This is a genomic window from Bradyrhizobium sp. CCBAU 51627 (assembly GCF_028128765.1).
GTDB lineage: Bacteria > Pseudomonadota > Alphaproteobacteria > Rhizobiales > Xanthobacteraceae > Bradyrhizobium.
In genome coordinates, this window is sequence record NZ_LBJG01000088.1 from 111,768 (window position 1) to 167,365 (window position 55,598).

The 55,598-nt window shown below is 64.3% G+C and carries 57 protein-coding genes and 2 tRNA genes (2 of these 59 cut by a window edge); 47 read left to right on the forward strand and 12 right to left on the reverse strand.

All coding sequences use genetic code 11. The annotated features are described in order from the left end of the window. The 5 genes from lon to XH88_RS32885 form a co-directional block, all read left to right on the forward strand. Positions 1-790, forward strand: partial view of an endopeptidase La gene (lon, locus tag XH88_RS32865; protein ID WP_271672354.1) — the end only. Its footprint begins 1,634 nt before the window's first position; the window shows 790 of its 2,424 coding nt (coding positions 1,635-2,424); its start codon lies beyond the left edge, outside the window; it ends in the stop codon at positions 788-790. Between the two features lie 61 nt (positions 791-851). Next, positions 852-1,256 carry a GFA family protein gene (locus XH88_RS32870; protein WP_271672355.1) on the forward strand — a complete coding sequence of 135 codons (405 nt, stop codon included), beginning with the start codon at positions 852-854 and terminating at the stop codon, positions 1,254-1,256. Positions 1,257-1,319: 63 nt separating this feature from the next. Next, positions 1,320-1,396: transfer RNA gene (locus tag XH88_RS32875), tRNA-Val, on the forward strand. Positions 1,397-1,692: 296 nt separating this feature from the next. Continuing rightward, positions 1,693-3,132, forward strand: coding sequence for a cytochrome P450 (locus XH88_RS32880; protein ID WP_271672356.1), 1,440 nt, complete (start codon positions 1,693-1,695; stop codon positions 3,130-3,132). A 141-nt stretch (positions 3,133-3,273) separates the two neighbouring features. Next, positions 3,274-4,134, forward strand: a complete 861-nt coding sequence (locus XH88_RS32885) for a class I SAM-dependent methyltransferase (RefSeq protein WP_271672357.1) — start codon at positions 3,274-3,276, stop codon at positions 4,132-4,134. Between the two features lie 47 nt (positions 4,135-4,181). On the opposite strand, the gene XH88_RS32890 is transcribed toward XH88_RS32885, so the two are convergent. The 5 genes from XH88_RS32890 to XH88_RS32910 are packed head-to-tail and all read right to left on the reverse strand — an operon-like array spanning position 4,182 to position 10,974. Next, complete coding sequence (locus XH88_RS32890) at positions 4,182-5,174, reverse strand: cation diffusion facilitator family transporter (protein WP_271672358.1); 993 nt, start codon at positions 5,172-5,174, stop codon at positions 4,182-4,184. Between the two features lie 2 nt (positions 5,175-5,176). Beyond that, positions 5,177-8,389 carry an efflux RND transporter permease subunit gene (locus XH88_RS32895; RefSeq protein WP_271672359.1) on the reverse strand — a complete coding sequence of 1,071 codons (3,213 nt, stop codon included), beginning with the start codon at positions 8,387-8,389 and terminating at the stop codon, positions 5,177-5,179. Beyond that, the gene (ihpB, locus tag XH88_RS32900; RefSeq protein ID WP_271672360.1) at positions 8,382-9,359 is read right to left on the reverse strand and encodes a divalent metal ion exporter adaptor subunit IhpB; all 978 of its coding nucleotides are present in this window, start codon (positions 9,357-9,359) and stop codon (positions 8,382-8,384) included. The genes XH88_RS32895 and ihpB overlap by 8 nt, the downstream gene beginning before the upstream one ends. Then, positions 9,356-10,630: a divalent metal ion exporter subunit IhpA gene (gene ihpA, locus XH88_RS32905; protein ID WP_271672361.1), complete on the reverse strand. Its 1,275-nt coding sequence runs from the start codon at positions 10,628-10,630 to the stop codon at positions 9,356-9,358. Before ihpA ends, ihpB begins: the two co-directional genes overlap by 4 nt. A gap of 56 nt (positions 10,631-10,686) precedes the next feature. Further along, positions 10,687-10,974: a hypothetical protein gene (locus XH88_RS32910; RefSeq protein WP_271672437.1), complete on the reverse strand. Its 288-nt coding sequence runs from the start codon at positions 10,972-10,974 to the stop codon at positions 10,687-10,689. A 441-nt stretch (positions 10,975-11,415) separates the two neighbouring features. On the opposite strand from XH88_RS32910, the gene XH88_RS32915 reads away from it, so the two are divergent. Then, positions 11,416-12,309 (forward strand): hypothetical protein, encoded by an 894-nt coding sequence (locus XH88_RS32915; protein ID WP_271672362.1) that lies wholly within the window; start codon positions 11,416-11,418, stop codon positions 12,307-12,309. Between the two features lie 12 nt (positions 12,310-12,321). Here the strand turns inward: XH88_RS32915 and pepT are convergent, their stop codons facing one another. From pepT to XH88_RS32935, 4 genes are all read right to left on the reverse strand, one after another. Continuing rightward, on the reverse strand, positions 12,322-13,569 hold the full coding sequence (gene pepT, locus XH88_RS32920) for a peptidase T (protein WP_271672363.1): 1,248 nt from the start codon (positions 13,567-13,569) through the stop codon (positions 12,322-12,324). Between the two features lie 128 nt (positions 13,570-13,697). Beyond that, positions 13,698-14,012: an HU family DNA-binding protein gene (locus XH88_RS32925; protein WP_271672364.1), complete on the reverse strand. Its 315-nt coding sequence runs from the start codon at positions 14,010-14,012 to the stop codon at positions 13,698-13,700. Positions 14,013-14,199: 187 nt separating this feature from the next. Beyond that, positions 14,200-14,276, reverse strand: a tRNA-Asp gene (locus XH88_RS32930). A gap of 161 nt (positions 14,277-14,437) precedes the next feature. Then, positions 14,438-14,641 carry a hypothetical protein gene (locus XH88_RS32935; protein WP_271672365.1) on the reverse strand — a complete coding sequence of 68 codons (204 nt, stop codon included), beginning with the start codon at positions 14,639-14,641 and terminating at the stop codon, positions 14,438-14,440. Positions 14,642-14,856: 215 nt separating this feature from the next. On the opposite strand from XH88_RS32935, the gene XH88_RS32940 reads away from it, so the two are divergent. The 30 genes from XH88_RS32940 to XH88_RS33085 all read left to right on the forward strand — a co-directional run bounded on the left by XH88_RS32940 (position 14,857) and on the right by XH88_RS33085 (position 46,163). Next, entirely contained in the window at positions 14,857-15,762 is a 906-nt protein-coding gene (locus tag XH88_RS32940) for an alpha/beta fold hydrolase (protein ID WP_271672366.1), read from the forward strand. A 206-nt stretch (positions 15,763-15,968) separates the two neighbouring features. Next, positions 15,969-18,215, forward strand: coding sequence for a TonB-dependent siderophore receptor (locus XH88_RS32945; RefSeq protein ID WP_271672438.1), 2,247 nt, complete (start codon positions 15,969-15,971; stop codon positions 18,213-18,215). A gap of 16 nt (positions 18,216-18,231) precedes the next feature. Beyond that, on the forward strand, positions 18,232-19,368 hold the full coding sequence (locus tag XH88_RS32950; protein ID WP_271672367.1) for a PepSY-associated TM helix domain-containing protein: 1,137 nt from the start codon (positions 18,232-18,234) through the stop codon (positions 19,366-19,368). A gap of 478 nt (positions 19,369-19,846) precedes the next feature. Next, positions 19,847-20,212 (forward strand): NADH-quinone oxidoreductase subunit A, encoded by a 366-nt coding sequence (locus XH88_RS32955; protein ID WP_271672368.1) that lies wholly within the window; start codon positions 19,847-19,849, stop codon positions 20,210-20,212. Next, on the forward strand, positions 20,209-20,790 hold the full coding sequence (locus XH88_RS32960) for a NuoB/complex I 20 kDa subunit family protein (protein WP_442868503.1): 582 nt from the start codon (positions 20,209-20,211) through the stop codon (positions 20,788-20,790). Before XH88_RS32955 ends, XH88_RS32960 begins: the two co-directional genes overlap by 4 nt. An 11-nt stretch (positions 20,791-20,801) precedes the next feature. Further along, positions 20,802-21,407: an NADH-quinone oxidoreductase subunit C gene (locus tag XH88_RS32965; protein WP_271672370.1), complete on the forward strand. Its 606-nt coding sequence runs from the start codon at positions 20,802-20,804 to the stop codon at positions 21,405-21,407. Between the two features lie 10 nt (positions 21,408-21,417). Beyond that, positions 21,418-22,614: an NADH-quinone oxidoreductase subunit D gene (locus tag XH88_RS32970; protein ID WP_271672371.1), complete on the forward strand. Its 1,197-nt coding sequence runs from the start codon at positions 21,418-21,420 to the stop codon at positions 22,612-22,614. Beyond that, entirely contained in the window at positions 22,614-23,576 is a 963-nt protein-coding gene (locus XH88_RS32975; protein ID WP_271672439.1) for an FkbM family methyltransferase, read from the forward strand. Before XH88_RS32970 ends, XH88_RS32975 begins: the two co-directional genes overlap by 1 nt. A 10-nt stretch (positions 23,577-23,586) precedes the next feature. Beyond that, complete coding sequence (gene nuoE, locus XH88_RS32980) at positions 23,587-24,198, forward strand: NADH-quinone oxidoreductase subunit NuoE (protein ID WP_128966548.1); 612 nt, start codon at positions 23,587-23,589, stop codon at positions 24,196-24,198. Next, on the forward strand, positions 24,198-24,401 hold the full coding sequence (locus XH88_RS32985) for a hypothetical protein (protein ID WP_271672372.1): 204 nt from the start codon (positions 24,198-24,200) through the stop codon (positions 24,399-24,401). The genes nuoE and XH88_RS32985 overlap by 1 nt, the downstream gene beginning before the upstream one ends. Before the next feature lie 15 nt (positions 24,402-24,416). After that, complete coding sequence (gene nuoF / locus XH88_RS32990) at positions 24,417-25,742, forward strand: NADH-quinone oxidoreductase subunit NuoF (RefSeq protein ID WP_271672373.1); 1,326 nt, start codon at positions 24,417-24,419, stop codon at positions 25,740-25,742. A 5-nt stretch (positions 25,743-25,747) separates the two neighbouring features. Further along, entirely contained in the window at positions 25,748-27,823 is a 2,076-nt protein-coding gene (gene nuoG, locus XH88_RS32995; RefSeq protein ID WP_271672374.1) for an NADH-quinone oxidoreductase subunit NuoG, read from the forward strand. Between the two features lie 10 nt (positions 27,824-27,833). Next, positions 27,834-28,901 carry an NADH-quinone oxidoreductase subunit NuoH gene (gene nuoH / locus XH88_RS33000; RefSeq protein ID WP_271672375.1) on the forward strand — a complete coding sequence of 356 codons (1,068 nt, stop codon included), beginning with the start codon at positions 27,834-27,836 and terminating at the stop codon, positions 28,899-28,901. 8 nt (positions 28,902-28,909) lie between these two features. Beyond that, positions 28,910-29,404, forward strand: coding sequence for an NADH-quinone oxidoreductase subunit NuoI (gene nuoI / locus XH88_RS33005; protein WP_191093171.1), 495 nt, complete (start codon positions 28,910-28,912; stop codon positions 29,402-29,404). Between the two features lie 9 nt (positions 29,405-29,413). Continuing rightward, a complete protein-coding gene (locus XH88_RS33010; protein ID WP_271672376.1) occupies positions 29,414-30,052 on the forward strand; it encodes an NADH-quinone oxidoreductase subunit J in 639 nt (212 codons plus the stop codon). Then, positions 30,049-30,357, forward strand: coding sequence for an NADH-quinone oxidoreductase subunit NuoK (nuoK, locus tag XH88_RS33015; RefSeq protein WP_092028826.1), 309 nt, complete (start codon positions 30,049-30,051; stop codon positions 30,355-30,357). Before XH88_RS33010 ends, nuoK begins: the two co-directional genes overlap by 4 nt. 8 nt (positions 30,358-30,365) lie before the next feature. Next, a complete protein-coding gene (nuoL, locus tag XH88_RS33020) occupies positions 30,366-32,468 on the forward strand; it encodes an NADH-quinone oxidoreductase subunit L (RefSeq protein WP_271672377.1) in 2,103 nt (700 codons plus the stop codon). Beyond that, positions 32,469-33,977 (forward strand): NADH-quinone oxidoreductase subunit M, encoded by a 1,509-nt coding sequence (locus XH88_RS33025; RefSeq protein WP_271672378.1) that lies wholly within the window; start codon positions 32,469-32,471, stop codon positions 33,975-33,977. It abuts the gene before it with no gap. 22 nt (positions 33,978-33,999) lie between these two features. Further along, a complete protein-coding gene (nuoN, locus tag XH88_RS33030) occupies positions 34,000-35,436 on the forward strand; it encodes an NADH-quinone oxidoreductase subunit NuoN (RefSeq protein ID WP_271672379.1) in 1,437 nt (478 codons plus the stop codon). 1 nt (position 35,437) lies between these two features. Continuing rightward, positions 35,438-36,244: a biotin--[acetyl-CoA-carboxylase] ligase gene (locus XH88_RS33035; RefSeq protein ID WP_271672380.1), complete on the forward strand. Its 807-nt coding sequence runs from the start codon at positions 35,438-35,440 to the stop codon at positions 36,242-36,244. Beyond that, positions 36,244-37,914 carry a ribonuclease J gene (locus XH88_RS33040; RefSeq protein WP_271672381.1) on the forward strand — a complete coding sequence of 557 codons (1,671 nt, stop codon included), beginning with the start codon at positions 36,244-36,246 and terminating at the stop codon, positions 37,912-37,914. Before XH88_RS33035 ends, XH88_RS33040 begins: the two co-directional genes overlap by 1 nt. Before the next feature lie 13 nt (positions 37,915-37,927). Further along, positions 37,928-38,332, forward strand: coding sequence for a methylmalonyl-CoA epimerase (gene mce / locus XH88_RS33045; RefSeq protein WP_271672382.1), 405 nt, complete (start codon positions 37,928-37,930; stop codon positions 38,330-38,332). Between the two features lie 9 nt (positions 38,333-38,341). After that, on the forward strand, positions 38,342-38,617 hold the full coding sequence (locus tag XH88_RS33050; protein ID WP_271672383.1) for a DUF1467 family protein: 276 nt from the start codon (positions 38,342-38,344) through the stop codon (positions 38,615-38,617). A gap of 134 nt (positions 38,618-38,751) precedes the next feature. Next, the gene (locus XH88_RS33055; RefSeq protein WP_271672384.1) at positions 38,752-39,099 is read left to right on the forward strand and encodes a hypothetical protein; all 348 of its coding nucleotides are present in this window, start codon (positions 38,752-38,754) and stop codon (positions 39,097-39,099) included. An 84-nt stretch (positions 39,100-39,183) separates the two neighbouring features. Further along, complete coding sequence (mtnK, locus tag XH88_RS33060) at positions 39,184-40,470, forward strand: S-methyl-5-thioribose kinase (RefSeq protein WP_271672385.1); 1,287 nt, start codon at positions 39,184-39,186, stop codon at positions 40,468-40,470. Positions 40,471-40,765: 295 nt separating this feature from the next. After that, entirely contained in the window at positions 40,766-42,355 is a 1,590-nt protein-coding gene (locus XH88_RS33065) for an ABC transporter substrate-binding protein (RefSeq protein WP_271672386.1), read from the forward strand. Between the two features lie 59 nt (positions 42,356-42,414). Next, entirely contained in the window at positions 42,415-43,338 is a 924-nt protein-coding gene (locus XH88_RS33070; RefSeq protein ID WP_271672440.1) for an ABC transporter permease, read from the forward strand. Beyond that, positions 43,335-44,156: an ABC transporter permease gene (locus tag XH88_RS33075; RefSeq protein WP_271672387.1), complete on the forward strand. Its 822-nt coding sequence runs from the start codon at positions 43,335-43,337 to the stop codon at positions 44,154-44,156. The genes XH88_RS33070 and XH88_RS33075 overlap by 4 nt, the downstream gene beginning before the upstream one ends. Next, the gene (locus XH88_RS33080) at positions 44,153-45,133 is read left to right on the forward strand and encodes an ABC transporter ATP-binding protein (protein WP_271672388.1); all 981 of its coding nucleotides are present in this window, start codon (positions 44,153-44,155) and stop codon (positions 45,131-45,133) included. The genes XH88_RS33075 and XH88_RS33080 overlap by 4 nt, the downstream gene beginning before the upstream one ends. Continuing rightward, positions 45,126-46,163, forward strand: coding sequence for an ABC transporter ATP-binding protein (locus XH88_RS33085; protein ID WP_271672389.1), 1,038 nt, complete (start codon positions 45,126-45,128; stop codon positions 46,161-46,163). Before XH88_RS33080 ends, XH88_RS33085 begins: the two co-directional genes overlap by 8 nt. Here XH88_RS33085 and chrA (XH88_RS33090) read toward each other — a convergent pair. Together chrA (XH88_RS33090) and XH88_RS33095 are read right to left on the reverse strand one after the other, a co-directional pair. Next, positions 46,160-47,392 (reverse strand): chromate efflux transporter, encoded by a 1,233-nt coding sequence (chrA, locus tag XH88_RS33090; RefSeq protein ID WP_271672390.1) that lies wholly within the window; start codon positions 47,390-47,392, stop codon positions 46,160-46,162. The two genes, XH88_RS33085 and chrA (XH88_RS33090), sit on opposite strands and share 4 nt — an antisense overlap. Before the next feature lie 72 nt (positions 47,393-47,464). Further along, positions 47,465-47,767 (reverse strand): PadR family transcriptional regulator, encoded by a 303-nt coding sequence (locus XH88_RS33095; protein WP_271672391.1) that lies wholly within the window; start codon positions 47,765-47,767, stop codon positions 47,465-47,467. A 117-nt stretch (positions 47,768-47,884) separates the two neighbouring features. Here XH88_RS33095 and XH88_RS33100 point away from each other — a divergent pair, with 117 nt between their 5' ends. The 11 genes from XH88_RS33100 to XH88_RS33150 all read left to right on the forward strand — a co-directional run bounded on the left by XH88_RS33100 (position 47,885) and on the right by XH88_RS33150 (position 55,078). Then, positions 47,885-48,094 (forward strand): hypothetical protein, encoded by a 210-nt coding sequence (locus tag XH88_RS33100; RefSeq protein WP_271672392.1) that lies wholly within the window; start codon positions 47,885-47,887, stop codon positions 48,092-48,094. 45 nt (positions 48,095-48,139) lie between these two features. Next, entirely contained in the window at positions 48,140-48,862 is a 723-nt protein-coding gene (locus XH88_RS33105; RefSeq protein WP_271672393.1) for a hemerythrin domain-containing protein, read from the forward strand. A 184-nt stretch (positions 48,863-49,046) separates the two neighbouring features. Continuing rightward, a complete protein-coding gene (locus XH88_RS33110; RefSeq protein WP_271672394.1) occupies positions 49,047-49,868 on the forward strand; it encodes a sulfurtransferase/chromate resistance protein in 822 nt (273 codons plus the stop codon). A gap of 99 nt (positions 49,869-49,967) precedes the next feature. Then, positions 49,968-50,201, forward strand: coding sequence for a PepSY domain-containing protein (locus tag XH88_RS33115; RefSeq protein ID WP_271672395.1), 234 nt, complete (start codon positions 49,968-49,970; stop codon positions 50,199-50,201). A gap of 11 nt (positions 50,202-50,212) precedes the next feature. Beyond that, the gene (locus tag XH88_RS33120; protein ID WP_271672396.1) at positions 50,213-51,157 is read left to right on the forward strand and encodes a DUF1259 domain-containing protein; all 945 of its coding nucleotides are present in this window, start codon (positions 50,213-50,215) and stop codon (positions 51,155-51,157) included. A gap of 52 nt (positions 51,158-51,209) precedes the next feature. Continuing rightward, on the forward strand, positions 51,210-51,806 hold the full coding sequence (locus XH88_RS33125; protein WP_271672397.1) for a superoxide dismutase: 597 nt from the start codon (positions 51,210-51,212) through the stop codon (positions 51,804-51,806). A 27-nt stretch (positions 51,807-51,833) separates the two neighbouring features. After that, entirely contained in the window at positions 51,834-52,010 is a 177-nt protein-coding gene (locus tag XH88_RS33130; protein ID WP_271672398.1) for a hypothetical protein, read from the forward strand. 31 nt (positions 52,011-52,041) lie between these two features. Continuing rightward, a complete protein-coding gene (locus tag XH88_RS33135; protein WP_271672399.1) occupies positions 52,042-52,326 on the forward strand; it encodes a hypothetical protein in 285 nt (94 codons plus the stop codon). A 44-nt stretch (positions 52,327-52,370) separates the two neighbouring features. Beyond that, positions 52,371-53,510, forward strand: coding sequence for a chromate efflux transporter (gene chrA, locus XH88_RS33140; RefSeq protein WP_271672400.1), 1,140 nt, complete (start codon positions 52,371-52,373; stop codon positions 53,508-53,510). Between the two features lie 67 nt (positions 53,511-53,577). Continuing rightward, positions 53,578-54,555, forward strand: coding sequence for a YncE family protein (locus tag XH88_RS33145; protein WP_271672401.1), 978 nt, complete (start codon positions 53,578-53,580; stop codon positions 54,553-54,555). A 70-nt stretch (positions 54,556-54,625) separates the two neighbouring features. Further along, a complete protein-coding gene (locus XH88_RS33150) occupies positions 54,626-55,078 on the forward strand; it encodes a hypothetical protein (RefSeq protein ID WP_271672402.1) in 453 nt (150 codons plus the stop codon). 408 nt (positions 55,079-55,486) lie between these two features. On the opposite strand, the gene XH88_RS33155 is transcribed toward XH88_RS33150, so the two are convergent. Continuing rightward, positions 55,487-55,598 carry the 3' portion of an ABC transporter permease gene (locus XH88_RS33155; protein ID WP_271672403.1) on the reverse strand. Its footprint extends 917 nt past the window's final position, so only the last 112 of its 1,029 coding nucleotides appear in the window; its start codon lies off the right edge, out of view; the stop codon is at positions 55,487-55,489.

Here is a 55,598-nt window from a genome sequence, read left to right on the forward strand (position 1 = left end):
GGGCGTGCGCAATTTGGAGCGTGAGCTCTCCACACTCGCCCGCAAGGCGGTGAAGGAGCTGATGATCTCCAAGAAGAAGTCGGTAAAGGTCACCGAGAAGACTCTGGAAGAGCTCTTGGGCGTGCCGAAGTACCGCTTCGGCGAGATCGAGAGCGAGCCGCAGGTCGGCATCGTTACCGGCCTTGCCTGGACGGATGTCGGCGGCGAACTGCTGACCATCGAAGGCGTCATGATGCCCGGCAAGGGCAAGATGACCGTCACGGGCAATTTGCGCGACGTGATGAAGGAGTCGATCTCGGCGGCGGCGTCCTATGTCCGCTCGCGTGCGATCAACTACGGCGTCGAGCCGCCCCTGTTCGACAAGCGCGACATCCACGTGCACGTGCCGGAAGGCGCAACGCCGAAGGACGGTCCGTCGGCGGGCGTCGCCATGGCCACCGCGATCATCTCGGTCATGACCGGCATCCCGGTCCGCCACGATGTCGCGATGACGGGCGAGATCACGCTGCGCGGCCGCGTGCTGCCGATCGGTGGTCTGAAGGAGAAGCTGCTCGCCGCAGCCCGCGGCGGCATCAAGACGGTGCTGATCCCCGAGGACAACGCCAAGGATCTCACGGAGATTTCCGATGCGATCAAGGGCGGCATGGAGATCATCCCGGTCTCGCGCCTCGACGACGTGGTCGCGAGGGCGCTGGTGAAGAAGCCGGTGCCGATCGTCTGGGAAGAGGACACCAAGGTGACCGTGAAGCCCGACGGGGATGAGGCCGCCGGCGGCCTGACCGCTCACTAAGGTTCGGCGAAAGATGATAAAACGGCGCCTTCGGGCGCCGTTTTTGTTTTGGGAGCGGACGATGCATGTCGACGGACAGTGCCATTGCGGGAAGATCACCTTCGAGGCCGAGGTCGATCCTGAGGCCGTCTCGGTTTGCCATTGCCGCGACTGCCAGACCCTGACCGGCTCGCCGTTCCGGGTGACGGCCATCTGTACGGCTGCCGACGTCAAGCTCACCGGCGGCTCGCCAAAAGTCTACGGCAAGCGTGGCGACAACGGCCGGACGCGTTTCCAGCACTTCTGCGGCGAATGCGGTTCCCCGCTGTTCACCAGCGGCGAGGGCGATCAGGCCGACGATTGGGGCGTCCGCTGGGGCTCGATCCGCCAGCGGGACAAATTGCGCCCTGTCAGGCAGATCTGGTGTCAGTCGGCCGCGGTCTGGATCGACGCCGTGCCGCTGCTGCCGGGGAGGCCGCAGGATTGAGGTCCGGGAAATCAAGTTCCGCGCTTGCCCGCCCCGGCCCTGTGAGGCTAAAGAGGCGGCGAGGGGCGGTTAGCTCAGCTGGTTAGAGCATCTCGTTTACACCGAGAGGGTCCGCGGTTCGAATCCGTGACCGCCCACCAGTCAAATCAATTTAGATTGGCGCTTTTGGCCTGGCGGCCCTTGGCAGGCGGCAAAGCTCTGCCGCGCCCATGATATTCCCCAGGAAACGTCGCTCGCGGTTCTTGCGCGCGGAAAGCAAAGCGCCCGGTTGCTAGCCCCAGGCGCTTCGTTTTGAATGCGGACACGTCGCTCCGTCGAAGGTCGTCCTGCCTTGTGGACCCGCCGGCTCGCGGGCGGCCGGGGGACACGGCGTGGAACCCTGTCGAAGCTTGCGGCTTTATTGCATGTTGTTTCCGGTTTTTCGATTGCTGATCCGATGGCCGATTTCGAGTCAGAAGTTCTGGAGACTTATTGTCCCCCAGTTCCGCTTCCACCGGCGAGGCGGCTGCGCTGGTTTCGTCTGCTGGCAACGCTGAAACGCAATCCGCTGGAATGCTGGAGCGATGAATTCTTTCGCGAGCCGATCGTGAAGGTCAGGCTGCCGTTCACCGACAGCGTCATCGTGCACGAGCCCTCGGCGATCAAGCGCGTCCTTGTCGACAATGCCGGCAACTATCGCAAGGATCCGATTCAGCGCCGCATTCTCGCCAGCGGTCTCGCCGATGGCCTGCTCAGCGCCGAAGGTGAACGTTGGGAGATGCAGCGGCGTACGCTGGCCCCATTGTTCGCGCGCCGCACCGTGGCCAGCTTCGCCTCCGCGATGCTCGAAGCGTCCGAAAGATTGGCGGAGAGGTGGTCCGCGCTCGGTCCTCGCGCAACCATAGACGTCGCGGCCGAGATGACCTTGATTACGCTGAACGTACTCGCTCGGACCATCTTTTCGGACGGCATCGGCGGCGACTACGATCAATTCCGGGTCGCGATGAACGCCTACTTCGCCGTGATCGGCCATATCGGCGCATTGGATCTGCTCGGGGTGCCGCAGTCCGTGCCGCGACCGGGGCGCCGCCGCCTGCGGCAAACGATGGCTTACTTCGAGGGAATCATCGATCGCATCATCGAAATGCGGTGCCGGCGCCTCGTGGGCCGGCCGGCAGGGGAGGCCCCTTCCGACCTTCTGACGCTGCTGTTGCGCACGCCAGACCCTGCAACGGGACGGCCGATGTCGCGGGCCGAGATCAGATCGAATATTCTGACCTTTCTGTCGGCAGGACACGAGACCACCGCCAATACGCTCGCGTGGTCGATGTTCTTGCTGTCGCAGGCCTCGCAGTGGCGCGCCCGGGTCCGGGCGGAGGCCGCGCGCGAGCTTGCCGGGCCCGTCGAGGGCCTTGCTGACCGGTTGATCGTGACGCGGGCCGTGATCGAGGAGGCGTTGCGGCTTTATCCACCGATCGCCGCGTTGAGCCGGGTCGCGGAAGCGGCGGATACGCTCGGTGGCGTCGCGATCAGGCCGCGTTCGCTGGTCGTGATCGCGCCTTACGTGCTGCACCGCCATCGTCTGCTCTGGACGCAGCCCGACCTGTTTGATCCGTCTCGTTTTCTGCCCGAGCGGCGCGCGGCGATCCCACGCTTTGCCTATCTGCCGTTCGGAGTCGGGCCGCGCATTTGCATCGGCGCGTCCTTCGCGCTTCAGGAGGCGACAATCGTGCTTGCAGCGCTCGTGCAGCGCTTCGACATGGAACTGGCACCGGGCGCTCAAGTGTGGCCGTTGCAGAAGATTACGCTACGTCCCGCCGGCGGACTGCCGATGCGGTTGAAGCCAAGCGTTCGCGACGTGCAGCCAGCCCTCCATTGCCGGACACAAATGGGCTGAACGAGCGCCAAGAGCTTTTCCGCCAGCGCCGGGGGGCCGCGCAGAAACCGATCGCATCACGTGACTTTGTCACCGTGTCGTTGCAACATCAGCGGCACGGGCGCGGCAGGCCTCGCGCCGATGGGAATGACCGGGGATATGATGCAACAGCCTGATGGACACGAGCAAAACGCCGACCAGATCGCCTATTGGAACGGACCGAGCGGGCAGCGCTGGGCCGATCGTCACGCCGCGCAGGAGAGCCTGCTCGGACCGATTGCCGACGTGTTGATTGACCGCGCCAGGCCCAGGCCCGGTGAGCGCGTCCTCGATGTCGGCTGTGGCTCGGGGGCGACGACCTTTGCCTTCGCGAAGGCGGTGGCGCCTGACGGGTTTGCGCTCGGCCTCGATGTGTCCGAGCCGATGCTGTCGCAGGCGCGCGCGTTTGCGCCGAAGGGGCTGCCCTTGGATTTCGTGCTGGCGGATGCGACGGTGCATCCGTTCGAGCCTGCGAGCTTTGATCTGCTCGCCTCGCGCTTCGGCGTGATGTTCTTTGCCGATCCGATTGCGTCCTTCACCAATCTTCGGCGTGCGCTGAAGCCGACGGGACGGCTCGCCTTCGTCTGCTGGCGTGAGCCTAAGGAAAATCCCTGGATGATGGCGCCGCTGATGGCGGTGTACAAACACGTGCCGAAGATGCCGCCGGTCGGGCCGGAGGAGCCGGGCCCCTTCGCGTTTGCGTCTGAGGAACGCGTCACGCGTATCCTCACGGGCGCGGGCTTCGTCGACGTCGCGATGGAGCCGCACAATCTTCCCATGGACATCGCGATTGGCGGCGGACTCGATGCCGCCGTCGATGGCTCGCTCCAGATCGGCCCCGCCAGCCGCGCGCTGCAGGACCATCCGTCGGAGACGGTTGCAGCAGCCAAGGCCTCGATCCGCGAAATGCTCGCGCCGTTCGTGAAAGGGCAGAGCGTGGCGCTGCAGGGCGCGATCTGGATCGTGACGGCGAGGGCGGGATAGGACGCAAGCCGCGCTCGCAATGACGGCGCGGAGAGGCTTGTGAAATCCTACACCACATCATCCGGGGCCAGTGCGCAGCCATTGTCCGGATGCGTTTCGACCTGGAGCGTGGTGTGGCCGATGCGGAAGGTCGTCTTCAGCATCTGCGCAGTTTCCATCAGGAATGCGTCAGCGGTGCCTGATGGCATCACGAGATGACAGGTCAGAGCGGTCTCGGTGGTCGAGATCGGCCAGACGTGGAGATCGTGGATTGCCGAAACGCCCGGCCGGGCCAGCAAGAACGTCCTGATGGCGGTGAGATCAGTGCCCTTGGGCGCCGCCGCCATCGACATGTCGATGGAGCCGCGCAACAGACTGGTGGTGCTCCAGAGGATGCTTCCGCAGATGACGAGGCTGGTGACCGGATCGAGCCAGAGCCAGCCGGTCCAGATGATCAGCGCCGCCGAGACGACGACGCCGAGGGAGACTGCGGCATCGGCCGCCATGTGCAGGTAGGCGCCTTCGATGTTGATGTCGTCCTTGCGTCCACCGGCGAACAGCATGGCGGTGAAGCCGTTGATGAGGATGCCGATACCGGCGACCACCATCACTGTGAAGCCGGCGACCGGCTCCGGTTCGCGCAGGCGCAGGATCGCCTCCCAGCCGATCGCGCCGGTTGCGACCAGCAGAAACACCGCATTGGCTAGCGCAGCCAGAATCGTGGAAGCGCGGAAGCCATAGGTGAAGCGGCCGCTCGGCGCGCGCCGCGCAGCGATCGAGGCGCCCCAGGCCACGACCAGGCCGAGCACGTCGGAGAGATTATGGCCGGCATCGGCGAGCAGGGCCGTGGAATTGCCGAGATAGCCGTAGACCGCCTCGGCCACGACCAGCGCGGTGTTGAGCGTTATGCCGATCGCGAACGCCTTGCCGAAATCGGCGGGCGCATGGACATGGTCGTGACCATGACCATGCGAATGGCCGTGGCTGTGGTCGTGGCCATGATCATGCGCATGATCGCGGTGGTCATGGTGATGATGACCGTGATGGTCGTGGTTGCCCAAATCTAGTGCTCCCCGGAGTCAGCCAAATCAGGCGCCATTGTAGGGGTTTCGCCCGCGCCGTCACGCCGGAACAACACGTAGAGCGCCGGCAGCACCAGCAATGTCAGCACCGTCGAGGAGATGATGCCGCCGATCACGACGGTGGCGAGCGGCCGCTGCACCTCGGCGCCGGCGCCGGTGGCGAGCGCCATCGGCACGAAGCCAAGCGAGGCGACCAGCGCCGTCATCAGCACCGGTCGCAGCCGCGTCAGTGCGCCTTCGCGGGCGGCCTCCACAATGAGGAGTCCCTCGCTGCGCAGCCGCTCGATGAAGGCGATGATGACGAGACCATTGAGCACGGCGACGCCCGACAGCGCGATGAAACCGACCCCGGCGCTGATCGACAGCGGAATGCCACGCAGCAGCAGCGCTGCGACGCCACCGGTCAGTGCCAGCGGCACGCCGGAGAACACCAGCGCCGCATCCGCTGCCGAGCCCATGCTCATGAACAGCAGTAGGAACACCAGTGCGAGCGCCACCGGCACGACGATCGTCAGCCGCTTGCTGGCGGAGACTAATTGCTCGAACTGGCCGCCCCAGCCGATCCAGTAGCCCGGCGGCAGCTTCACCTTCTCGGCGACGGCGGCTTGCGTCTCGGTCACGAAGGAACGCAGGTCGCGGCCGCGGACATTGGCCATCACGACCACGCGGCGCTTGCCATTCTCGCGGCTGATCTGGTTGGGGCCGGGTGCGATCTCGATTGCGGCAACAGAGGACAGGGGCACGTAGCGAAGCGCGGCGCCGGATGCACCGGACCAGGCGGTCCTGGTGACGGTCGTCGCATCTTCAGTCGGCGGCAACGGGATCGGCAGCGATTTGATCGCATCAGGATTAGCCCGCAGGCTCTCGGGCAGGCGCACCACGATATCGAAGCGGCGGTCGCCCTCGAACAGCTTTCCGACCGGCTTGCCGCCGATCGCGATCTCGACGAGGTTCTGCACCTCGCTGAGGCTGAGGCCGTAGCGCGACAACGCCTGGCGGTCGAGCTTGACGGTGAGGATCGGCAGACCCGCGATCTGCTCGGTCTTCACGTCGGCCGCGCCCTCGATGCCGCGGACCACGCCGTTGACCTGCTGGGCGATGCCGGCGAGCACGTCGAGATCGTCGCCGAAGATCTTGACGCCGACGTCACTGCGGATTCCGGCGATGAGCTCGTTGAAGCGCATCTGGATCGGCTGGGTCATGCCATAGGCGGTGCCGGGCAGGGTGTTGGCGGCGCGCTCGAGTTCGGCGACCACTTCGTCCTTCGGCTTGGCGGGATCCGGCCATTGGTCGCGCGGCTTCAGCGTGACATAGGTATCGGCGGCATTCGGCGGCATCGGATCGTTGGCGATCTCGGCGGTGCCGATCTTGGAGAAGATGGTCGCGACTTCAGGCACCTGCTTGACGGCCTGCTCCAGCCGAAGCTGCATGTCCACGCTCTGGGTCAGGCTGGTGCCGGGAATGCGGATGGTCTCGATGGTGATGTCGCCTTCGTCCAGGCTCGGGATGAACTCGCCGCCCATGCGCGTTGCGGCAAGAAGGCTGCCGGCGACGATCAGCACGGCACCGAGCGCAACGCTGCGGCGGTAGCAGATGGCGCGGTCGAGCAGCGGCACATAGACGCGCTTCGCGACACGCATGAAGATGTTTTCGGTCTCCGAGACTTTTCCGGTGACGAAGATCGCCACCGCGGCCGGGACGAAGGTAATGGACAGCAGCGCCGCGCTCGCGAGCGCCATCAGCACGGTCAGCGCCATCGGCGTGAACATCTTGCCCTCGGTCCCCGTCAGGGTCAGGACCGGCAGGTACACCACCGCGATGATGAGCGTGCCGAACAGGCTCGGCTTGATGACTTCGCTACTGCCGTCGCGGATGGTCTGGAGGCGTTCCTCCAGCCTCAACAGGCGGCCGCGTCGCTGCTGATCGGCCGCAAGCAGTCGCAGACAATTCTCGACGATGATGACCGCGCCGTCGACGATGATGCCGAAATCGATGGCACCTAAACTCATCAGATTGGCGCTGACTTTGCTCTCGACCATACCCGTAATCGTGAACAGCATGGAGAGCGGAATGACGCTGGCCGTGATCAGCGCGGCGCGGATATTGCCGAGGATCAGAAACAGCACCGCGATCACCAGTGCGGCGCCTTCAACGAGGTTCTTCTCGACGGTCTTGATGGTCGCTTCCACCAGATGGGTGCGGTCGTAGACCGCGCGCGCGATCACGCCATCGGGCAACGATTTCGCGATCTCGTCGAGTCTGGCGGCGACGCGCTGGGCGACGCTCCGGCTATTCTCGCCGATCAGCAGCATGGCGGTGCCGAGAACCGTCTCGTTGCCGTTGGCCGTCGCTGCGCCGGTGCGCAGATCGTGGCCTTCACTTACGTCGGCGACGTCGCGGATGCGGACCGGCACGCCGCTGCGCGAGCCGATCACGATGTCCCTGATGTCGGCAATGTCAGCAACCTGCCCGGGGGCGCGGACGAGATATTGTTCGCCATTGCGCTCGATATAGCCGGCGCCGACATTGGCATTATTGGCGGCGAGCGCGGTCATGATGTCGCGGAAGCCAAGCTTATAGGCCATCAGCCGGCCGGGGATCGGCAGCACGTGGAATTGCCGCTCATAGCCGCCGATCGAGTTGACCTCGATCACGCCGGGGATGGTGCGCAGCTGCGGCTTGATGATCCAGTCCTGGATGGTGCGCAAATCCGTCGGCGTAAACTCGGTGCCGGCAGGCGATTTCGCGCCGGCCTTGGCCTCGACCGAATAGACGTAGATCTCGCCGAGCCCGGTCGAGATCGGCCCCATCGCGACCTCTGTGCCTGATGGCAACTGGTCCTTGGCCTGCTGGATGCGCTCGTTGACGAGCTGCCGCGCGAAGTAGATGTCGGTGCCGTCCTGGAACACGACGGTGACCTGGCTCAACCCATAACGCGAGATCGAGCGGGTGTAGTCGAGCCTCGGCAAGCCGCCCATCGCGGTCTCGATCGGGAAGGTGATGCGCTGCTCGGCTTCGAGCGGCGACAGGCCCGGGGCGCGCGTGTTGATCTGAACCTGCACGTTGGTGACATCGGGCACAGCATCGATCGGCAGGCGGGTGAAATTCCAGACGCCAAAAGCGCCGGCCGCGAGCGCCAGCAGCACCACCAGGCAGCGCTGGCGGACCGAGAAGGACAGAAGCGCGTCAATCATGATCGGCATCTCCCTTGCCCATCTCCGCCTTCACCACAAAACTGTTCTCCGCGACATAGCGCTCGCCGGCGGAGAGGCCGGCGCGAATCTCGACGAACCTCGGATCGGAGTCGCCAGGCTCGACCGGGCGTGCTTCGATCTTGTCGTTGTCCTCCCGCACGAACACGATGGTCTTGTTCTCCAGCGTCTGGATCGCGCTGCGGCGCACGGCAACCGCGACATTGCGAGCGGCGAGGACCAGCCGCGCGGTGACGAACAGGCCGGGACGCAGGCGTCCGTCGGGATTTGGCAGCACCACGCGGGCGAGGGCGGTCTGGGTCTCGCTGCTACCGATCGGCGCGATGTAGGAGATCGTGCCCCTGATCTCGCCGCGGCCGTCGTCGGGGTCGATCAGCACTTCATCATTCAGGCGGACACGCTTGAGGTCCTGCCGATAGATCGACAGGTCGACCCAGATGGTCGAGAGGTCGGCGACGACGAAGGCCGGCTTCTGCTCGGAGGCGTATTCGCCGAGCGAAATCTGCCGCTCGATAATGGTGCCTGGGATCGGCGCCTTCAGCTCGTAAACAGTCAGGCTTTGGTTGCTCTCGATGGCGGCGAGCAGATCGTCCTTGCCGACCTTGTCGCCAATGCGCTTCTGAATCGATTTTGCCACACCCGGGAAGCGCGGCGTCACCTGCACGACCGCCTCCTGGTTGGCGCGCAAGGTACCGTTGAAGGACAGCGTGTCGGTCAGCGTGGCGCTCTCGGCGGCCGCCAGCGTGACGCCGGCCGCAGCCAGCTTGACATCGGAGATGCGGATACGGTCGGCGCCGTGCTCGTCCTGCTCGACGTGGTCGTTTGACTTCTCCGGCTTCTTTTTTTCCGCATATTCGTTCTGCGCGACCTTGGCTGGCGCGAGCAGGGAGTAGCCGTAAGCGCCGATCGCGGCGGCCAGGATGGCTAAGAGGATGGTTGACGATATCTTCATCGCGCGCTCTCCCGCGCCAGCGCAAAGGGATTGCCGACGAGGCCCTCGATGGTGGCGACGCCGACGTGGAAGTTTTGCAGCGCTTCCTGCTCGCGCAGTCGCGCCTGCGTCACGCTCGCCTGGGCGTCGAGCACTTCGAGCAGGGTGAAGCGGCCCAGACCGTAGCCTTGCGCGATTGCGTCGGATGCTTCGGCCGCCTTGGGGATCGCGGTCTCGCGCAGCACGGCGAGCTCGCGCAGCGAGCCCTGCAGCGAGTCGTAGGCGCGGCCGGCGACCACGACCAGCGTGTTGCGGTTGGCGTCGCGCTCGGCGCGGGTCTTGGCGAGGCTTTCCTGCGCCGAGAGGATGTTGCCCTGGTTCTGGTCGAACACGGGGATCGGCACCGAGACAGTGAGGCGCACCGCGTCGTCATTGGTCTCATTGAAATGGCGCCAGCCGGCCGCTATCCGCACGTCGGGATAAGGCTTGAGCCGTGCCATCAGCAGCTCAGCGTTCCGCTGCGCATAGACCGCAGTCCAGCGCACCAGTTGCGGATTGGCATCGATGGCGGCGACCACCGACTGGAATGTCGGCGGCCGTCCGGTGGTGTCGAGCCGGCCGGACACTTCGCCGAATTTCGCGGCGGGATCGCCCATCAGCACCGCAAGCTCGCGCCGCGCGCTCGCCAGCGTCGCCTTGAACCGTTCGCGGTCGGCTTTGACCAGGGCGGAGGCGACCTCGGCGCGGCCAGTTTCGGCGGGCGAGGAGGCCCCGGCCTCGACGCGGCGGCGGAGTAGCGGCGTCAGCTTGTCGATCGCCGCGATCTGCTCGTCGAGGATCTGGATGCGCCGCTGCGCGCCCAGCACGCCAAGGAAGGCGATTGCGGTCTCCGACAGCACTTCCAGCCTGATCGCCTTGCGCTGGATGGCCGCGACCTCGATGCCGGCCGCTCCGGCCGCAATTCGCGCCTCGCGCTTGCCGAACAGCTCGAACGCCTGGCTGATCTGGAGGGTGGTCTCGGCCGATTTGGTGCCGCGATAGATGCCTGAGCCGAACGAATTGTCCTGCTCATAGGACAGTTCCGGATTGAGAAGGGCGCCTGCCTGAATACGCTGCCCCGTGGCGATGCCGACATCGCGCTCCGCCGCGGTCAGGCGCGGGCTCGCGGCCAGCGCGCGCGAGAGTGCCGCGCGCATCGTCAGGGTCTGGGCGTGGGCGTGCTGTGTCAGCCCGGGGCTGACGATAACAGCCGTCGCGCATAAAACGCGCGCGGCAGTCCATCTGCAAGACATGAAGGTGACCTGTGCACAAGAGCATGGTGGGCGCGCACGGCGCCCGGCTGATCAGTTCAGGTCAGGGATTTGGGGGGCGGGGAGTCGGTATCGGGTGCAATGCCGATCAGCGCCGGCGCGCGCTGCGGGACCGATGCGGTAACGATGTCGGCCGCGATTTCGGATTGCACCGACTGCATGACGGCGATCGAGAAGCAGCCGTGGCAATGATGGCCGCCCAGCGCTTTGTGATCGCCATGGCTGTGAAGCCTGTTGTCGAGGATGGATGCGATCTCCGACCCGCCCGCGGGGCTGGTGACATCGATGTCGTGCGCGCCATGGAGCACACCGGACAGCAGATACATGGTCGCTACCAGCACAGCCACAAATCCGCGCCAGTTGCGCGGGAAGTGAAAGCTGTCGAGGTGGCGGATCGCGGGCACTGTTGCGCTCGGGTTGCTGATCCGCTTCGGGTAGCATGGCGGCCGGAACAGTGTCGACCCGCAACATTGTTACGTGTGGGGAACTCGATGTCGCACGCATACGAAAGGGCCCCAGCTCGGGGCTGACCGGCTGAGGCCCTTTGTGCTCACAATCTTCATCCTCGGGACTTGAACAGACAATTCGCACCCCGCCGGTTCGTTCCCGCCCGTTACCGAAATAGGAACATTCCCCTGTCGCCCTCATTAGCGCCCCGGAGCCTTTGAGGAGGATGGGACTATGGACGGATTGATCTATCTGATCGGCCTGATCGTCGTGATCATGGCGATCTTGTCGTTCTTCGGCCTGCGCTAGAGAGAAAAGCAATGGCCGTTGAAACGCTCGTGCAGGACAATTTGATGGAAGGCGGCCTTGTCACCGCCGAGGAGCGACGGAGCATCCAGTGGAGCTCCGTCATCGCCGGCGCTTTAGCGGCCGGCGCAATGTCGTTCATCCTGGTCGGGTTCGGCGTGGCCATCGGCCTTGGCGTCAGTTCGGCCTCGCCGACCTGGCGCGATGCATCGGCCGCGCTGGCGCTGCTGTCGGGGCTGTATCTGATCATCCAGGCGATCATCAGCTTCGGCTTCGGAGGCTACATCGCCGGCCGGACCGCGCGGCCGGCGCCGGCGCTGGCCACGATCGAGGACGATGGCGAGCGGCGCGACGGGCTGCACGGGCTGACGTCCTGGGCCTTGGCCGCGTTGATCGGTGCCGCGCTGCTGGCGATTATCGGCGCTGCCGCGGTCGAGCGCTCGCCGATGCGCAGCGGCGCCGGGAACACCACAGCCGCCGAGCCGCTCTTGAGCTTCGAGCTCGACAAGCTGTTCCGCGCGCCACGGCGACCGCCCAACACCGACATGCGGGAAGCTCGTGCCGAAGCCGGGCGCATCCTGATGACATCATCGAGCCACAGCGGCGTCAGCGTCGACGATCGCAACTATCTCGTGCAGCAGGTCGCTGCCCTCACGGGGTTAGGTGCGCCCGATGCCGAACGGCGCGTCGATGCGTCGATCGCCGACGCCCATACGGCGATCAACAGGGCCCGGCGCAATTCTGTGATCGTCGCCTTCTCGGTCGCGGCAGCGGCCTTGATCGGTGCCGCAGTGGCCTGGGCTGCGGCTGTGGCCGGCGGCCGGCACCGTGACGGCGAGCCGCTGCCGAACTGGATGGCGAGCTCCAACCGCTTCCATCGCGGCCGGCGCGCGATGCCGGTACCGTAAGAGAAGGCTGGCTTACGCCTTCTCTTCCCAGATCATCGCGAGATGCACGATGGTCTGCACGGCCTTCTCCATGTCCTGCCGGCTCACCCATTCGAGCCGCGAGTGAAACGCGTGCTCGCCGGCGAAGATGTTCGGGCAGGGCAGGCCCATGAAGGAGAGCCGCGAGCCGTCGGTGCCACCACGGATCGCGGTGCGCATCGGGCGCAGCCCCGCACGGCGGATCGCCTCGATGGCGTATTCAAGGATGTGCGGGTGGCGGTCGATCACCTGCTTCATGTTGCGGTACTGCTCGCGGACCTCGAACTTGTAGGTCGAGCGCGGGTACTCCTTCATCACGTCCTTGACGATGGTCTCGAGCAGGACCTCCTTCTCCTTCAGCCCTTCCTCGGTGAAGTCGCGCACGATGAAGGAGAGGGTCGCCTGTTCCAGCGCGCCCTCGATTCCGACGGGATGCAGAAAACCCTGCTTGCCTGAGGTCGTCTCGGGCGAGCAGCCTTCCTTCGGGAGGCGCTCGACAATGGCGGCCGCGATCTTGATCGCGTGCTCCATCTTGCCCTTGGCATAGCCGGGATGGGCGCTGACGCCGGCGATGGTGACGGTGGCGCCGTCAGCCGAGAAGGTCTCGTCCTCTACGCTTCCCGCGGTCTCGCCGTCCATGGTGTAGCCGAAATCGGCGCCCAGCTTCTTGATGTCGACATTGTCGACGCCGCGGCCGATCTCCTCGTCCGGCGTGAACAGGATCTTGATGGTGCCGTGCTTCACATCGGGGTTGTTGATGAAGAAATGTGCGGCATCCATGATCTCGGCGACGCCGGCCTTGTTATCGGCCCCGAGAAGCGTGGTGCCGTCGGTGGTGATGATATCGTTGCCGATCTGGTGCTTCAGCGCGGGATGCTCGGCGAAGCGGATCACCTGGCTCGGATCGGCCGGCAGGGTGATATCGCCGCCGCGATAGTTCTCCACGACCTGCGGCTTCACATCCTTGCCGGTGACGTCGGGCGAGGTGTCCATGTGCGAGCAGAAGCAGATCGCCGGCACTTTCTTGGGCGTGTTGGACGGGATCGTCGCATAGACATAGCCGTAATCGTCCAGATGGGCATCCGCGACGCCGATGGCTTTCAGCTCGCTGACGAGCACGCGGCCGAGATCCTTCTGCTTCTCGGTCGATGGCGAGGCCGGCGAATTCGGATCGGATTGGGTGTCGATGGTGACGTAGCGCAGGAAGCGTTCGGTCACGGTATGCGCGAAGGTCAGGGACATTTCTGGTCAAACCGCCGGGTCTTTGGGGGAGGCGAGAGTTATATCAGAAAAGCGGGCCACGTTGCGGCGGGGGCCAGCGCGGATCAGGCTTAATGAAGCGTAAGTGCTCAGATGTGAAGCGTAAGTGCTCAGATCGCCTCTTTCAGCTCCTTGACCGGGCGGAACGCGACCTTCTTGCTGGCCTTGATGTGGATGGCTTCGCCTGTGGCGGGATTGCGGCCGGTGCGGGCGGCGCGCTTGCGGACCTGGAGGATGCCGAGGCCGACGATGCGGACGCGGTCACCCTTCTTGAGGTGCTTGGCGATCAAATCGACCATGTCGGTCAGGACGGCCTCGGCCTGCTTCTTCGAGAGGTCCTGGCTTTCCGCAATGTCGGCCGCCAGGTGCTTGAGCGTGATCGTGGCTGAAGCAGCTGCCTTCTTCCCCGAATCCTTCTTCGCCATGTCTGGCCTCCTCGATGCAGGGGAAACCCAAGTAAAAGCATGGGGTTCCCGCCAAGTCGTTGCAGACGTAGACGATTCGGGGCCGGGCTGACTATGCCGCGAGTTCCCGCCGGATGCCGGAGATCGCCGGCCAGTCGCCAAAGGCGTCGAAATTTCGGGGCTAAGGCTATGGAGGGATTGCCAAAAATGGCGCGAGAGACGGGGCTCGAACCCGCGACCTCCGGCGTGACAGGCCGGCGCTCTAACCAACTGAGCTACTCCCGCGTGACGCGTATGTGTCCGCGCGGAACGAAGGGGGACTTAAAGGGGGGACATGGTGAAGTCAAGGACGTTGCGCTTGGCCAGGGCACCTCGTCTCAGCATTGCGCTGGAAAACGAAAAGGCCGCCCGGAGGCGGCCGTCGGTCAACCGAAAGCGGGCGCGGTTCAACGAATTTCCGACGTACCCGAACTCGTGATCGCCATCGGCTTGCCGGCCTTGATGACGTGGGTCGACTGGGCGGTCTGGCCGTAATCGGCGTTGGTGCGGGCAGCGATCCCGAAGGCGGCCACTGCGATGCCGGCCACCAGCGCCACCACCACGATCTTCAGGTGGGTCCCCCGATCCGCAGAGTGAATTGAGTGGTTCATCGAAGCCTCCCGACGGGCTTGGGCGCCGTCTGTAGGCTCACGTCTTAAGGGGCATCTGTTTCCGGATCGTTTCGCGGGTTCCGCAAAATGGTTTCATCTGCCGATTTCTGCGCTTCGCATCGAGCAGTCTTACCTGCCGCGTAATCGCGCAGGCCCAATCCGTTCGGCATGATCTCTTCCATCGGCCGCTAACCATCCGGCAAGGGAGAAGCACCATGAGCCGTCGAACCGCCCTCGAAACAACGCTGCTTGAAACCGCCTTGGCGGCGGCGTGGAGCGCCAGCGCGCCGGCGGCGGCCCAACAGGTCGCACGATCGCCCTTTGTGACGGCCAAGGACGGCACGAAGCTATTCGTGCAGGACTGGGGCAACGGGAAGCCGGTGCTGCTGCTGACGGCCTGGACCTTCGATGGCAGCACCTGGGGTACCCAGATCGTGGCCCTCAATGAAAAAGGCTTCCGATGTATCGCGCCTGACCGGCGCGGGCACGGCCGGTCCGAGATGCCGTCATCGGGCTACGACCTGGACACGCTGACCGATGACGTCGCTGCCATCATCGAGGCGTGCGACCTGCGCGACGTGACCCTGGTCGGTTTCTCCATGGGGACAGTGGAAGCAGTGAACTATCTGGCGCGCTACGGATCGGATCGGATCGCACGGCTCGTGCTGGTTGCGCCGACGACGCCGTTCCTGGTCAAGACCGAAGACAATCCGGATGCGGTCCCGAAGGAGATGATCGAGGCTGACAACGCGACCATCGCGCGCGATTTCGCCAAATGGATCGCGGCGAACGAAGCGCCGTTCTTCACCGCCGACACGCCCGAGATTACGCGGACCTGGATCCGCCAGATGATGCTGAGAGTGCCGCTGCCGGTTGCGCTGGCGTGCCGCCAGACCATCTCCTTCTCAGATCTCCGTTCGGCTGCAGCCAAGATCGATCGGCCGACGCTGATCCTCCATGGCGACAAGGATGCCAGCGCGCCGCTGCCATTGACGGGTGCCAAGACCGCACAGCTGATCAAGGGCAGCAAGCTGATCGTCTATGAGGGCGGCCCGCATCCGCTGCCGCTGACGCATGGCGAGCGGCTGACTGCGGACGTGCTCGCCTTCATGGCCGACTGAGAGAGCTCGGCTCGCCCGCTGACAGGAGCACGATCGACGCAATTCGCGCGGGTCGCGCGGAAATATCCTCTAAGACTGCTTCTAAGAGCCTTTCAATTAGGGATATCGCGCAGGCTCCCCTAAGCGTCACCCCATCGCATGCCGCCCGGGACACGCGGCATGACGTATCAGATGTATATTGGGGTGACGTGTTGAACAGTCTTGGAATGCTGCGGCCGGCCGTGCTGGCGACCGCGTCCGCTTGGGTCTTGATGCCGCAGGCATCGCTCGCACAAACGTCGGGGCAGGGGGGTGCGCAGAGCCTGCCGCCGGTGACGATCGCAGCGCCAGAGCAGCGCCGCCGCGCACCCGCACCCGCGCCGCGTCGTGCGCAGAGCCAGGCGCAGACCGTCAACAGCAAGCCGCAACTTGCGCGCAATATCGGCGTCGTCGAGACACCGCGTGGCTCGGTGCAGGGCTACGTTGCTCGTCGCAGCTCGTCCGGAACCAAGACCAACACGCCGATCATGGAGACGCCGCAGGCCGTCTCGGTCATCGGTGCGGACCAGATCCGCGATCAGAAACCGAACAAGCTCGACGAAGTCCTGCGCTACACCGCGGGCGTGCGCGCCGGCACGTTCGGCGCCGATACCCGCAACGACTGGTGGCTGATCCGCGGTTTCAAGTCCGACGACGTCGGCCTGTTCCTCGACGGCATGCAGCTGTTCTACACGTCCTACGCGAGCTGGAAGCTTCAGCCCTCCAACATGGAGCGCGTCGAGGTGCTGCGCGGTCCGTCGGCCGTGCTCTATGGCGGATCGAGCCCGAGCGGCATCGTCAACGTCATCAGCAAGATGCCGCGGGCCGAGCCGATCTGCTACATCGAGACCGGCGTCAACAATTTCGGCAACGCTTATCTCGGCTTCGATGTCGGCGGGCCCGTCGCAACGAGCCCAGCGAACGGCAAGCTGTTCTACCGCGTTGTCGGCCAGGTCCAGAACGGCGGCACCCAGGTCAACTTCACGCCCGACAACAATTACTTCATCGCGCCGTCGTTCACTTGGAAGCCGGATGCCGACACCAGCTTCACGGTGCTGGCGTCGGCCTCGAAGCAGGACACCCGCGGCATCAACTTCCTGCCCTATCAGGGCACGGTGACCAACGCGCCATTCGGCAAGATTCCGACCAGCTTCTTCGCCGGCGACCCCAATGTCGACAGGTTCGCACGCGAGCAGGAGATGCTCGGCTACCAGTTCGAGCGCAATCTCACCGACGACCTCACGTTCCGGCAGAACGCGCGCTTCGCCCATATCGACCTGACCTATCGCGGCTTCGTCGGCAATGGGTGGGACAATATCAACGCGGCCACTCTGGGGCGCTACAATTGGTATGCGAAGAACACTGCCAACCAGGCCGATCTCGACAACCAGCTCGAGTATGGCTTCGACACCGGTCCGGTGAAGCACACGATGCTGTTCGGAGTGGATCTGAAAGGCTACCAGATCGACGATTACCAGGCGTTCAACTTCGGCACCCTGCCGCCGATCAACGTCTTCAACCCCACTTATGGTCTCGACATCCCGCTCGCGGGCGCGCCGTTCCGAAACTTCCTGCTCACGCAGAAGCAGGCCGGCACCTACGTGCAGGACCAGATGAAGCTCGGCAACTTCACGCTGGTCTTGAGCGGCCGCAATGACTGGGTGGAGACGTCGCAGGCCGCGCGCGGCACTGGCGCAACCATGGCTCAGCGCGACGACAGCAGGTTCAGTGGGCGCGCCGGGCTGATCTACAATTTCGACAACGGCATTGCGCCCTTCGTATCCTATGCGACGAGCTACAATCCGATCATCGGCCTCAATGCGCAGAACCGGTTGTTCCTGCCGGAGACCGGCCGGCAGGCCGAGATCGGCGTAAAGGTCGCGCCGAACGAATTTGACGGCTACTTCACTGCGGCGGTGTTCGACCTGAAGCGTCAGAACGTGGCGACCACCGATCCGTCGAATGCGCTGCTGCAGAACCAGACCGGCGAGGTGACCTCGCGCGGCATCGAGCTCGAGGCTGTGGCCAATGCCACCAGGGAGCTGAAGCTGATCGGCGCCTTCACCACCTATCATCTCTTCACGAGCAGGGACCTCGATCGGTCCCTGATCGGCAAGACGCCGACCAATACGCCAGAGATGCTGATCTCGGGCTGGGCAGACTACACCTTCAAGGACGGACCGCTCGAGGGATTTGGGTTCGGGGGCGGCGTGCGCTATGTCGGCTCGTCCTGGGCCGACACCGCCAACACGCTCGAAGTTCCCGCCGTCGTGCTCGGCGACCTCGCGCTCCATTACGAATGGCAGAACTGGCGTACCGCGCTCAACGTGATCAACCTGACCGACAAGATCTACGTCGCGAGCTGCGCTTCGGCCTCGTCCTGCTTCTACGGCGACCGTCGCCGCGTCACCGCGAGCGTCTCCTACAAATGGTGAAGCAGGGGAGGGTCTTGTGAAGGCGCGCACGGTCCGGCTCTGGTCCTTGGTCCATACCTGGACCAGCCTGAGCTCGACCTTGTTTCTGCTGCTGCTCTGCCTGACCGGCCTGCCGCTGATCTTCCATCATGAGATCGATGAGCTCCTGGGCTATGCCCCCCAGCCCGAAGCTCACGCGGGCGCGGCGCGCGCGACGCCCCAGATCGTCGCCGCCGCCGCGCTCGCCGCCGATCCTGGCCGCGTCCTGCAATATGTCTCTTGGAACAAGGACGAGCCCGGGATCGTGATGGCCTTCACCAACAGTGCGCCCGATGGCGCGCCGGATAACGCGACCGTGCGCGCATTCGACGCCGTTTCAGCCAAGCTGCTCGGGCCGGTCGGCCTCGGGCCGATGCTGATCGTGCTCAAGCTGCATACCGACATGTTCGCTGGCCAAGCCGGTAAGTTGTTCCTCGGCGCGATGGGAGTGCTGCTTGGCGCAGCGATCATCTCCGGCGTGGTGCTGTACTGGCCGTTCACCCGCCGCCTGCGCTTTGCCACCATACGCGACAGCGCCTCGCGCCGCGTCCGCTGGCTCGACTGGCACAATCTGATCGGCGTGGTGACGGTGACCTGGGCGCTGGTGGTGGGTCTGACCGGCGTCGTCAACACCTGGGCCGAGCTGATGCTGAGCCAATGGAAGGCAACCGAGCTCGCCAGCATGGTCGCGCCCTATGCCGGCAAGCCGCCGCCTGTCCATCTCGCCTCGCTCGACGACGTCGTTGCGCGTGCGAAGCTGGTCGCGCCCGGCATGGAGGTCGCTTTCATCGCGTTCCCGGGGACGCCGTTCACGTCCTCGCATCATTTTGCAGCTTTTATGCGCGGCGATACGGTCCTCACCGCGCGGCTGCTCAAGCCGGTGTTGCTCGACGGCGAAACCGGGGAGGTCGCCGATAGCAGGGCGTTGCCGTTCTATCTCCAGGCGCTGCTGATCTCGCAGCCGTTGCATTTCGGCGATTATGGCGGGATGCCGCTCAAGGTGATCTGGGCCGCGTTGGATGGGCTCACCATCGTTGTGATCGGCAGCGGCCTCTATCTCTGGCTGGCACGGCGGCAGAAGCGGGGGCCTGGCCGCAGCGACGCATTCGCCAGACGAGCCCCGGTCCCGTCATGACGCATGGCTCCTCTGACCGCGCGCACCTGTGGATACGTGTCTTTGCTGCACCTATCCTGCTCGCGGCCGCGACCGTCATTGGCCTCTTGGCCGCCTTGCTCTGGGGAACGGCCGGCCAGTATGTCGGCTGGGTTACGGTCGGGGCGCCGGTTGCCGTCGTCAGCTGGGTTGGGCTGCGGCGCCGCAGTTAAAAAAACGGGCGAATTTCGCCGACGATCCGTGGCAAATAGAGCCCGCGGGGGCCGGGCCGCAATCCCAGAGCTGCTGCCCTGCTAAACCGTGGCCGCCCTTGTCGGGTCAGGCGATCTGCTCCATACCAGCCGCGGGGTGATTCCGGGATTTCCACCGGTCTGGAAGCAGCTAAGGGCCTGAAAAGAGCGTGTCTTGCGCCCATTGGTGCACTGCGCTAAGGCTCAGAATAATTCCAAATCGGACGAATCCGTGGCTGTCCCGAGGCTGCGGGAAAAAGGGCTCGTCAATGAGCGGCATTCTACAGAACTATCTTCCACTCGTCGTATTCATAGGGGTAGCTGCTATCATCGGCCTGGTGCTGCTGATCGCGCCCTTCGTTGTCGCGTTCCAGCAGCCCGATCCGGAAAAGCTGTCGGCGTATGAGTGCGGTTTCAACGCCTTCGACGACGCCCGCATGAAGTTCGACGTCCGCTTCTATCTGGTCGCCATCCTCTTCATCATCTTCGACCTCGAGGTGGCGTTCCTGTTTCCCTGGGCCGTTGCGTTCGGCAAGCTTGGCGCGACCGGCTTCTGGTCCATGCTGGTGTTCCTCGCCGTGCTGACGGTGGGCTTCGCCTATGAATGGAAGAAAGGGGCACTCGAATGGGATTGAACCCTGCACCGTCCGCCGGCCCGGCCATCGCGCCGGCCCCCAAGGGCATCCTGGATCCGTCGACCGGCAAGCCGGTCGGTGCCAATGACCCGTTCTTCCTTGAGGTCAATCACGAGCTGTCCGACAAGGGCTTCTTCGTCGCTGCGACCGACGATCTCATCACGTGGGCCCGCACCGGCTCCTTGATGTGGATGACCTTCGGTCTCGCCTGCTGCGCGGTCGAGATGATGCAGGTGTCGATGCCGCGCTACGACGTCGAGCGCTTCGGTTTCGCGCCGCGTGCTTCGCCCCGCCAGTCCGACGTGATGATCGTCGCGGGCACGCTCACCAACAAGATGGCTCCGGCGCTGCGCAAGGTGTACGACCAAATGCCTGAGCCGCGCTACGTCATCTCCATGGGCTCCTGTGCCAATGGCGGCGGCTACTATCACTATTCCTACTCGGTCGTGCGCGGCTGCGATCGCATCGTGCCGATCGACATCTATGTGCCGGGCTGCCCGCCCACGGCGGAAGCTCTGCTCTACGGCGTGCTGCTGCTGCAGAAGAAGATCCGCCGCACCGGCACCATCGAACGCTAAGGTTTTACGTCATGGACGACGCCAAGCTCGACGCCCTGGGGCAGACGATCGTGAGCGCGCTCCCGGGTGCCGCCATCGGTTATCAGGTGGCCTTCAACCAGCTCACGGTTGATGTCGAGACCAGCAAGATCGTCGAGGTGGTCAAGTACCTCCGCGACGATCCGAACTGCCGTTTCGTCAACTTCACCGACATCACGGCGGCTGACTATCCGTCGCGCGAAAAGCGCTTCGACGTGATCTATCACTTCCTGTCACCGACCCTGAACACCCGCATCCGTCTCAAGGCCCAGGCCGACGAGACCACGCAGGTGCCGTCGCTGATCGAGGTGTTCCCGGGCGCGGACTGGTTCGAGCGCGAGGCCTACGACCTCTATGGCGTGTTCTTCGTCGGTCACCCCGACATGCGCCGCATCCTCACCGATTACGGCTTCGAGGGGCATCCGCTGCGCAAGGATTTCCCGCTGACCGGCTTCCTCGAGGTCCGCTACGACGACCAGGAGAAGCGTGTGGTGTACGAGCCTGTCAGGCTCAACCAGGAATTCCGCAAGTTTGATTTCTTGTCGCCATGGGAAGGAGCGGACTATCCGCTTCCCGGTGACGAGAAGGCGAAGCAGTGAGTAGCGCGTCATGAACGAGCAACCCGAAAACCTTCGCAATTTCACCATTAACTTCGGGCCGCAGCATCCGGCCGCGCACGGCGTGCTGCGCCTCGTGCTGGAGCTTGACGGCGAAGTGGTCGCCCGCGTTGATCCCCATATCGGCCTGCTTCACCGCGGCACCGAAAAGCTGATCGAGCAGAAGACGTACTTGCAGGCGATCCCGTATTTCGACCGGCTCGACTACGTCGCGCCGATGAACCAGGAGCACGCCTTCTGTCTCGCCGCCGAGAAGCTGCTCGGAATCGAGGTGCCGCGCCGCGGCCAGCTGATCCGCGTGCTCTATTGCGAGATCGGCCGCATTCTCTCGCACCTTCTCAATGTCACCACACAGGCGATGGACGTCGGCGCGCTGACCCCGCCGCTGTGGGGCTTTGAAGAGCGCGAGAAGCTGATGGTGTTCTACGAGCGCGCCTCGGGCAGCCGCATGCACGCAGCCTTCTTCCGCGTCGGCGGCGTGCATCAGGATCTGCCTCAGAAGCTCATCGACGACATCGAGGCCTGGTGCGATCCGTTCCTGAAGGTCGTGGACGATCTCGATCGCCTGCTCACCGCCAACCGCATCTTCAAGCAGCGCAACGTCGATATCGGCGTGGTGCCGCTGAAGGAGGCCTGGGAGTGGGGCTTCTCCGGCGTGATGGTGCGCGGTTCCGGTGCGGCCTGGGATCTGCGCAAGTCGCAGCCTTACGAATGCTACGCCGAGATGGATTTCGACATTCCAATCGGCAAGAACGGCGACTGTTATGACCGCTACCTGATCCGCATGGAAGAGATGCGTCAGGCCGTGCGCATCATGAAGCAGTGCATCCAGAAGCTGAACGCGCCTGATGGCAAGGGCCCCGTCGTCGTCGCCGACAACAAGGTCGCGCCGCCGCGCCGTGGCGAGATGAAGCGCTCGATGGAAGCGCTGATCCATCATTTCAAGCTCTACACCGAAGGCGTGCACGTACCGGAAGGCGAAGTCTACGCCGCGGTCGAGGCGCCCAAGGGCGAATTCGGCGTTTATCTGATCTCCGACGGCACCAACAAGCCTTACAAGTGCAAGATCCGCGCGCCGGGCTTTGCGCATCTCCAGGCGATGGATCATATCTGCCGCGGCCATCTGCTCGCCGACGTGTCGGCCATTCTCGGCTCGCTCGACATCGTGTTCGGAGAGGTCGATCGGTGATGGCGCAGGCGCCGATCCAGTTTGACCGTGCCTCGGGGGCCCTTGAAGGGGCCAACCTGTGGGAGCGGACGGCTGCCTTGGCGCTGGTGACGGGATCGAAGATCTCCTCGCACTTCTCGCATATGGGCTACATCGCCTGCGCCAATCTGCTGCGGAAGACGCTGCCGGAGCGCAACATCGCGATCAGGCTCAATCCCGACGCCGTGTTCGAATTCCCCTACGGCGACGGCTATTGGAGCAAGCTGCTCAACCGCGCGTATAATTATGAGGACGAGCTGGAACTGCTGTTCGCGGACTCCATCGACGTCGACTACACGCTGCTCGATTGCGGCGCCAATTACGGCTACTGGTCGGTGCTTGTCTCGAGCAAGCCGTTCGGTTCGCACAAGGCGATCGCGATCGAGCCGTCGGGGCAGAACTATCCGAAGCTCGCCAACAATGCGCGCGTCAACGGCAACCGCTTCGAGACCATGAAATGCGCCATCGGCGCGGCGCGCGGCACCGCGCGACTGTCAGGCACCAAGCACGAAGCCTTCAGCATCGCCGGCGCACCATCCGACGGCGGTGAGGAAGTACCCGTTCTCGCGCTCGACGATCTCATCGACGACGGCAGGATCGCGAGCACCGGCAAGTACCTGATCAAGCTCGACGTCGAGGGCGTCGAGATCGAGGCGATCAGGGGCGGCGCCCGGCTGCTCCAGGCCGACAGCGTCATCATGTGCGAGGAGCACGGCAGCGACCGCTCGCACGCGGTGTCGCGCTACATCCTCGAACAGACCCCGCTGAAGCTGATCGTGTTCGATCCGCGCAGCAACCGGATGGAGACCGTGACCGAGCTGTCGATCCTCGATCGCATCAAGGTCTCGACCCACGTCGGTTACAACGTTTTCGGCACCGCAAGCGCGTTCTGGCAGGACAGGATCGATGCCCTGAATGCGAAAAACGCGCGCCGCATGCAGTGAGAGATAACAGATGTCCGTTCGCCGATTAGCACCGAAGGAAGTCCAGCCCGCGAGCTTCGCGTTCACGGAGGAGAACCTCGCGTTCGCGAAGCAGCAGATCGCGAAATATCCTGCCGGACGCCAGGCCTCGGCCGTCATCGCCATTCTCTGGCGCGCGCAGGAGCAGAACGAAGGCTGGGTGTCGGAAGCCGCGATCCGCGTCATCGCCGACATGCTCGACATGCCCTATATCCGCGTGCTCGAAGTCGCGACCTTCTACACGATGTTCCAGCTCGCACCGGTCGGCAAGAAGGCCCACGTCCAGGTCTGCGGCACCACGCCGTGCCGCCTGCGCGGCGCCGAAGACCTCATCCACGTCTGCGAGAGCCGCATCCATCACGATCCCTTCCATCTCTCCAAGGACGGCAATTTCAGCTGGGAAGAGGTGGAGTGCCTCGGTGCCTGCGTGAACGCGCCGATGGTATTGATCGGCAAGGACACCTATGAGGACCTGACCACGGAAAGCTTCGGCAAGGTGCTCGACGGTTTCGCTTCGGGCAATCCGCCCAAGCCCGGTCCGCAGAACGGCCGCCAGTTCTCTGCGCCGGCGGGCGGGCCGACCACGCTGAAGGAGACCTCCTGATGGGTCTTCCGTCTCAGGCGAACCGGGGGAGCGAGGCCGTGAGGAAATGGGGCTTCGTCGCCATGCATGCCGCGCTCGCGGCCGCCTTCATGTTCCTGCTGCAGCGTTTCGCGATGAACGCGTCGCAGGAATCCAGTCTGCTCTGGGCGCTGACCTTCGCCGTCTGCGCCGCCGGGCTTGCCTACAAGCAGGCCAACCGTTGATCGGAAAGCACTGATATGCTCGAGGACAAGGATCGCATCTTCAAGAACCTCTATGGTCTCCATGATTGGGGGCTCGAGGGCGCGCGGCGCCGCGGCGCCTGGGACGGTACGAAGAATATCATCGATAAGGGCCGCGACTGGATCATCAATGAGATGAAAGCGTCGGGCCTGCGCGGCCGTGGCGGCGCCGGCTTCCCGACCGGCCTGAAATGGTCCTTCATGCCGAAGGAATCGACCGACGGCCGGCCGAGCTACCTTGTCGTCAATGCCGACGAATCCGAGCCCGGCACCTGCAAGGACCGCGAGATCATGCGGCATGATCCGCATCTCCTGGTCGAGGGCTGCCTGATCGCCAGCTTCGCGATGAACGCGCACACCTGCTACATCTACGTCCGCGGCGAGTTCATCCGCGAGCGTGAGCGCCTCCAGGCCGCGATCGACCAGGCCTATGACGCCAAGCTGGTCGGCAAGGACAACGTCAACGGCTGGCCGTTCGACATCTACGTCGCGCACGGGGCCGGCGCCTACATCTGCGGCGAAGAGACCGCGCTGCTCGAAAGCCTCGAGGGCAAGAAGGGCCAGCCGCGGCTCAAGCCGCCATTCCCGGCGAATGTCGGCTTGTTCGGCTGCCCGACCACCGTGAACAATGTCGAGTCGATCGCGGTTGCGCCTGACATTTTGCGCCGCGGCGCCGCCTGGTTCGCCGGCATCGGCCGTCCGAACAATGTCGGCACCAAACTCTTCTGCATCTCCGGCCATGTCGAGCGGCCCTGCAACGTCGAAGAGGCCATGGGCATTCCGTTCCGTGAGCTGATCGAGAAGCATTGCGGCGGCATCCGCGGCGGCTGGGGCAACCTCAAGGCGGTGATCCCCGGTGGCTCGTCGGTGCGCATGGTGCCGGCCGAGCAGATCATCGACACGCCGATGGATTTCGACAGTCTGAGCAAGCTGCGCTCGGGCCTCGGCACCGCGGCCGTGATCGTGATGGACAAGTCGACCGATTTGATCCGTGCGATTGCCCGCATCTCCTATTTCTACAAGCACGAAAGCTGCGGCCAGTGCACGCCGTGCCGCGAGGGCACGGGGTGGATGTGGCGCGTTCTGACCCGCATGGCCGAAGGCCGCGCCCACAAGCGCGAGATCGACATGCTGCTTGAGGTCACCAAGCAGATCGAGGGCCACACCATCTGCGCGCTCGGCGACGCCGCCGCCTGGCCGATCCAGGGCCTGATCACGCATTTCCGTCACGAGATCGAAGCGCGTATCGACCAATATTCGCACAGGGCCGATGTCGACGACATTGGCGTCCGCGATCCCGTGAACATGGTCGCGGCGGAGTAAGAGACATGACCAAGCTCATCATCGACGGCAAAGAGATCGATGTCCCCGCCGAGTACACGCTGCTTCAGGCGTGCGAGGCGGCCGGCGCCGAGATTCCGCGCTTCTGCTATCACGAGCGCCTGTCGATCGCCGGCAATTGCCGGATGTGCCTTGTCGAGGTGAAGGGCGGCCCGAAGCCGGTCGCATCCTGCGCCTGGGGCGTGCGCGATTGCCGTCCGGGCCCCAAGGGCGAGCCGCCGGAGATCTCGACGCGTTCGCCGATGGTGAAGAAGGCGCGCGAAGGCGTGATGGAATTCCTTCTCATCAACCATCCGCTGGACTGCCCGATCTGCGACCAGGGCGGCGAATGCGACCTGCAGGACCAGGCGATGGGCTATGGTGTCGACACCAGCCGCTTCGCCGAGAACAAGCGCGCGGTCGAGGACAAATACCTCGGCGCGCTCGTCAAGACCTCGATGAACCGTTGTATCCAGTGCACGCGCTGCGTCCGCTTCTCGGCGGAGGTCGCCGGTGCGCCCGAGATGGGCGCTACGGGACGCGGCGAGGACATGGAGATCACGACCTATCTCCAGCACGCGCTGACGTCGGAACTGCAGGGCAATCTGGTCGACATCTGCCCGGTCGGCGCGTTGACCTCGAAGCCCTATGCCTTCGCGGCGCGTCCCTGGGAGCTCGGCAAGACCCAGTCGATCGACGTAATGGATGGCCTGGGCTCTGCGGTCCGCGTCGATACCCGCGGCCGCGAGGTGATGCGCATCCTGCCGCGCGTCAACGAGGCCGTGAACGAGGAATGGATCTCCGACAAGACCCGTCATGTCGTCGACGGCCTGCGCACCCAGCGGCTCGACCGGCCTTATATCCGCGAGGCCGGCAAGCTGCGCGCGGCGAGCTGGCCCGAAGCCTTCGCCGCGATCGCCGCGAAAGCGGCGCGCACTGACGGCAAGCGCATCGGCGCGATCGCGGGCGACCTCGCCGGCGTCGAGGAGATGTTCGCGCTGAAGGATCTGCTGGCAAAGTTCGGCTCGGCCAATCTGGCGGTGCAGGGCGGCGACGCGTTCGATCCCGCGCTCGGCCGCGGCTCCTACATCTTCAACCCGACGCTGGCGGGCGTCGAGCAGGCGGATGCGCTGCTCATCATCGGCGCCAACCCGCGGAAAGAAGCGGCCGTGTTCAACGCCCGGATCCGCAAGCGCTGGCGTACCGGCGGCTTCAAGATCGGCGTGATCGGTGCCAAGGCCGATCTCACTTACGATTACGATCATCTCGGTGCAGGCACTGAGACGCTCAGTGAGCTCGCGGCCGGCAAGCACTCCTTCATGGATGTGCTGAAGAACGCCAAGAACCCGATCATCCTGGTCGGCGCTGGCGCAGCCGCGCGTCACGACGGCGCTGCCATTCTCGCAGCCGCCGCCAAGCTCGCGCTCGACGTCGGCGCGGTGACGGATGGCTGGAACGGCTTTGGGGTGCTGCACGAGACCGCCTCGCGCGTCGGCGCGCTCGACATCGGCTTCTCCGCGACCGGCGGTGGCCTGAACGCCGCGCAGATGACCACGTTCGGCACGCTGGACCTGCTGTTCCTGCTCGGGGCCGACGAGATTAAGGCGCCGGACGGCACCTTCGTCGTCTACATCGGCACCCATGGCGACCGTGGCGCGCATCGCGCCGACGTGATCCTGCCGGCCGCTGCCTACACCGAGAAGTCCGCGATCTACGTCAACACCGAGGGCCGCGTGCAGATGGCCGGCCGCGCCGCGTTCCCGCCGGGCGAAGCCCGCGAGGACTGGGCGATCATCCGTGCGCTCTCCGAAGCGCTCGGCAAGAAGCTCGGCTACGACTCGCTTGCCGCGCTGCGCCAGGTGATCTTCAAGGCCGTGCCGCATCTCATCCGTCTCGACCAGATCGAGGCCGGCTCCGCCGACCAGATCAAGAAGCTGGCGGCGAAGGGCGGCTCGCCCGAGAAGGCGCCGTTCAAGCCCCTGGTCGACGACTTCTATTTGACCAACCCAATCGCGCGTGCGTCGGCCGTGATGGCCGAATGTTCGCGTCTCGCCTCCGGGCACATGCTGACCGCAGCGGAGTGAGCGTGATCTGATGGAATTCTTCGAAAGCGCATTCTGGACCGGTTTCCTCTGGCCGCTGATCATCATGATCGCCGAGAGCGTGCTCGTGCTCGTCGTCCTCCTGGTCGCGATCGCCTACATCCTCCTCGCCGACCGCAAGATCTGGGCGGCGGTGCAGATCCGCCGCGGCCCGAACGTGGTCGGCCCCTGGGGCCTGTTCCAGTCCTTTGCCGACCTGCTGAAGTTCGTGCTGAAGGAGCCGATCATCCCGGCCGGCGCCAACAAGGGCGTCTTCCTGCTGGCACCACTGGTGTCCTGCGTGCTCGCGCTCGCGGCCTGGGCGGTGATCCCGACCAATCTCGGCTGGGTGATCTCCGACATCAATGTCGGGATCCTCTTCATCTTCGCGATCTCGTCGCTGTCGATCTACGGCATCATCATGGCCGGCTGGTCGTCGAACTCGAAGTATCCGTTCCTGGCGGCGCTCCGCTCGGCGGCGCAGATGGTGTCCTATGAAGTCTCGATCGGCTTCGTCATCATCACGGTGCTGCTCTGCGCTGGCACGCTGAATCTCTCGGCGGTGGTCGAGGCCCAGCATGCCCGCGGCCTTGCCAGCCTGATCGGGCTGCCGCAGCTGACCATCCTGAACTGGTATGTCTGGCCGCTGTTCCCGATGTTCGTGGTGTTCTACGTCTCGGCGCTGGCGGAAACCAACCGTCCGCCCTTCGACCTGGTCGAAGCGGAATCCGAGCTGGTCGCCGGCTTCATGGTCGAATACGGCTCGACGCCGTATCTCTTGTTCATGCTCGGCGAGTACGTTGCGATCGTCACGATGTGCGCGATGGCCACGATCCTGTTCCTTGGCGGCTGGCTGCCGCCGGTGGACCTGCCGCCCTTCAACTGGGTGCCGGGGATCATCTGGTTCTCGCTGAAGCTGTTCTTCATGTTCTTCCTGTTCGCGATGGCAAAGGCGATCGTGCCGCGCTACCGCTACGACCAACTGATGCGCCTCGGCTGGAAGGTGTTCCTGCCGCTGTCGCTGGCGATGGTGGTCGTGGTGGCCGGCGTGCTGCAATTCGCCGGCATCGCGCCGAAGTGAGGGCCGTCATGGGTATCAACGTCAACGCCACTGCACGCTCGCTTCTGCTGTCGGAATTCGTCTCGGCGTTCTTCCTCGCCATGCGCTATTTCTTCCAGCCGAAGCCGACGCTGAACTATCCGTTCGAGAAGGGCCCGATCTCGCCGCGCTTCCGTGGCGAGCATGCGCTGCGCCGCTATCCGAACGGCGAAGAGCGCTGTATCGCCTGCAAGCTGTGCGAGGCGGTCTGCCCGGCGCAGGCCATCACCATCGAGGCCGGCCCGCGCCGCAACGACGGCACCCGCCGCACCGTGCGCTACGACATCGACATGGTGAAGTGCATCTATTGCGGCCTCTGCCAGGAGGCCTGTCCGGTCGACGCCATCGTCGAAGGTCCGAACTTCGAGTTCGCGACCGAGACCCGCGAGGAACTGTTCTATGACAAGGCCAAGCTGCTCGCCAACGGCGACCGCTGGGAACGCGAGATCGCGAAAGCGATCGAGCTCGACGCGCCGTACCGGTGAGGTGAGGGCATGATCCTTCCCGCGCTGTTCTTCTATCTCTTCGCCGGCGTCTGTGTCGCCTCGGCCGTGATGGTGATTGTCTCGCGCAATCCCGTGCACTCCGTGCTGTACCTGATCCTGGCCTTCGTCAACGCCTCCGGCCTGTTCGTGCTGATGGGCGCCGAATTCCTCGCGATGATCCTGATCGTCGTCTATGTCGGCGCAGTCGCGGTGCTGTTCCTGTTCGTGATCATGATGCTCGATGTCGACTTCATCGAGCTGCGCGAAGGCTTCATCCAGTACCTGCCGGTCGGCGTCGTGATCGGCGGCATCTTCCTGTTCGAGTTGCTCCTGACCGTCGCCGCGTGGGTCATCAATCCCAACGTCAGCAAGACCATCACGGCGCCGATCCCGGCCAATGTCCCCAACACCGAGGCGCTCGGCCTCGTGCTCTATACGAAGTACGTCCACTACTTCCAGCTCTCGGGCATGGTGCTCCTGGTCGCCATGATCGGCGCCATCGTGTTGACGCTGCGCCACAAGGCGAGCGTGAAGCGGCAGGACATCAACGTTCAGAACGCACGCACGCCGGACATGGCGATGGCGATGCGCAAGGTGGCGCCGGGGCAGGGGCTTTCGGATGCCGATGCGGCGGAGTGGGTGAAATGACGGTCGGGCTCGGACATTATCTGGCGGTCGGCGCGATCCTGTTCACGCTCGGGATCCTCGGCATCTTCCTGAACCGCAAGAACATCATCGTCATCCTGATGTCGATCGAGCTGATCCTGCTCTCGGTCAACATCAACCTGGTGGCATTCTCGACCTTCCTCGGCGACATCGTCGGTCAGGTCTTCGCGCTGCTGGTCTTGACCGTTGCGGCCGCCGAAGCCGCGATCGGTCTTGCCATCCTGGTGGTCTATTTCCGCAACCGCGGCTCGATCGCGGTTGAGGACGTCAATCTGATGAAGGGCTGAGCTCTCACATGGTTCAGGCAATCGTTTTCCTGCCGCTGCTGGGCGCCATTCTGGCCGGCCTGATCGCGCTCGTCGGCGCGCATGGCCGCAACCCCTCGGGCGACGAGGTCGAGCATCACGGCGATCACGGCCATGGCGCACACGCTCATGCGTCCGATACGATCAACGAAGATGCGTCTGTCATCCACGAGAGCCATCACGAGCCCGGCGACGGTCACGACGGTCACGGCCCGGTCGAGCCGGCCGCGGCCGGCTCGCGCGGCGCCGAGCTGATCACGACCGCGCTGCTGTTCGTCTCGGCGGCGCTGTCCTGGATGACGCTGGTCGATGTCGGCTTCAACGGCCACGACCTCAGGAGCCAGCTTCTGCCGTGGATATTCTCCGGCGAGCTCGAGGTCTGGTGGACCCTGCGCGTCGACACGCTCACCGCCGTGATGCTAGTCGTGGTGACGACCGTGTCCTCGCTCGTGCACCTCTATTCCATCGGCTATATGGACGAGGATCCGTATCGCCCGCGCTTCTTCGGCTATCTCAGCCTGTTCACCTTCGCCATGTTGATGCTGGTGACGGCGGACAACCTCGTGCAGCTGTTCTTCGGCTGGGAAGGCGTGGGCCTGGCGAGCTATCTGCTGATCGGCTTCTGGTACCAGAAGCCGTCGGCGAATGCGGCGGCGATCAAGGCCTTCGTGGTCAACCGCGTCGGCGATTTTGGCTTTGCGCTCGGCATCTTCGCGATTTTTGCCATGACGAGCTCGACCGATTTCGAGACCATCTTCCATGCCGCGCCCGGCCTTACCGGCAAGACCATCGACTTCCTCGGCTGGCACGTCGATGCACTGACGCTGACCTGCTGCCTCCTGTTCATGGGCGCGATGGGTAAGTCGGCCCAGTTCCTGCTCCACACCTGGTTGCCGGACGCGATGGAAGGCCCGACCCCGGTGTCGGCGCTGATCCACGCTGCGACCATGGTCACCGCCGGCGTGTTCATGGTGGCGCGCCTGTCGCCGCTGTTCGAGCTCGCCCCGAACGCGCAGGCCGTCGTGATGTTCTTCGGCGCCACCACTGCGTTCTTCGCGGCGACCATCGGCCTCGTCCAGAACGACATCAAGCGCATCGTGGCGTATTCGACCTGTTCGCAGCTCGGCTACATGTTCGTGGCGATGGGAGCAGGGGCCTATTCGGTCGGCATGTTCCACCTGTTCACGCACGCCTTCTTCAAGGCGCTGCTGTTCCTAGGCTCCGGCTCGGTGATCTACGCGATGCACCACGAGCAGGACATCCGCAACATGGGCGGCCTCTGGCGCAAGATTCCTTACACGTTTGCGGTGATGGTCGTCGGCACGCTGGCGCTGACCGGTTTCCCGTTCTTCGCGGGATACTTCTCGAAGGACAAGATCATCGAGGCGGCCTATGCAGCGCATAATCCGTTCTCGACCTACGCCTATTTGCTGACGATCGCGGCCGCCGGCCTGACCTCGTTCTATTCCTGGCGGCTGATCTTCAAGACCTTCTTCGGCGAGCCGCACGACCAGCATCACTACGAGGCAGCCCATGAAAGCCCGATGTGGATGCTGGTGCCGATCGGCGTGCTCGCCGTAGGCTCGATCGCGGCAGGTTTTCCATTCGTGGAAGTGTTCGCCAACCCGCATGGCGTTGAGGAGTTCTTCCGCGAATCCGTGAAGATGAACCCGCATATTCTCGAGGACATGGAGCATATGCCGGCGCTGCTCGCCTATTTGCCCACCGTGATGATGGCGCTTGGCCTGTTCGTCTCCTACACGTTCTACATCAGCCGTCCGTATCTGCCGGTCGAGCTCGCGAAAACCCAGCCGATGCTGTACCAGTTCCTGCTCAACAAATGGTACTTCGATGAGCTGTACGATCTTATCTTCGTCCGTCCGGCGAAGTGGATCGGCTACCAGCTCTGGAAGAAGGGCGACGGCTTCATCATCGACGGTTTCGGCCCTGATGGCGTCTCGGCCCGTGTGCTGGATGTCACCCGCAACGTCGTGAAGATCCAGACCGGCTATCTCTATCACTACGCATTCGCCATGCTGATCGGCGCCGCCGGCCTGATCACCTGGTTCATGTTCGGCTTTGGAGGCCAGTAAATGACAACCTGGCCCATCCTTTCGGTCACGACGTTCCTGCCGCTGGTTGGCGCGCTGATCGTTTATTTAAGCCGCGGTGATGACGAGGCTAGCAGGCGCAATTCGCGCTGGATCGCCCTGTGGACCACGATCATCACTTTCGCGGTGTCGGTGATCCTGGTCGTGCGCTTCGATCCGTCGAATGCCGACTTCCAGTTCGTCGAGAAGTCGGCCTGGCTCGCCACCGGTATCACCTACCACATGGGCGTCGACGGCATTTCGCTGCCCTTCGTGATCCTGACCACCGCGCTGATGCCGTTCTGCATCATCGCGAGCTGGAAGTCGGTCACGAGCCGGGTGCGCGAATACATGATGGCGTTCCTGATCCTGGAAACGCTGATGATCGGCACCTTCTCGGCGCTCGATCTCGTGCTGTTCTATCTGTTCTTCGAGGGTGGCCTGATCCCGATGTTCCTGATCATCGGCGTCTGGGGCGGTCCGCGCCGGGTCTACGCGTCGTTCAAGTTCTTCCTCTACACGCTGCTCGGCTCGGTCTTGATGCTGCTCGCCATCATGGCGCTGTACTGGAACGGCAACACCACCGACATCCCGACCCTGATGCACACCGCAGTACCGCGGTCGTTGCAGACCTGGGCATGGCTTGCCTTCTTCGCCTCCTTTGCGGTGAAGATGCCGATGTGGCCGGTACATACCTGGCTGCCGGATGCGCACGTGGAAGCGCCGACCGCAGGCTCCGTGGTGCTTGCTGCCATCCTTCTGAAGATGGGCGGCTACGGCTTCCTGCGCTTCTCGCTGCCGATGTTCCCGCTGGCCTCGCATGACTTCGCGCCGCTGATCTTCACGCTCTCGACCATCGCCATCATCTATACCTCGCTGGTGGCCTTGATGCAGGAGGACATGAAGAAGCTGATCGCGTACTCGTCGGTCGCGCATATGGGCTTTGTTACCATGGGCATCTTCGCCGGCACCATGCAGGGCGTTGCCGGCGGCGTGTTCCAGATGATCTCGCACGGCATCGTCTCAGGCGCGCTGTTCCTCTGCGTCGGCATCGTTTACGACCGCATGCACACCCGCGAGATCGCGGCCTATGGCGGTCTCGTCAACCGGATGCCGCTCTATGCGATGACCTTCATGGTCTTCACCATGGCCAATGTCGGTCTGCCCGGCACGTCCGGCTTCATCGGCGAGTTCATGACGCTGATCGGCACCTTCAAGGTTTCGATCCCGACTGCCTTCTTCGCCTCCACGGGTGTGATCCTGTCGGCCGGCTACGCGCTGTGGCTTTACCGCAAGATCGTCTTCGGCGAGTTGGTGAAGCCGTCGCTGATGACGATCAAGGACATGACCTTGCGCGAGTGCGTGATACTGTTCCCGATGATCGCACTGACGATCCTGTTCGGCGTCTATCCGAAGCCGGTGCTCGATATGTCGGCCGCCTCGGTCCAGCAACTCGTCAACAATTACACCACCGCTGTGACGGCCGTGAAGGCCGCCGCACTGCTCCATTGATCGGGCAGGTCAGGATATCGCCATGAGCTTTACGACTGCAGGTTATCAACTGGCGCCGGTGCTGCCCGAGCTCGTGCTCTCGGTCGGTGCCATGGCGCTTCTGATGCTCGGCGCCTATCGCGGGCAGGGGACGACGAGCGCGGTGACCTCGCTGGCGACCGTGCTCCTCATCGCGGTCGGCGTGCTGGAATACATGCTGCCCGCGGGCAAGCAGGTGACCTTCGGCGGCAGCTTCATCGTCGACGACTTCGCGCGCTTCATGAAGATCCTGGCCCTGATCGGCTCGGCGGTGACGCTGGTGCTGTCGACCGAGTTCCTGTCCGATCCGTCGCGCCGCATCTTCGAGTATTCGATCCTGGTGCTGCTCTCGACGCTCGGCATGATGGTGCTGATCTCGGCCGGCGATTTGATCTCGCTCTATCTCGGCCTCGAGCTGATGTCGCTGGCGCTTTATGTCGTCGCCGCATCGAACCGCGACAACGCCAAGTCGAACGAAGCCGGTCTGAAGTATTTTGTGCTGGGCGCGCTGTCCTCGGGCATGCTGCTCTACGGCGCCTCGCTGATCTACGGCTTCACCGGCACCGTGAGCTTCACCGGCATCGCTAGCGCCGTGACGGCCGCGAATGTCGGCCTGGTGTTCGGCCTCGTCTTCCTGCTCGCCGGCCTCTGCTTCAAGATCTCGGTGGTGCCGTTCCATATGTGGACGCCCGACGTCTACGAGGGCGCGCCGACGCCGGTGACCGCCTTCTTCGCGTCCGCGCCGAAGGTCGCCGCGCTCGCGGTGTTCACCCGCGTCACGCTCACTGCCTTCCCCGGCATCGTCTCGCAGTGGCAGCAGATCCTGGTGTTCGTCTCGATCGCCTCGATGGCGCTCGGTGCCTTCGCGGCGATCGGCCAGAGCAACATCAAGCGCCTGATGGCCTATTCCTCGATCGGCCACATGGGCTTTGCCCTGGTCGGCCTTGCCTCCGGCACGGTCGAGGGCGCGCAGGGCGTGCTGATGTACATCGTGATCTATGTCACGATGACGCTCGGCTCGTTCTCGATCATCCTCGCCATGAAGCGCAACGGCCAGGCCGTCGAGCAGATCAGCGATTTCGCAGGGCTCTCCCGCACCAACCCGCTGTTGGCCTTCTTCTTCGCGATGCTGCTGTTCTCGCTCGCGGGCATTCCGCCGCTCGCCGGCTTCTTTGCGAAATGGTACGTCTTCGTCGCCGCCATCAAGGCGAACCTGTTCACGCTCGCCGTGATCGGCGTGCTCTCCAGCGTCGTGGGCGCCTACTACTATCTCGCCATCGTCAAGACGATGTACTTTGACGAACCGGCCGGGCAGGTCGATCCTGTCAGGGTCGAAGTGAAGACGGTGCTGGCGGTTGCGGGCCTGTTCAACATCCTGTTTGCACTGTTCGCGGGTCCGGTGGTGAGCGTCGCTTCCGCCGCCGCCAAGTCGCTGTTCTAGGATGGGGTTCGCGCTCGGTCCTTGCGCAATCGCGGCGGGCTACAAGCTCGCAGCCTTGGAGCGGACCGGCTCGACCAATGCCGACGCGATCGAAGCGGCGCGCGCCGGCGAGCGCGGCCCGATCTGGTTCGTGACGGCGGAGCAGACCGCCGGCCGCGGTCGCCGCCAGCGGCCCTGGATCGCACCGAAGGGCAATCTCGCCGCCAGCGTCCTCGAAGCCCTTGATGTCTCCCCTGCGGTCGCTGCCACGATCGGCTTCGCTGCCGGGCTGGCGGAGGAGGCCGCCCTCGAGAAGGTCAGCCTGGAGGCTGCGCTGCGGCTCGGCCCGGACCGGCCGCGATACGCCCTGAAATGGCCGAATGACGTTCTCGCCAACGGCAAGAAGCTCGTCGGCATCGGCCTCGAAGCCGAAGCCGTCGGCGATCGGCTGGCGATCGTGGTCGGCATCGGCACCAACATCGTGGCGGCGCCGGAGGGCACACCGACGCCGGCGGTGTCGCTTGCGGCCCTCGGCGTCCAGATCAGCGCGGAGGAGCTGTTTTCGGCCCTGTCGGATGCCTGGGTCGAGTTCCGTGGCATCTGGGACAATGGCCGGGGCTTTGCCGAGATCCGCAAGCTGTGGCTGGAGCGGGCCGCCCGCCTGGGCGAACCGATTGCGATCCACACGGGGACCATGGTGCTGGAAGGCACTTTTGACACGATCGACGACACCGGCTGCCTGATCGTCCGCACCGCGGAGGGGCGGCGGGTACCGGTCGCCGCCGGCGAGGTATTCTTCGGCCCGGTCCGTTCGGTGGGAGCTGCGTGATGGCGAGGCCCGACGAACTGGTGTTTGCCCCGCTCGGCGGCGTCGGCGAGATCGGCATGAACCTGTCGATCTATGGCCTTGGCAATCGCCACCAGCGCGCCTGGCTCGCGGTCGATCTCGGCGTCTCCTTCGGCGACGAGGAGCATCTGCCCGGCATCGACCTGATCATGCCGGACATCAGCTTCCTGGAGAAGGAGCGCAAGAACCTGATGGGGCTGGTGCTGACCCACGCCCATGAAGATCATTTCGGCGCCATCATCGACCTGTGGCCGCGGCTGAAATGCCCAATCTACGCGACCCAGTTCAGCGCGGCGCTGTTCGAGGCCAAATGCGCCGCCGAGCGCAACGCGCCCGTCATCCCCGTCACTGTGGTCCCGTCAGGCGGACGGATCGATGTCGGCCCGTTCAACGTCGAGTTCATCCCGGTTGCGCATTCGATCCCGGAAGCCCATGCGCTCGCGATCCACACCGACGCCGGCATCGTGCTGCACACCGGCGACTGGAAGATCGACCCGACCCCGACGCTGGGGCGGCCGACCGACGAGAAGCGGCTGCGCGAGCTCGGCGAGGAGGGCGTGCTCGCCCTGATCGGCGATTCCACCAACGCCGTGCGTGACGGCCGCTCCCCGTCCGAAGCCGAGGTCGCCCGCACCATCATCGATCTCGTCAAATCCGCCAAGGGTCGCGTCGCGGTCACGACCTTCGCCTCCAACGTCGCGCGTATCAAGGCCGTCGCCGACGCCGCCAAGGCCGCCGATCGCGAGGTCGTCGTGGTCGGCCGGGCCATGGAGCGCGTTGTGCAGGTGGCGCGCGAGACCGGCTATCTCGACGGCGTGCAGAATTTCCGCTCGCCGGAGGTCTACGGCCATCTGCCGCAGGACAAGGTGCTGGCGCTCTGCACCGGCAGCCAGGGCGAACCGCGCGCCGCGCTGGCGCGCATCGCCAATGACGACCACCCCGAAATCACGCTCAACCGCGGCGACAGCGTGATCTTCTCCTCGCGCACCATTCCCGGCAACGAGAAGGCGGTCGGCTCGATCATCAACAATCTGGTGCTGCAGGGGGTCGAAGTCCTTACCGATCGCGACCATCTGGTCCACGTCTCAGGCCATCCCCGCCGCGACGAGCTGCGCGACATGATCTCCTGGGTGAAGCCGCAGCTGCTGATCCCCGTTCACGGCGAGGCGCTGCACCTGAACGACCACGCAAAACTCGCGCGCGCCGCCGGCGTGCCCCGCGTGCTGGTCATCCGCAATGGCGACCTCGTCAAGCTCGGCCCCGGCGATCCCGGCGTGGTCGGCGAGCTGCCCTCGGGACGGCTTTACAAGGACGGCACCATTCTGGAGGACTCCAAGTCCCGCGCCGTGGTCGAGCGCCGCCGCATGGCGTTCTCAGGCTGTGCCTTCGTCGCCATCGCCATGACCGCGCAGGGTGAACTCGCGGACGAGCCGGAAGTCGATCTGGTCGGCATTCCCGAGAAGAACCGGGCAGGCGAGACGTTCGACGACATCGTCTTCGAGGCCGTGATGTCCACGGTCGAGGGCCTGCCGAAGGCCCGGCGCCGGGATCCGGATGCGCTGGCTGAATCGGTGCGACGCGCCGTCCGGGCCGTCATCAACGAACATTGGGGCAAAAAGCCCCCCTGTCTGGTACACGTCCTGACAGTCTAACGGGGAGACAACCATGCTGGGTCGGCTCAACCACGTCGCGATCGCGACCAAGGACGCTGTCAAGGCCGCCAAGATCTACGGCGCGGCATTCGGGGCGCAGATTTCCGAGGCTGTGCCATTGCCCGAGCATGGCGTCACCACCGTGTTCGCGACGCTCCCCAACACCAAGATCGAGTTCATCGAGCCGCTCGGCGAAACTTCGCCCATCGCAAAATTTCTCGAGCGCAATCCCGATGGGGGCATCCATCACGTCTGTTATGAGGTCGTTGACATCATCGCCTCGCGCGACACGCTGGTGAAGGAGGGTGCGCGCGTGCTCGGCGACGGCGTCCCGAAGATCGGCGCCCACGGCAAGCCGGTGCTGTTCCTGCACCCAAAGGACTTTTCCGGCGCGCTGGTCGAAATCGAGCAGGCGTAAGACCGGACCATGGCTGTCCAGATCTCAACCGCGCTCGCGATCTACTTCGTCATCTGGTGGGTCGCGCTGTTCCTGACACTGCCGTTCGGCGTGCGCAGCCAGCACGAGGACGGCGGCGGTGCGCCCGGTACCGATCCGGGCGCACCTATCCTCACCGGCATGAAGCGCAAGCTGGTCTGGACCACGATCATCTCGGCGATCATCTACGGCCTCGGCGTTGCCGCCTATCACGCCGGCTATTTCTCGCTCGACCGTCTCTCGAGATTGATGGGAATACCGTTTTAGAAGAGTAAGGGCCGGGGGATGTCAACCAAGCTCGTCATTGCGAGCGCAGCGAAGCAATCCAGAATCCCTCCGCGGTAAGACTCTGGATTGCTTCGCTGCGCTCGCAATGACGGCGGAGAGAGTTGGGGGAGCAAATGACTTTTCAGAGGATCGTCGTCGCGCTTCTGGTGCTTGTGATCGCCGGCCTCGGCGGCATCGGCTATGTTGAATGGAAAATGGCTGTGCAGGTGCGAACGCTGAAAGCGTTCGTCGAGGGCTATGTCTTCGACGAGGCCGTGCTGGCCTGTGAGCAGGCCAAGAGCTCGACGCCGTTCAAATGGAACGGCGGCAGGAGTACCTCGGTGATCGGGCTGAACTCGGTCAAAACAGACAAATACAGCGTCTACGCCAGCTATACGCTGGTGGCGGACAACGTTTATTGCGATTACGATCCGATCAAAAGAAAGGCCGAGATCGGTTCGAACTTCCTGGAGCGGGAGTAACGATCCGGCCCACGCAGGCATGATCCGGAAAAGTGCGAAGTGGTTTTCCGAGAAGATCCTGCCAAGAAACGGGATGGGATCGTCATGACGCAGGGACAGGGGGACTATCGAATTTTGCAGGAAGCGGCCTTGCGGGACTATCTCGCGGGCCTGCCTGATATCGTAGCGCAGCTCGGCGGCGAGCCGGCCGGCTGGGCCATCACCGAGGTCGGCGACGGCAATCTCAACCTGGTCTTCATCGTCAAGGGCGCGAGCGGCGGCATCGCCGTGAAGCAGGCGCTGCCTTACGTCCGTCTCGTCGGGGAGAGCTGGCCGCTGCCGCTGTCGCGGGCCCATTACGAATATCTCGCTCTGTCGCGGCAGGCCCTGCTCACACCCGGTCTCGTGCCGGCGCTGCTGCACCACAACGAGACGCTGGCGCTCACGGTGATGGAGCTGCTCGAGCCGCACATCATCATGCGCAAGGGGCTGGTCGCCGCTACGTGCTATCCGCGCTTCGCCGGCGACATCACCACCTTCATGGCGCGGAATCTGTTCTTCACGTCCGACCTCGCGCTCCCCGCTGCCGACAAGAAGGAGGCCATCGCGGCCTTTGCCGGCAATCATGCGCTGTGCAAGATCACCGAGGATCTGATCTTCACCGATCCCTACCGCATCGCCGAGCAGAACCGCTGGACCGCGCCATATCTCGATGGCCTTGCCGCGTCCTTGCGCGATGACATGGAGCTGCATGTCGCGATCTCGCGCCTCAAGCTGAAATTCATGGCGAGCCCCGAGGCGCTGCTGCATGGCGATCTCCACACCGGCTCGATCATGGTGACAGAGAGCGAGACGCGCGTGATCGATCCCGAATTCGCCTTCTACGGCCCGATGGGCTTTGACGTCGGGGCCGTGCTGGCCAACCTCCTGATGGCCTATTTCGCCTCCGCCGGCCACGAGCGAACCCCGGGTGAGCGGCGCGAATTCGAGGGCTGGGTGCTGGAGACGGTCGAGCTGGTCTGGAGCGAGTTTTCCCGCAAGTTCCTCGACCTCTGGCGCTCGGAGGCCAGCGGCGATGCCTATCCGGTTTCGCTCTTCGCCGGTGACAAGGGCGCCGCGCGGCTCGAGGCCGAGCGACACGCCTATATGCAGCGCCTCTTCGCCGATACGGTCGGCTTCGCCGCCGCCAAAACCATCCGCCGTATCTTCGGTCTCGCCCACAACATCGATTTCGAGCTGATCGAGGCTCCGAAGGAGCGCGCTATCAGCGAAGCCCGGGCCGTGCGGTTGGCGCGCGGGATGATGGTGGAAGCGATGGCGTTTCGGACGATCGCCGACGTCACGGGTGCTGCGCGAAAGCTGCGGGACTGGCAGCCGGAATTGTCGGCCTGAAGACGTCGCGAAAGGCGCACCTGCAGACTCCGGCATTGCGAGCGCAGCGAAGCAATCCAGGACTGTCGCCGCGAAGAGATTCTGGATTGCTTCGCTGCGCTCGCACCGAGCCTTGTCGCCCCATGACGCACTGCGTCAATCGGCGGGCTTGCGTCGCGCGGGCATGCAACCTGCCACGGGCTTTCCGTGCCTGCCTCAGGAACCGGCATGGATTGCCGTCAAAACGAAGCTTGCATTCGACGGGCGACGAATGATCAAATCCCTGATCCGAGTACCAGCGCTATTGGGGGGACACATGATGTTCAGGATGTTGGCGATCGTCGCGGGCCTGGGACTGGCGCTAGCCGGATCGGCGGAGGCCCAGACCCCGCGCAAGGGCGGAACCATCCGCATGACCGCGCCCTACGGTTCGAGCTTCACCAGCCTCGACATTCACACCACCCAGCGCGCCCAGGACGAAATCTACGCCAAGGCGCTGCATCGCTCGCTCTACATCTGGAATTCCGCGGAAGGAAAGCCGGTGCTGGAGCTCGCCAAGGAGGACGTGGTCTCCGGCGGCGGCTTGGTTCACACCTTCAAGCTGCGCGACGACGCCTATTTCCACAATGGCCGCAAGATGACCGCGGACGATATCATCTGGTCCTTCAACCGCATCATGGACGGCACCAAGGCCTATCCCGGCGCGCGTTATGTCCGCATCATCGAGGGCGCGGCCGCGGTCGAGAAGGGGCAAGCCAAGGAAATCTCCGGCCTGAAGAAGATCGACGACTTCACCCTCGAGATGAAGCTGACCGAGAAGGTCGATCCCGGTTTCTATTTCTTCACCGCGCTGACCTCGATCTATCCCGCCGACGAAGGTGCGAAGGAAAGCTTCATCCAGCATCCGATCGGTCTCGGGCCGTTCAAATTCGTCGAGCACGTGCCGGGTTCGCGCATCGTCTTGGAGCGGTGGGACCGGTTCTACAAGCCCGGCAAGCCTTACGCCGACAAGCTCATCGTGTCGATCATGGGTGAGGCCGCGGCGCGCGATGTCGCCTTCCGCAACAAGGAGATCGACACCTCGGTGCTCGGGCCAGCGCAATATGTCGCCTATCAGGCCGATCCCAACCTCAAGGGCACGCTCGTCGAAGTCGCCGAGGTCTTCACGCGTTATATGGGGATGAATCCCGCGTTCAAGCCGTTCGCCGACAAGCGCGTGCGGCAGGCGATCAACTACGCGATCGATACCGATCTGATCATCAACAAGCTGGTCAAGGGCAAGGCCTATCGTGCCACCAGCTGGCTGCCGCTGACCTCGCCGGCCTACGACAAGGCGATGAAGTCGTACCCCTACGATCCCGCCAGGGCCAAGCAGCTGCTCACCGAAGCCGGCTATCCCTCCGGCTTCGAATTCGAATGGACCACCAGTCAGAATGAAAGCTGGGGCCTGCCGATCGTTTCGGCCGTCATTCCGATGCTGGACAAGGTCGGCATCAAGGTCAAGGTCAAGCAGGTCGAGACCGCGGTGCTGGCGGAGGTGGTGCGCACCGGCGACTACCAGGCCTTCATCTATTCCCAGCAGAGCGGCCCGGATCCGCTGGCTGCGCTGAAATGCTTCCACTCGTCGACGCCGCAGCCGGCCTGCAACTACATGAATTTCAAGAACGCCGACTTCGACAAGATCCTCGACGAGGCAGGACAGACCGATGACGCTGCGAAGCGCAACCAATTGCTGCAAAAGGCCAATGCGCTGCTCTACGAGGAGGCGCCGGTCTGGTTCTTCAACTACAACAAGGCGGTGATGGCCGTGCAGCCCTGGCTCCACGGCGTTCAGAAGAACCCGACGGAGCTGACTCACCAGAACGCCGAGGAGCTCTGGGTCGACGAGACCTCGCCCGCAAAGTGACACGCGTTCTCGTGCTCCCTCCATTGCAGTGAGCGATGGGGGGAGGGAAGAAAGTGCCGATGCTCTCCTTCCTGATCCGTCGTCTGCTGCAGACCATTCCGACCGTGCTCGCCGTCGTGCTGCTGGTGTTCGTGCTGTTCAGCGTCGTTCCCGGCAGCATCGCCTCGACCATGAGCGACGACGTCGATCCTCAGGTCGAACTGCGCCTGAAGCAGCAGCTCGGCCTCAACGATCCCGTCTATGTGCGCTTTGGCAAGTACATCGCCAGGCTCGCGACCGGTGATTTCGGAACCTCGTTCCGGACGCGCGAGCCTGTGACGTCCATGATCGCCAAGCGGGCATGGCCGACGCTGCAGCTGATCTTCACGTCCATGGCGTTTGCGGTTCTGGTCGGCGTGCCGCTCGGTTTCATCGCCGCATTGCGGCCGGGCGGTTTCGTCGACAGCGCGGCGATGTTCGTGGCGGTGTCGGGCCTCTCGATCGCGAAATTCTGGCTCGGACTGGTGCTGATGTATCTGTTTGCGTTGAAGCTCGGCTGGCTGCCGAGCTTTGGCTATGGCGATGGAAGTCTCAAATATCTGCTGCTGCCGGCCGTGACGCTCGGTGTCTCGCCGATGGCGCTGCTGGCCCGGACGACGCGCGCCGCCGTCCTCGAGATCATGACCGCCGATTTCGTCCGCACCGCGCGCTCGAAGGGCATGAGCGAGACAAGGGTGGTGAAGTGGCACGTCATGCGCAACGCGCTCGTGATCATTCTCACCACCATGGGCCTGCAATTCGGCGCGCTGATGGGGCAGGCGGTCGTCGTCGAGAAATTGTTCTCCTGGCCAGGCATCGGCTCGCTGCTGGTCGATAGCGTGCTCCAGCGCGACATTCCGGCGGTCCAGGGCTCCATTCTGATCGTGGTGCTGGCCTTTCTCGCGATCAATCTCCTGATCGACGTGCTGTACGGCGTCATCGACCCCAGGATCCGATACGCATGAAGCTCCGCGCCAATCTCGTCATCGGCGGCGCCCTGTTCGCGCTCGCGATCGCGGTCGGTCTGCTGGCGCCATGGCTGGCGCACACCGATCCGGTCCTCGACGCCAACCTCATGAACGCGGAGGAGCCGCCGAGCTGGACCTGGTGGTTCGGCACCGACGACCAGGGCCGCGACATCTATTCCCGCGTCGTCTACGGCGCGCGCGTCTCGCTGACCGTCGGCATCGTCTCGCAGCTGATCAACAGCGTGATCGGCGTGGCGCTGGGCCTGAGCGCCGGCTATTGGGGCGGCTGGTGGGACGATGTCGTCAACGCCCTGACCAATCTCATGCTCGCGATCCCCTCGCTGATCTTCGCGCTGGCCATCATGGCGGTGCTCGGGCCGGGCCTGACCAGCCTCTTGATCGCGCTCGGGCTGACCAACTGGTCCTTCACCTGCCGGATCGCGCGGGCCTCGGCCCTGTCGCTGAGGAATCAGGGCTATGTCCAGGCGGCGACCGTGCTCGGTTACGGCGACTTTCGGATCATGATCACGCAGCTGCTGCCGAACATGCTGGGGCCGATCGTCGTCATCGGCACGCTCGGCATGGGCAGTGCGGTTCTGTCCGAGGCGGCCCTGTCGTTCCTCGGCCTCGGCGTCCGCCCGCCGTTTCCGAGCTGGGGCAGCATGCTGTCGGATGCCCGCGACCAGATCACGACGGCGCCGTGGCTCTCGGTGTTCCCGGGCCTTGCCATCTTCCTGACGGTGCTCGGCCTCAACCTGCTCGGCGACGGCCTGCGCGACATTCTCGATCCCCAATCGCGGAGCCGGCGGACATGACGGGCGCACCGCTGATCGAGGTCGAGGATCTCCGCATCGATCTCGACGATGGATCGAGGCGCGTTGCCGCCGCCGAGGGCGTTTCATTCCGCATCTCGCGCGGCGAGACGTTCGGCCTGGTCGGCGAATCCGGTTGCGGCAAGAGCATCACGGCGCTCGCCTTGATCGGCCTGTTGCGGCCGCCCCTGTCGATCGGCGCCGGCGTCATCCGCTTCGACGGAAAGGAGATCCAGCACCTTTCGGCAGCCAGGCAGCGGGACCTGCGCGGCGACCGCATCGCCATGATCTTCCAGGAGCCGATGACGGCACTGAACCCGGTCTCCCCCGTGGGACGGCAGATTGCGGAGATGTTCGTGCTGCACAAAGGCAAGAGCTGGCGCGAAGCCAACCGGCTCGCGGTCGAGGCCCTGGCCAGCGTCCGCGTCCCCGCGCCGGAGCGGCGCGTGAACGATTACCCGCACCAGCTGTCCGGCGGCATGCGCCAGCGCGTGATGATCGCGATCGCGCTTGCCTGCGGGCCGGATCTCCTGATCGCCGACGAGCCGACCACCGCACTCGACGTCACCGTGCAGGCCGAGATCATCGAGCTGATGCGAAATCTCTGCGCCGAGCGCGGGACGGCAATCCTGATGATCAGCCACGATCTCGGCCTGGTTGCCAATGTTTGCCGCCGCGTCGCCGTGATGTATGCCGGCCGCATCGTCGAGGAGCGCGGCTCGGCCGATATTTTTCGCAAGCCCTCGCATCCTTATACGCAGGGCCTGGTCGACTCGCTGCCGCGGCTGGGCAGCCGCGCAGCGCTTGGCCGCTCCAGGCTCAAGGAGATCGCGGGCGTCGTCCCGGCCATCACCAGTTTCCCCGATGGCTGCCGGTTCAATCCGCGCTGCGTCCATGCGACCGACATTTGCCGCACGATTGTCCCTGAGACGGATTTGCTGGAGGCGGGCGGTCTGGTGAGGTGTCATCACCATGCATGAGCCGCAGGCGAGACGGGAAGACGATCTCATTCTCAGCGTCGAGGATCTCGCGGTTCATTTTCAGGTGGGCGGCGGGTGGCTGGGCCGCAACCGGCGACTGCTCCGCGCCGTCGACGGCGTCGATCTCACCCTGAAGCGGGGCGAATGTCTCGGGCTGGTCGGCGAGTCCGGGTCGGGCAAGTCGACGGTCGCATTGTCGATCCTGGGCCTGCTGACGCCGACGCGCGGCCGCATCGTGCTGGACGGGCAGGTGGTGACATCAAGGCCATTCGGCGACCGCAAGTCGCTCGCCCGCATCGTGCAAATCGTCTTCCAGGATCCCTACGCCTCGCTCAACCCGCGCCAGACCGTGCGTCGCACGCTGGAAGATCCCCTGCGCGTCCATGGTGTGACCGCCAGAAGCGAGATCGAGGACCGCGTCGCGACGATGCTGCGGCATGTCGGCCTGCGGCCCGAGCAGGCCGGCCGCTATCCGCATGAATTCTCCGGTGGCCAGCGCCAGCGTATCGGAATCGCCCGCGCGCTGATCCTCAACCCGAAGATCGTCATCTGCGACGAGCCGGTCTCGGCGCTCGATGTCTCGATCCGCGCCCAGATCATCAACCTGCTGCTGGAACTGAAGGACACGCTCGGCCTGTCCTACATCATGATCAGCCACGACCTCGGCGTCGTCGAGCACATGAGCGACCGCGTCGCCGTGATGTATCTCGGCCGCATCGTCGAGAACGGTGACTGGCGCGCAATCTTCGAACGCCCTGCGCATCCCTATACGCAGGCCCTGATCGCGGCCATCCCCGATCCCTTACGCCATGCCCCGTTGGCGACGACGGGCGGCGACCTGCCCAATCCGCTCAATCCGCCGAACGGATGCGCCTTCAGTCCGCGCTGCCGCTATGCGGAAGCCGTCTGCCGCCATGAGCCGGGGCCCGTTCTGGAGACCCGTCCCGATGGACATGCCGTGCGGTGCTGGCGCGCTGAGGAGATTGCCGGCCACGCGGAGCTCGCCGCGACCGAGGCTGGACCTCTCTAAAGCAGCGCCATCGCCATGCCGGCGGCGGCACTGAAGCCGACGACGATGAGCGGAGGCGCGCGCCAGGCGATCAGCAGGACGAAGCCGACAAGCGCGATACCGAAATCGCGCGGCGAGTGCACGGTGGTGGTCCAGACCGGATTGTAGAGCGCGGCACCGAGCACGCCGACCACCGCGGCGTTGACACCGCGCATCATGGCCTGGGCGCCGGCGCGCTTCCGGAACGAATCCCAGAACGGCAATGCGCCGAGCAGGACCAGGATGCCGGGCAGGAAGATGCCGACGAGGCCGAGCGCTGCGCCGGCAACGGCGTGCGGCTCCGGAGAGACCACCGTGCCGAGATAGGCCGCGAAGGTGAACAGCGGCCCCGGCACCGCCTGGGCTGCACCGTAACCGGCGAGAAAGGCATCGTCACTGAGCCAGCCCGGTGCGACGAAGGCTTCCCGGAGCAGGGGAAGCACGACATGCCCGCCGCCGAACACGAGCGCGCCGGAGCGGTAGAAGGCGTCGAACAGGGCGACGCCCGTAGAGCCAGTCAGCCCTCTCAGAACGGGAAGACCCGCCAGTAGAACGAAGAACATCCCGAGAGTGATCAACCCCACGGTACGTGATACCGGCATTTCCACATGCCCGGCCGATGCTTGCGCATCGCTGCGGCACAGCCAGAGACCCGCGAGCCCGCCGAGGATGATCGCACCAATCTGGGCGATCGACGCCGTGCTGAACAGAATGATGAGTGCTGCGACCGTCGCGATCGACGCGCGCGCGCGGTCGGGACAGAGGTTGCGCGCCATGCCCCAGACCGCCTGTGCCACGATCGCAACGGCGGTCAGCTTCAATCCGTGCAGCAGGCCGCCACCAACAGGTCCGCCCAGCGCGCCCGCGCCGTAGGCGAACAGGACGAGGATCAGTGCCGACGGCAGGGTGAACCCGGTCCAGGCGGCGAGCGCGCCCGGATAGCCGGCGCGCATCAGGCCGATCGAGAAGCCCACCTGGCTGCTGGCGGGACCCGGCAGGAACTGGCACAGGCCGACCAGGTCGGCGTAGGCGTGCTCGTCGATCCACTTTCTCCGCACCACGAACTCGTCGCGGAAATAGCCGATATGGGCGATCGGACCGCCGAAACAGGTGAGGCCGAGCTTGAGGAAGATGCGCAGGACTTCCAGCGGCGAGCCGGCACGGGATCGTTCTCGGATGGAGACGCCGGTTGACGGATTAAGATTGCTCACGGACGATTGATCCGATTTCCGGGACAGGTTTTATCGAGTTTCGATAAACGATATCGCCGGAACCGGCCAGCGCTATTCGTTCATGGCCTCGCCGGTGAATTCCAGGAGCCGGGACTTCGCGAGGGCAAGTCCCTTCCTGCCCAGCGGCGTCGCGCGGTAGAGTGTGCGCGCGGTCCGGCCCGGGTGTTCCTTCCGCGAGCGCAAATAGCCTTTCCGTTCCATGCCGTGGAGCAGAGGGTAGAGCGTTCCGGGACTGAGCTTGTAGCCGTGCCGGGCTAGTTCCTCGATCATCCACTGGCCGTAGATTTCCTGTTCCGCCGCATGGTGCAGAATGTGCAACCTGACGAACCCGGTCAGCAGATCCTTGAACTTCATGCTGGTCTTTATCGAATTTCGTAATTGGAACGACGCCCGCCGTTATCAGTTGGTGCGCCGTCGCGCCAGCGCTTTCCTTGGTCTGGCGAGGCCATATTAGCAGCGAGGAGACTGAGCATGGCAAGTGCGGCAGATCGCGATCCCCGGCACCATACGCAGAAGATGCAGAAGGCGTTCCAGGATATCCGGAACCATCTGCGTGAAGACGTGCAGAAGGTGGATGAACCACAGCTCAAAGCGATGTTCGAGACCTCCGCCGAGGTTCTGGGCGGGCTTGAGAAGGCCTTCAGGGATTACGAACAGAAGAACGAAAAGGCCTGGCGCTGAGAGCGCCACGCCACGTCTGGCTCACAGAGCCGCGGGAGCGCCGCGATGGTCGTCATGTCAAGCAAGCGTCGCCTGCTGTTGCTCGGAGGAGCGCTGGCGGCGGTCGCGGCGCCCGCCGTTATCACACGGCCGGCCTTTGCCAAAAGCAAGGGCGGCGAAGGGAAGCAGAAGGGCGGGGAGAAGAAAGGCGAGGAGGTCACCCCGCCCGAAGACCTGATGCGCGAGCATGGCGTGCTCGATCGCGTGTTGCTGCTCTACGAAGCCGGAATCCGGAAGTTCGCGTCCAACGATGATTTTGATCCTGCCCTGATCACGCAATCCGCCGGGATCATTCGCGACTTCATCAACAACTACCATGAGAAGTCGGAGGAGGAGCACGTCTTCCCGCGCTTCAAGACAGCCGGCCAGATGACCGATCTGGTGGACATCCTGCTGCGCCAGCACGAGGCGGGCCGGAAGGTCACGGACAATATCCTGAGGCTGGCGCCGTCGGGCCGAAGCAACGCCGACGATCGCAGGCAGCTGGTCGGCGCGATGCAATCCTTCATCACGATGTACCGGCCGCACGCCGCGCGCGAGGACACCGATCTCTTTCCGAAGCTGAAAGACGTGGTTTCTTCCGCCGAGTACGACGCGATGGCCGAGGACTTCGAGAAGAAGGAACACGAATTGTTCGGCGCTGATGGCTTCGAGAAGATGGCGGATCGCGTCGCCCAGCTGGAACAGCAGATGGGCACTCACGACCTCAACCAGTTCACGCCGCGCTGATGGTGCCGGCGGCTCGCAGACCTCGGCGACGCCGGCTCGACCGTTCCAATGATTTCTTTGCGTCTTTCGGCACGGGCGGGTTGACAGTCCGGCCATCAGGGCTTTTATTTCCGGTCCGGGGAATTGCGATCTCCCCGCGAGGCGACATGCCCAAGAATCGCGTCCTGTTCACCAAGGGCGCAGCATGTCCACATCATACACTTCGATCTCACCCGATAAATTGTTCCGCCTGATCGGCACGGCCAACGCGCCGACGCTGATCGACGTCCGCATCGACGAGGATTTCGCGGCCGATCCGCGTTTGATACCCGGCGCGACCAGGCGCTCCCATCTCGACGTCCAGGACTGGGCCTCGCGCCTGACGGGGCAGTCGGTGGTCGTCATCTGCCAAAAGGGACAGAAACTCAGCGAAGGAACGGCCGCCTGGCTCCGCTGTTACAACGTTGCCGCAGAATCCCTTGAAGGCGGCCATCTCGCCTGGAAGGAAGCAAAGCTCCCGACCGTTCCGGTGAACAGAATGCCCAAACGCGACGGACGGGGCCGCACGGTCTGGGTCACGCGGGCGCGCCCCAAGATCGACCGCATCGCCTGTCCCTGGCTGATCCGGCGCTTCATCGATCCGGCCGCGGTCTTCCTTTACGTGTCGGCTCAGGAAGTCGAGGCGACGGCTGAGCGCTTCGATGCCACGCCCTTCGACATTGAAAACGTATTCTGGAGCCATCGCGGCGAACTCTGCACCTTCGACGTGATGGTGCAGGAGTTCGGGCTTTCGACACCGCCGATAAACCGGCTCGCCGAGATGGTGCGGGCCGCCGACACGGCGCGGCTCAATCTCAGTCCGGAGGCTCCAGGCCTGCTTGCAGCTTCGCTCGGCCTGTCGCGCATGTTCGACGACGACCTCGAACAGCTGAATGCCGGCATGTTGCTCTACGACGCGTTTTACCGATGGTGCCGTGACGCAACCGGAGAAACCCACAACTGGCCAACCAACAAGGCCAAGCGCTGACGGGCACGGTTGTTCGTGCCCGCTGCAGCGCGCCGTCGTCGCCCGAAAGGCGACGACACTGACCGAACCTGGGCTGGGAGCAAGACCAGGAGAATGATCATGCGGAAGCAAATCATCGCGTCTGCAGCTCTGCTGCTGGCAAGCGCGGGGGGATTCTCGCCCGCGCTTGCCCTGTCTCAGGAGGAGCTTGTCGCCAGGATACAGGCGGCCGGCTACGCGCAGGTCAGCGACATCAAATCGACCGCTGAAGGCATCAGCGCCAAGGCGGTCAAAGATGGCAAGCCGGTCCGGCTCGTTGTCGACAGCAGTGGCCAGGTCAAAGAGCAGAAATAAGGATGCGTGCGATGCGAAAGATGACCGCAATATTGATCGGCGCAGCAGCCTGCGCCGCCGTTCTCGGCACCAACGACCAGGGACTCGGCCGAGACGTGCTCCCGCAGTTCGTCTCGACGGCTCACGCCGCAGACGGCATCGACTGGCAGAAGATCGACGAAACGCTCGGCCGCAAGGCAGCCGTCTCGGACGATGTCCACCGCTACGGCTTTCCTCGCACGGATCTCGCGGTGACATTGGACGGGGTGACGATCAAGCCGGCACTGGCGCTCGGCGGCTGGGTTGCGTTCAAGCCCGCTCATGGCGGGGCAATGGTCATGGGCGACCTCGTGTTGCTCGAAACCGAGATCAACCCGGTGATGGCCAAGATGATCGCTGATGGCCTCGAGATCACGGCCGTCCACAATCATCTGCTGCGCGCGAGCCCGGCGACGTTCTACATGCATGTCGCCGGACATGGCGATCCCGTGAAACTGGCGGCGGCGATCCACGGCGCGCTCGCCGAAAGCAAGACCCCACCCACCGTCGCGGCGCCGGCGAGCCCGCCGCCCGCCGTCGATCTCGATACCGCCAAGCTCGACCAGATCATCGGCGTGAAAGGCCAGGCCAACGGCGGCGTGTACCAGTTCAGCGTCAAGCGGCGCGATCCGATCACCGAGGAGGGCATGGCGCTTACGCCCGTCGGCCCGATGGGTGTTGCGATCGGCATCAACTTCCAGCCGACCGGCGGAGGCAAGGCCGCCATCACCGGCGACTTCGTGCTGACGGCCGACGAGGTGAATCCGGTGATCCTGGCGTTGCGAACGCACGGCATCGAGGTGACCGCGCTGCACAGCCACATGTTGGACGAGCAGCCGCGACTGTTCTTCATGCATTTCTGGGCCAACGACGACGCGGTCAAGCTCGCCGAGGGTTTGCGCGCGGCGCTCGACAAGACGGCCAGCACCAAGAGTTGAAGCAGCGGCCGCGAGTCCGAGGCCGGCAAGGAAACGCACAGGAGCCAAGGCAATGTCCTACCAGGTCAAACCGCTGCCGTTCGATCCAAAATCGATCAGCGGCATCTCCGAAAAGGTCCTCGTAAGCCATTACGAGAACAATTACGGCGGTGCCGTGAAGCGGCTCAACGCGATCGGCGCGCAACTCGCCGAGTTGGACTATGCCAAGGCGCCGAACTTCGTCATCAACGGCTTGAAGCGCGAAGAGCTGATCGCGATGAATTCCATGGTCCTGCACGAAATCTATTTCGATGGCCTCGGCGGCGCGAGCAGGCCGGGCGGCGCTCTCGCCGAGGCGATCGTGCGCGACTTCGGCAGCATCGAGCGATGGCGGGCGGAGTTCTCGGCGATGGGCAAGGCGGAGGGCGGTGGATCGGGTTGGGTGATCCTGTCCTATTCCCCCCGCAACAAGCGGCTCGTCAACCAATGGGCCGCCGACCATACGACGACGCTTGCCGGCGGCCGCCCTGTGCTGGTGCTCGACATGTACGAGCATGCCTATCACATGGACTTCGGTGCAGCGGCGGCCCGCTATGTCGACATCTACATGGAGGCCATTCGCTGGGACAACGCCTCCGCGCTCTACGATCAATATGCGAGGGAAAGCTGAGGAGGAGGCATGACGGGGAAATTGCGAATGAGAAACCTTGCTGCCGCAATGTTCGCATTGGTGGGCCTGCTGGCCAGCGAACTCGCAGCTCGTGCGCAGACCTGCAAGGTCTGCGCTGAACAGCGCGCGGCATGCATGAAGAACTATGCCGGCCCGGCCTGCAAGACCGAGTACCAGATGTGCCTGAAGGCCTGCAAGAAGTGAGGATGGCGGAATCGAACGGTCAACTTGCACGGTGCCTCATCGCGGCACTCGCGGCCGGCATCGGGGGCTGGTCACCCTCGATGCCGGCTTTGTCGATGAGAAGGACGGCACGCTGCGAAGCTTCTCAATGGGCGTCAAGAAGGTAGGCAAATGGGTGGTCGAGAAGGACCAGCTTTGCCTTTATCTCGGAGAGAGCGACGACGGCTGTTACCAGGTGACGCGGAGCGGCGAGCAGATCGAATTGATCCCGATGGGGCTCGGCGGCTCGCTCGATGGCATTTTGCAGCCCGCTTATTACGGCAACGGGGACACGTGATGACGACGACAACAACGACGAGCGAACGCGGCGGAATGGCTGATATGGTTCGCTATTTTCTGCGGCTCGGATTTCTCGGCTTCGGCGGGCCGGTCGCGCTGGTCGGCCAGATGGAGCGCGAGCTCGTCAGCGACAAGAAGTGGCTCACGCGGGAGCAGATGCGCGAGGCCATCGCCATCTGCCAGTCGCTTCCCGGCCCGCTGGCGATCCAGGTCGGCATCTTCATCGCCTATCTGCGTTGCGGCTTCTGGGGCGCGTGGGCCGGCGGCTGGGCGTTTATCTTGCCGAACTTCGTCATCGTCGCGGCCCTCGGCGCGCTCTATGTCCATCTCGGGGATCTCAAGGCGGTCACCGGCATCTTCTATGGCGTCAGTCCGGCCGTGATCGCGCTGATCCTGCATTCCTGCTACCGGCTCGCCAAGCTCGGCATGGAGGATTGGCTGCAATGGGCGATCGCCGCGGTCTGTCTGGCCGTGACCGTAATCCTGAAGGCGGAGGTCGCATTTCTGTTCATCGGGGCAGGGATCGTCGGGATCATTTATTACGGCAACATCAAGCGCCCGCCCGTCGCTCTTCAGCTTGCGGCGATCCCGGCAGCGGCGCCCGGCGTTGCGCCGGCCGCGACCGCATCGACGCTGGGGAAGCTACTGCTGTTCTTCCTCAAGGCGGGTTCACTGACCTTCGGCAGCGGCCTTGTGATTGTTCCTTTCCTGGAGCAGGGACTGGTGCAGCAATATGGCTGGCTCAACGAGCGCGAATTTCTGGTCGCGGTCGCGATCGGCATGATGAGTCCCGGACCGGTCGTGATCACCGCCACCTTCGTCGGCTACCTCGTGGCGGGATTCTGGGGCTCGTTGATCTCCACCATCGGGATCTTCCTGCCGTCCTTCCTGCTGGTCCTGATCATCGCGCCCTTGCTGGCGCGGCACCGCAAGAATCCGAACGTGCAGGGCTTCGTGAAGGGCGCCTATGCGGCAGCGATCGGGACCATTCTGGGGGCGTGCTTCCTGCTCGGCAAGATCGCGATCGGCGACTGGCTGACCGCGCTGATCGGCATCGTCTCGCTCGCCGTGCTGTTCCGCTGGAAGGTCAGCAATCCCATGCTGATCGCCGTCACGGCCGTCGTGGGGCTGATCGCCTATCCAGTCCTTCAGCCGGCTTGGGTGCTGACCGGGCTGAAATGAGATGACGACGCTGCGGACACGGAGATGGCGGGATCGAGGGTGGCCTCACCTCGTGGTTGCCTTTCTTATGGTCCTGATGACACCGTTCCCATCCGCGCTGGCGGACAAAGCCAAGGCATCAGGCGAAGACAAGGTGCCGCTCCAGCTCGAGGCGAAGATTTTGCTCGGCGATGTGCGTGGCCGGATCGATCATCTTGCCGTCGATCTGAAGCGGCAGCGATTGTTCGTGGCCGAGCTTGGCAACGACACCGTCGGCGTCGTCGACCTGGCTGCACATACTCTGCTCCGAACGATGACCGGCCTGAACGAGCCACAAGGAGTCGCCTATGAGCCCTCGACCGACACCCTCTATGTTGCCAATGCCCGCGATGGCTCGGTGCAACTGTTCGAAGCCGTCGCCTACAAGGCGATCGGGCGGATCGAACTCGGCAGCGACGCGGACAACATCCGGATCGACGCAGCGGCCAGGCGCGTGGTCGTGGGCTATGGCGATGGTGGCTTGGCAATCCTTGACCCGACTACCCGCGCCAAGGTTCGGAGCATACCGCTAAAGGCGCATCCGGAGAGTTTCCAGATCGAGCCCGACGGTGGGCGCATCTTTGTAAACCTGCCCGACGCGCGCGCCGTTTCGGTGGTGGACGGCGCTTCCGGCAAGCAGCTTGCCAACTGGTCCTTGGATAAGGGCGGTAATTTCGCGATGACGATCGATCACACTCGTGGCCGGGTTCTTCTGGCTTACCGCAGTCCCGCCGAGCTTGCCGTATTCTCGATGGATGGCAAACGGATCGCGAGGACCGAAACCTGCGGGGACGTCGATGACCTTTTCGTCGATGCAAAGCGCGAGCGTGTTTATGTGAGCTGCGGCGCAGGCTACGTCGATGTCTTCGAGATTGACGGCTCGGATTATCGCAGGATCGGACGCTTGCCGACGGCAACGGGCGCGCGAACCTCGCTCTTCGTGTCGGAGATGGACCGCCTGTTCGTGGCGGTCCGTGCGGGCCCGGCTGGGCCGGCGGCGATTTGGGTGTTCAAGCCAATGCCCTGATGTCGGGAGGCGGCGCATGTGTCGACGCAGCCAACATTTCCAAAGTTTCGTGGGGCACTCCATAGGCGCCATGGTCGTGTTCGGCCTGTGCGCCTTCTGCGCTCCGGCGGCCGCCTATCGTCCCTTCGACGGCACCGATGCTGCCGTCGCCAAGAAGGGGGAAATGGAGATCGAACTGCAACCGGCAGGACGTCTGCGTGATGAGAGCGGGGCAAGCCTGATCGCGCCGGCCTGGGTCGTCAATTACGGCCTGCGAGAGGATTGGGAGGCCGTCTTCGAAGGGCAGGGGCAGACCTCCCTGTCTCCGCCTGGACCGACGACCTTGACGGCGGCCGGAGCGTTTCTCAAGCATGTGGTGGTGCCGGGCGGCCTACAGGATAAGGCAGGCCCAAACGTTGCGACCGAATTTGGTATCCTACTGCCCGACAGCACCGGCACTTCAGGGGCGGGCGCAAGCCTGGCCGCCATTGTCTCGCAGCGCTGGGATTGGGGAACGATCCACCTCAACGCGAGACTGCGTTGACCCGCGATCATCATGCGGATGTCTTCGTCGGCGCGATTCTCGAGGGCCCGTCGACCTGGACGGTCCGCCCGGTCGCGGAACTGCTGAGGCGACTGAGGTTGTTGCGACTCCGCCGCCCATTGGGCCCCGGCGGCCGCGTCGATTTGTGTTCCCTCGTGCACCAGTGCCGAATTCCGCACGACCATGGCTTGGGGATTTGCCGGATTTTGGAGAGAGGGACAGGAGAACTGAGGGCCCAAGCTGAAGCTCAGCGCAGACACCCGGTCGATGCCCGTGGTGACATCGTGCTCCTGTTTTGCCCGACGTGTCAAATGCTGCTGAGAGCGGCGGCTCGAATCCGTCGAGGTCAATTCCCCAATGATTTGTACTGTGCATGGGGTTGTTTTCGCGTTTTGTTTTGACGGCGGATTACTCCGTCGCCTTTTCCCTTAAGCGCTGCGCGTAGACGTTGATCACCAGCGCCGCCAGCAGGATCAGACCGCGGATCAGGATCTTCAGGAAACTGTCGATGTTGACGTGG

Excerpts from the sequence above, each read along its gene's own strand:
- XH88_RS32870 (WP_271672355.1), top strand. The coding sequence starts at position 852 with ATGCATGTCGACGGACAGTGCCATTGCGGGAAGATCACCTTCGAGGCC.
- XH88_RS32880 (WP_271672356.1), top strand. The coding sequence starts at position 1,693 with ATGGCCGATTTCGAGTCAGAAGTTCTGGAGACTTATTGTCCCCCAGTT.
- XH88_RS32885 (WP_271672357.1), top strand. The coding sequence starts at position 3,274 with ATGCAACAGCCTGATGGACACGAGCAAAACGCCGACCAGATCGCCTAT.
- XH88_RS32895 (WP_271672359.1), bottom strand. The coding sequence starts at position 8,389 with ATGATTGACGCGCTTCTGTCCTTCTCGGTCCGCCAGCGCTGCCTGGTG.
- ihpB (WP_271672360.1), bottom strand. The coding sequence starts at position 9,359 with ATGAAGATATCGTCAACCATCCTCTTAGCCATCCTGGCCGCCGCGATC.
- ihpA (WP_271672361.1), bottom strand. The coding sequence starts at position 10,630 with ATGTCTTGCAGATGGACTGCCGCGCGCGTTTTATGCGCGACGGCTGTT.
- XH88_RS32910 (WP_271672437.1), bottom strand. The coding sequence starts at position 10,974 with ATGTATCTGCTGTCCGGTGTGCTCCATGGCGCGCACGACATCGATGTC.
- XH88_RS32915 (WP_271672362.1), top strand. The coding sequence starts at position 11,416 with ATGGCCGTTGAAACGCTCGTGCAGGACAATTTGATGGAAGGCGGCCTT.
- pepT (WP_271672363.1), bottom strand. The coding sequence starts at position 13,569 with ATGTCCCTGACCTTCGCGCATACCGTGACCGAACGCTTCCTGCGCTAC.
- XH88_RS32925 (WP_271672364.1), bottom strand. The coding sequence starts at position 14,012 with ATGGCGAAGAAGGATTCGGGGAAGAAGGCAGCTGCTTCAGCCACGATC.
- XH88_RS32935 (WP_271672365.1), bottom strand. The coding sequence starts at position 14,641 with ATGAACCACTCAATTCACTCTGCGGATCGGGGGACCCACCTGAAGATC.
- XH88_RS32940 (WP_271672366.1), top strand. The coding sequence starts at position 14,857 with ATGAGCCGTCGAACCGCCCTCGAAACAACGCTGCTTGAAACCGCCTTG.
- XH88_RS32945 (WP_271672438.1), top strand. The coding sequence starts at position 15,969 with ATGCTGCGGCCGGCCGTGCTGGCGACCGCGTCCGCTTGGGTCTTGATG.
- XH88_RS32955 (WP_271672368.1), top strand. The coding sequence starts at position 19,847 with ATGAGCGGCATTCTACAGAACTATCTTCCACTCGTCGTATTCATAGGG.
- XH88_RS32965 (WP_271672370.1), top strand. The coding sequence starts at position 20,802 with ATGGACGACGCCAAGCTCGACGCCCTGGGGCAGACGATCGTGAGCGCG.
- XH88_RS32970 (WP_271672371.1), top strand. The coding sequence starts at position 21,418 with ATGAACGAGCAACCCGAAAACCTTCGCAATTTCACCATTAACTTCGGG.
- XH88_RS32975 (WP_271672439.1), top strand. The coding sequence starts at position 22,614 with ATGGCGCAGGCGCCGATCCAGTTTGACCGTGCCTCGGGGGCCCTTGAA.
- nuoE (WP_128966548.1), top strand. The coding sequence starts at position 23,587 with ATGTCCGTTCGCCGATTAGCACCGAAGGAAGTCCAGCCCGCGAGCTTC.
- XH88_RS32985 (WP_271672372.1), top strand. The coding sequence starts at position 24,198 with ATGGGTCTTCCGTCTCAGGCGAACCGGGGGAGCGAGGCCGTGAGGAAA.
- nuoF (WP_271672373.1), top strand. The coding sequence starts at position 24,417 with ATGCTCGAGGACAAGGATCGCATCTTCAAGAACCTCTATGGTCTCCAT.
- nuoG (WP_271672374.1), top strand. The coding sequence starts at position 25,748 with ATGACCAAGCTCATCATCGACGGCAAAGAGATCGATGTCCCCGCCGAG.
- nuoH (WP_271672375.1), top strand. The coding sequence starts at position 27,834 with ATGGAATTCTTCGAAAGCGCATTCTGGACCGGTTTCCTCTGGCCGCTG.
- nuoI (WP_191093171.1), top strand. The coding sequence starts at position 28,910 with ATGGGTATCAACGTCAACGCCACTGCACGCTCGCTTCTGCTGTCGGAA.
- XH88_RS33010 (WP_271672376.1), top strand. The coding sequence starts at position 29,414 with ATGATCCTTCCCGCGCTGTTCTTCTATCTCTTCGCCGGCGTCTGTGTC.
- nuoK (WP_092028826.1), top strand. The coding sequence starts at position 30,049 with ATGACGGTCGGGCTCGGACATTATCTGGCGGTCGGCGCGATCCTGTTC.
- nuoL (WP_271672377.1), top strand. The coding sequence starts at position 30,366 with ATGGTTCAGGCAATCGTTTTCCTGCCGCTGCTGGGCGCCATTCTGGCC.
- XH88_RS33025 (WP_271672378.1), top strand. The coding sequence starts at position 32,469 with ATGACAACCTGGCCCATCCTTTCGGTCACGACGTTCCTGCCGCTGGTT.
- nuoN (WP_271672379.1), top strand. The coding sequence starts at position 34,000 with ATGAGCTTTACGACTGCAGGTTATCAACTGGCGCCGGTGCTGCCCGAG.
- XH88_RS33035 (WP_271672380.1), top strand. The coding sequence starts at position 35,438 with ATGGGGTTCGCGCTCGGTCCTTGCGCAATCGCGGCGGGCTACAAGCTC.
- XH88_RS33040 (WP_271672381.1), top strand. The coding sequence starts at position 36,244 with ATGGCGAGGCCCGACGAACTGGTGTTTGCCCCGCTCGGCGGCGTCGGC.
- mce (WP_271672382.1), top strand. The coding sequence starts at position 37,928 with ATGCTGGGTCGGCTCAACCACGTCGCGATCGCGACCAAGGACGCTGTC.
- XH88_RS33050 (WP_271672383.1), top strand. The coding sequence starts at position 38,342 with ATGGCTGTCCAGATCTCAACCGCGCTCGCGATCTACTTCGTCATCTGG.
- XH88_RS33055 (WP_271672384.1), top strand. The coding sequence starts at position 38,752 with ATGACTTTTCAGAGGATCGTCGTCGCGCTTCTGGTGCTTGTGATCGCC.
- mtnK (WP_271672385.1), top strand. The coding sequence starts at position 39,184 with ATGACGCAGGGACAGGGGGACTATCGAATTTTGCAGGAAGCGGCCTTG.
- XH88_RS33065 (WP_271672386.1), top strand. The coding sequence starts at position 40,766 with ATGATGTTCAGGATGTTGGCGATCGTCGCGGGCCTGGGACTGGCGCTA.
- XH88_RS33070 (WP_271672440.1), top strand. The coding sequence starts at position 42,415 with ATGCTCTCCTTCCTGATCCGTCGTCTGCTGCAGACCATTCCGACCGTG.
- XH88_RS33075 (WP_271672387.1), top strand. The coding sequence starts at position 43,335 with ATGAAGCTCCGCGCCAATCTCGTCATCGGCGGCGCCCTGTTCGCGCTC.
- XH88_RS33080 (WP_271672388.1), top strand. The coding sequence starts at position 44,153 with ATGACGGGCGCACCGCTGATCGAGGTCGAGGATCTCCGCATCGATCTC.
- XH88_RS33085 (WP_271672389.1), top strand. The coding sequence starts at position 45,126 with ATGCATGAGCCGCAGGCGAGACGGGAAGACGATCTCATTCTCAGCGTC.
- XH88_RS33095 (WP_271672391.1), bottom strand. The coding sequence starts at position 47,767 with ATGAAGTTCAAGGATCTGCTGACCGGGTTCGTCAGGTTGCACATTCTG.
- XH88_RS33100 (WP_271672392.1), top strand. The coding sequence starts at position 47,885 with ATGGCAAGTGCGGCAGATCGCGATCCCCGGCACCATACGCAGAAGATG.
- XH88_RS33105 (WP_271672393.1), top strand. The coding sequence starts at position 48,140 with ATGGTCGTCATGTCAAGCAAGCGTCGCCTGCTGTTGCTCGGAGGAGCG.
- XH88_RS33110 (WP_271672394.1), top strand. The coding sequence starts at position 49,047 with ATGTCCACATCATACACTTCGATCTCACCCGATAAATTGTTCCGCCTG.
- XH88_RS33115 (WP_271672395.1), top strand. The coding sequence starts at position 49,968 with ATGCGGAAGCAAATCATCGCGTCTGCAGCTCTGCTGCTGGCAAGCGCG.
- XH88_RS33120 (WP_271672396.1), top strand. The coding sequence starts at position 50,213 with ATGCGAAAGATGACCGCAATATTGATCGGCGCAGCAGCCTGCGCCGCC.
- XH88_RS33125 (WP_271672397.1), top strand. The coding sequence starts at position 51,210 with ATGTCCTACCAGGTCAAACCGCTGCCGTTCGATCCAAAATCGATCAGC.
- XH88_RS33130 (WP_271672398.1), top strand. The coding sequence starts at position 51,834 with ATGAGAAACCTTGCTGCCGCAATGTTCGCATTGGTGGGCCTGCTGGCC.
- chrA (WP_271672400.1), top strand. The coding sequence starts at position 52,371 with ATGGTTCGCTATTTTCTGCGGCTCGGATTTCTCGGCTTCGGCGGGCCG.
- XH88_RS33145 (WP_271672401.1), top strand. The coding sequence starts at position 53,578 with ATGGTCCTGATGACACCGTTCCCATCCGCGCTGGCGGACAAAGCCAAG.
- XH88_RS33150 (WP_271672402.1), top strand. The coding sequence starts at position 54,626 with ATGGTCGTGTTCGGCCTGTGCGCCTTCTGCGCTCCGGCGGCCGCCTAT.